This is a genomic window from Megasphaera sp. NM10, assembly GCF_000417505.1.
GTDB classification, from domain to species: Bacteria; Bacillota; Negativicutes; order Veillonellales; family Megasphaeraceae; genus Megasphaera; species Megasphaera intestinihominis.
The window spans coordinates 1-57671 of the sequence record NZ_APHY01000035.1 but is presented as its reverse complement, the minus strand read 5'-3'; the positions used below and the strand labels follow the sequence as shown (position 1 = coordinate 57671).

General features: G+C 55.8%; 47 protein-coding genes and 3 pseudogenes (1 of these 50 running past the window's edge). 39 read left to right on the top strand and 11 right to left on the bottom strand.

Annotated features, from left to right (window positions below):
* The 6 genes from NM10_RS07000 to NM10_RS06975 form a co-directional block, all read left to right on the top strand.
* Positions 1 to 282, top strand: partial view of an LCP family protein gene (locus NM10_RS07000; protein ID WP_020310889.1) — the 3' end only. The gene continues 687 nt to the left of window position 1, outside the view; 282 of the gene's 969 nt are visible here — the last part of the coding sequence; its start codon lies off the left edge, out of view; its stop codon occupies positions 280 to 282.
* Positions 283 to 309: 27 nt separating this feature from the next.
* Complete coding sequence (gene rsfS / locus NM10_RS06995; protein WP_014017001.1) at positions 310 to 693, top strand: ribosome silencing factor; 384 nt, start codon at positions 310 to 312, stop codon at positions 691 to 693.
* A 1-nt stretch (position 694) separates the two neighbouring features.
* A complete protein-coding gene (locus NM10_RS06990) occupies positions 695 to 1549 on the top strand; it encodes a CvfB family protein (protein ID WP_020310888.1) in 855 nt (284 codons plus the stop codon).
* Between the two features lie 397 nt (positions 1550 to 1946).
* Complete coding sequence (locus NM10_RS06985) at positions 1947 to 2486, top strand: ECF transporter S component (RefSeq protein WP_239639647.1); 540 nt, start codon at positions 1947 to 1949, stop codon at positions 2484 to 2486.
* Positions 2487 to 2499: 13 nt separating this feature from the next.
* The gene (locus NM10_RS06980; protein ID WP_020310886.1) at positions 2500 to 3321 is read left to right on the top strand and encodes a pyridoxamine kinase; all 822 of its coding nucleotides are present in this window, start codon (positions 2500 to 2502) and stop codon (positions 3319 to 3321) included.
* Between the two features lie 109 nt (positions 3322 to 3430).
* A complete protein-coding gene (locus NM10_RS06975) occupies positions 3431 to 4033 on the top strand; it encodes a TatD family nuclease-associated radical SAM protein (protein WP_239639646.1) in 603 nt (200 codons plus the stop codon).
* 293 nt (positions 4034 to 4326) lie between these two features.
* Here the strand turns inward: NM10_RS06975 and NM10_RS06970 are convergent, their stop codons facing one another.
* Complete coding sequence (locus tag NM10_RS06970) at positions 4327 to 4800, bottom strand: CBS domain-containing protein (RefSeq protein ID WP_020310884.1); 474 nt, start codon at positions 4798 to 4800, stop codon at positions 4327 to 4329.
* 251 nt (positions 4801 to 5051) lie between these two features.
* Here NM10_RS06970 and NM10_RS06965 point away from each other — a divergent pair, with 251 nt between their 5' ends.
* The gene (locus tag NM10_RS06965; protein ID WP_020723963.1) at positions 5052 to 5864 is read left to right on the top strand and encodes a hypothetical protein; all 813 of its coding nucleotides are present in this window, start codon (positions 5052 to 5054) and stop codon (positions 5862 to 5864) included.
* Positions 5865 to 5994: 130 nt separating this feature from the next.
* Here the strand turns inward: NM10_RS06965 and NM10_RS14170 are convergent, their stop codons facing one another.
* Both NM10_RS14170 and NM10_RS14555 read right to left on the bottom strand, forming a co-directional pair.
* Positions 5995 to 6795 carry a phosphoenolpyruvate carboxykinase (ATP) gene (locus NM10_RS14170; RefSeq protein ID WP_239639650.1) on the bottom strand — a complete coding sequence of 267 codons (801 nt, stop codon included), beginning with the start codon at positions 6793 to 6795 and terminating at the stop codon, positions 5995 to 5997.
* A gap of 99 nt (positions 6796 to 6894) precedes the next feature.
* Positions 6895 to 7091: pseudogene (locus tag NM10_RS14555) on the bottom strand (phosphoenolpyruvate carboxykinase (ATP)); the annotation flags it as partial.
* A gap of 446 nt (positions 7092 to 7537) precedes the next feature.
* Here NM10_RS14555 and htpG point away from each other — a divergent pair.
* Entirely contained in the window at positions 7538 to 9487 is a 1950-nt protein-coding gene (gene htpG / locus NM10_RS06955; protein WP_020310882.1) for a molecular chaperone HtpG, read from the top strand.
* A 348-nt stretch (positions 9488 to 9835) separates the two neighbouring features.
* On the opposite strand, the gene gltS is transcribed toward htpG, so the two are convergent.
* Both gltS and NM10_RS06945 read right to left on the bottom strand, forming a co-directional pair.
* Positions 9836 to 11098 (bottom strand): sodium/glutamate symporter, encoded by a 1263-nt coding sequence (gltS, locus tag NM10_RS06950; protein WP_020310881.1) that lies wholly within the window; start codon positions 11096 to 11098, stop codon positions 9836 to 9838.
* Between the two features lie 114 nt (positions 11099 to 11212).
* The gene (locus NM10_RS06945; protein WP_020310880.1) at positions 11213 to 12421 is read right to left on the bottom strand and encodes a tRNA(Met) cytidine acetate ligase; all 1209 of its coding nucleotides are present in this window, start codon (positions 12419 to 12421) and stop codon (positions 11213 to 11215) included.
* Positions 12422 to 12678: 257 nt separating this feature from the next.
* On the opposite strand from NM10_RS06945, the gene NM10_RS06940 reads away from it, so the two are divergent.
* From NM10_RS06940 to NM10_RS06930, 3 genes are read left to right on the top strand one after another with little or no spacing between them, the layout of a single operon-like run.
* Positions 12679 to 13215 carry a hypothetical protein gene (locus NM10_RS06940; protein WP_020310879.1) on the top strand — a complete coding sequence of 179 codons (537 nt, stop codon included), beginning with the start codon at positions 12679 to 12681 and terminating at the stop codon, positions 13213 to 13215.
* Positions 13216 to 13246: 31 nt separating this feature from the next.
* Positions 13247 to 14443: an acetate/propionate family kinase gene (locus NM10_RS06935; protein ID WP_020310878.1), complete on the top strand. Its 1197-nt coding sequence runs from the start codon at positions 13247 to 13249 to the stop codon at positions 14441 to 14443.
* A gap of 36 nt (positions 14444 to 14479) precedes the next feature.
* Positions 14480 to 15166: an HAD family hydrolase gene (locus NM10_RS06930; RefSeq protein ID WP_020723962.1), complete on the top strand. Its 687-nt coding sequence runs from the start codon at positions 14480 to 14482 to the stop codon at positions 15164 to 15166.
* 140 nt (positions 15167 to 15306) lie between these two features.
* On the opposite strand, the gene NM10_RS06925 is transcribed toward NM10_RS06930, so the two are convergent.
* Both NM10_RS06925 and NM10_RS06920 read right to left on the bottom strand, forming a co-directional pair.
* Positions 15307 to 15696, bottom strand: coding sequence for a hypothetical protein (locus NM10_RS06925; RefSeq protein ID WP_020310876.1), 390 nt, complete (start codon positions 15694 to 15696; stop codon positions 15307 to 15309).
* A 5-nt stretch (positions 15697 to 15701) separates the two neighbouring features.
* Complete coding sequence (locus NM10_RS06920) at positions 15702 to 16613, bottom strand: LysR family transcriptional regulator (protein WP_014016983.1); 912 nt, start codon at positions 16611 to 16613, stop codon at positions 15702 to 15704.
* A gap of 499 nt (positions 16614 to 17112) precedes the next feature.
* Between NM10_RS06920 and nifJ the strand changes: the two genes are divergently transcribed.
* The 16 genes from nifJ to arsB all read left to right on the top strand — a co-directional run bounded on the left by nifJ (position 17113) and on the right by arsB (position 38199).
* Entirely contained in the window at positions 17113 to 20628 is a 3516-nt protein-coding gene (nifJ, locus tag NM10_RS06915; RefSeq protein WP_020310875.1) for a pyruvate:ferredoxin (flavodoxin) oxidoreductase, read from the top strand.
* 257 nt (positions 20629 to 20885) lie between these two features.
* The gene (locus tag NM10_RS06910) at positions 20886 to 22505 is read left to right on the top strand and encodes an EamA family transporter (RefSeq protein WP_020310874.1); all 1620 of its coding nucleotides are present in this window, start codon (positions 20886 to 20888) and stop codon (positions 22503 to 22505) included.
* A 320-nt stretch (positions 22506 to 22825) separates the two neighbouring features.
* A complete protein-coding gene (recJ, locus tag NM10_RS06905) occupies positions 22826 to 24802 on the top strand; it encodes a single-stranded-DNA-specific exonuclease RecJ (protein ID WP_036243849.1) in 1977 nt (658 codons plus the stop codon).
* A 14-nt stretch (positions 24803 to 24816) separates the two neighbouring features.
* Positions 24817 to 27021: a RelA/SpoT family protein gene (locus NM10_RS06900; RefSeq protein WP_020310872.1), complete on the top strand. Its 2205-nt coding sequence runs from the start codon at positions 24817 to 24819 to the stop codon at positions 27019 to 27021.
* On the top strand, positions 27018 to 27467 hold the full coding sequence (dtd, locus tag NM10_RS06895) for a D-aminoacyl-tRNA deacylase (RefSeq protein ID WP_020310871.1): 450 nt from the start codon (positions 27018 to 27020) through the stop codon (positions 27465 to 27467). The genes NM10_RS06900 and dtd overlap by 4 nt, the downstream gene beginning before the upstream one ends.
* A 15-nt stretch (positions 27468 to 27482) precedes the next feature.
* Positions 27483 to 28118 (top strand): MBL fold metallo-hydrolase, encoded by a 636-nt coding sequence (locus NM10_RS06890; protein ID WP_020310870.1) that lies wholly within the window; start codon positions 27483 to 27485, stop codon positions 28116 to 28118.
* Positions 28119 to 28121: 3 nt separating this feature from the next.
* Complete coding sequence (locus NM10_RS06885; RefSeq protein ID WP_020310869.1) at positions 28122 to 29096, top strand: AI-2E family transporter; 975 nt, start codon at positions 28122 to 28124, stop codon at positions 29094 to 29096.
* Positions 29097 to 29186: 90 nt separating this feature from the next.
* Complete coding sequence (locus tag NM10_RS06880; protein ID WP_020310868.1) at positions 29187 to 29717, top strand: Fur family transcriptional regulator; 531 nt, start codon at positions 29187 to 29189, stop codon at positions 29715 to 29717.
* Complete coding sequence (locus tag NM10_RS14550) at positions 29638 to 30423, top strand: hypothetical protein (protein ID WP_239639644.1); 786 nt, start codon at positions 29638 to 29640, stop codon at positions 30421 to 30423. The genes NM10_RS06880 and NM10_RS14550 overlap by 80 nt, the downstream gene beginning before the upstream one ends.
* Positions 30351 to 31172 carry a radical SAM protein gene (locus NM10_RS14545; protein WP_239639649.1) on the top strand — a complete coding sequence of 274 codons (822 nt, stop codon included), beginning with the start codon at positions 30351 to 30353 and terminating at the stop codon, positions 31170 to 31172. The genes NM10_RS14550 and NM10_RS14545 overlap by 73 nt, the downstream gene beginning before the upstream one ends.
* Positions 31173 to 32438, top strand: a complete 1266-nt coding sequence (gene hisS / locus NM10_RS06870; RefSeq protein WP_020310867.1) for a histidine--tRNA ligase — start codon at positions 31173 to 31175, stop codon at positions 32436 to 32438. It begins immediately after the preceding gene.
* Positions 32439 to 32445: 7 nt separating this feature from the next.
* Positions 32446 to 34239, top strand: coding sequence for an aspartate--tRNA ligase (gene aspS, locus NM10_RS06865; RefSeq protein WP_020310866.1), 1794 nt, complete (start codon positions 32446 to 32448; stop codon positions 34237 to 34239).
* 246 nt (positions 34240 to 34485) lie between these two features.
* Positions 34486 to 34797 (top strand): ArsR/SmtB family transcription factor, encoded by a 312-nt coding sequence (locus NM10_RS06860; protein WP_020310865.1) that lies wholly within the window; start codon positions 34486 to 34488, stop codon positions 34795 to 34797.
* 72 nt (positions 34798 to 34869) lie between these two features.
* Positions 34870 to 35316: an arsenite efflux transporter metallochaperone ArsD gene (gene arsD, locus NM10_RS06855; RefSeq protein WP_020310864.1), complete on the top strand. Its 447-nt coding sequence runs from the start codon at positions 34870 to 34872 to the stop codon at positions 35314 to 35316.
* Positions 35313 to 37046 carry an arsenical pump-driving ATPase gene (gene arsA, locus NM10_RS06850; protein ID WP_020310863.1) on the top strand — a complete coding sequence of 578 codons (1734 nt, stop codon included), beginning with the start codon at positions 35313 to 35315 and terminating at the stop codon, positions 37044 to 37046. Before arsD ends, arsA begins: the two co-directional genes overlap by 4 nt.
* Before the next feature lie 118 nt (positions 37047 to 37164).
* The gene (gene arsB, locus NM10_RS06845) at positions 37165 to 38199 is read left to right on the top strand and encodes an ACR3 family arsenite efflux transporter (protein WP_020310862.1); all 1035 of its coding nucleotides are present in this window, start codon (positions 37165 to 37167) and stop codon (positions 38197 to 38199) included.
* A gap of 275 nt (positions 38200 to 38474) precedes the next feature.
* Here the strand turns inward: arsB and NM10_RS06840 are convergent, their stop codons facing one another.
* On the bottom strand, positions 38475 to 39986 hold the full coding sequence (locus tag NM10_RS06840; protein ID WP_020310861.1) for a dihydrolipoyl dehydrogenase family protein: 1512 nt from the start codon (positions 39984 to 39986) through the stop codon (positions 38475 to 38477).
* A 324-nt stretch (positions 39987 to 40310) separates the two neighbouring features.
* Between NM10_RS06840 and rpsO the strand changes: the two genes are divergently transcribed.
* The 10 genes and pseudogenes from rpsO to NM10_RS06790 all read left to right on the top strand — a co-directional run bounded on the left by rpsO (position 40311) and on the right by NM10_RS06790 (position 51423).
* Positions 40311 to 40577, top strand: a complete 267-nt coding sequence (gene rpsO / locus NM10_RS06835) for a 30S ribosomal protein S15 (protein WP_020310860.1) — start codon at positions 40311 to 40313, stop codon at positions 40575 to 40577.
* 139 nt (positions 40578 to 40716) lie between these two features.
* A complete protein-coding gene (gene pnp, locus NM10_RS06830) occupies positions 40717 to 42867 on the top strand; it encodes a polyribonucleotide nucleotidyltransferase (protein WP_020310859.1) in 2151 nt (716 codons plus the stop codon).
* Positions 42868 to 42872: 5 nt separating this feature from the next.
* Positions 42873 to 43318, top strand: a pseudogene (locus NM10_RS06825) (dUTP diphosphatase).
* A 168-nt stretch (positions 43319 to 43486) separates the two neighbouring features.
* Positions 43487 to 44047: an NUDIX hydrolase gene (locus tag NM10_RS06820; protein ID WP_020310857.1), complete on the top strand. Its 561-nt coding sequence runs from the start codon at positions 43487 to 43489 to the stop codon at positions 44045 to 44047.
* Between the two features lie 12 nt (positions 44048 to 44059).
* Positions 44060 to 45232: a phosphopentomutase gene (locus NM10_RS06815; protein WP_020310856.1), complete on the top strand. Its 1173-nt coding sequence runs from the start codon at positions 44060 to 44062 to the stop codon at positions 45230 to 45232.
* A gap of 4 nt (positions 45233 to 45236) precedes the next feature.
* Positions 45237 to 46541 (top strand): thymidine phosphorylase, encoded by a 1305-nt coding sequence (locus tag NM10_RS06810; RefSeq protein ID WP_020310855.1) that lies wholly within the window; start codon positions 45237 to 45239, stop codon positions 46539 to 46541.
* Positions 46542 to 46556: 15 nt separating this feature from the next.
* Positions 46557 to 47937, top strand: a pseudogene (gene rlmD / locus NM10_RS06805) (23S rRNA (uracil(1939)-C(5))-methyltransferase RlmD).
* 394 nt (positions 47938 to 48331) lie between these two features.
* A complete protein-coding gene (locus NM10_RS06800) occupies positions 48332 to 48601 on the top strand; it encodes a chorismate mutase (protein WP_020310854.1) in 270 nt (89 codons plus the stop codon).
* A 2-nt stretch (positions 48602 to 48603) separates the two neighbouring features.
* Positions 48604 to 50763 (top strand): SF1B family DNA helicase RecD2, encoded by a 2160-nt coding sequence (gene recD2, locus NM10_RS06795; RefSeq protein WP_020310853.1) that lies wholly within the window; start codon positions 48604 to 48606, stop codon positions 50761 to 50763.
* A 12-nt stretch (positions 50764 to 50775) separates the two neighbouring features.
* On the top strand, positions 50776 to 51423 hold the full coding sequence (locus tag NM10_RS06790; protein WP_020310852.1) for a ComF family protein: 648 nt from the start codon (positions 50776 to 50778) through the stop codon (positions 51421 to 51423).
* 117 nt (positions 51424 to 51540) lie between these two features.
* Here the strand turns inward: NM10_RS06790 and NM10_RS06785 are convergent, their stop codons facing one another.
* The 3 genes from NM10_RS06785 to clpB form a co-directional block, all read right to left on the bottom strand.
* The gene (locus tag NM10_RS06785; RefSeq protein ID WP_020310851.1) at positions 51541 to 52143 is read right to left on the bottom strand and encodes an HD-GYP domain-containing protein; all 603 of its coding nucleotides are present in this window, start codon (positions 52141 to 52143) and stop codon (positions 51541 to 51543) included.
* 30 nt (positions 52144 to 52173) lie between these two features.
* Positions 52174 to 52677, bottom strand: a complete 504-nt coding sequence (locus NM10_RS06780) for an S-adenosylmethionine decarboxylase family protein (RefSeq protein WP_020310850.1) — start codon at positions 52675 to 52677, stop codon at positions 52174 to 52176.
* A 265-nt stretch (positions 52678 to 52942) separates the two neighbouring features.
* Positions 52943 to 55531: an ATP-dependent chaperone ClpB gene (gene clpB, locus NM10_RS06775; RefSeq protein WP_020310849.1), complete on the bottom strand. Its 2589-nt coding sequence runs from the start codon at positions 55529 to 55531 to the stop codon at positions 52943 to 52945.
* A 178-nt stretch (positions 55532 to 55709) separates the two neighbouring features.
* Between clpB and NM10_RS06770 the strand changes: the two genes are divergently transcribed.
* Positions 55710 to 56519 (top strand): tetratricopeptide repeat protein, encoded by an 810-nt coding sequence (locus tag NM10_RS06770; protein WP_020310848.1) that lies wholly within the window; start codon positions 55710 to 55712, stop codon positions 56517 to 56519.
* A gap of 19 nt (positions 56520 to 56538) precedes the next feature.
* Entirely contained in the window at positions 56539 to 56967 is a 429-nt protein-coding gene (locus tag NM10_RS06765; RefSeq protein WP_020310847.1) for a hypothetical protein, read from the top strand.
* Positions 56968 to 57671 lie beyond the last annotated feature (704 nt).

Here is a 57671-nt window from a genome sequence, read left to right as displayed (position 1 = left end):
GACTGCTTCGGCGTGACCAATGCCTTCTTCATGTACCGGGCCTGGCACAACGTCGATTCCAACATTTCCGCCAAGGACATGGCCCAGCTGGCCTTCGATTTCCGCGGCGTGACGGCTGACAACATCGATTTCTATATCCTGCCCGGCGAAATGGCCATGAGCGGCAAGAACGGCGATACGAAATACTACTGGACCTACGATCCGGTCGAAGTCCAGAAAGTCATTGGCCGCACGAACAACGCCATCTCGACGGCGCCGGAACCGGATGATACGAAACAATAATTACGTCATAAAGGAGTTACTATATACATGCCAATTACCATGAAAGCAGCGAAAGCTGAACAACCGAAAGAACTGAAGAGCTATGAAATTGCCTGCAAGGCCGCTGACGACAAGAAAGCCTGGGACATCGTCACCCTCGATATGAGCGATTCGTCCCTCATGGCGGACTACTTCGTCATCTGCAGTGCCCGCAACAACCGGCAGTCCCAGAGTATTGCCGACAATATCGAAGAACAGATGGAAAAGAACGGCTATGATGTCCGTCACGTCGAAGGCTACCGCGAAGGCAAGTGGATCCTCATCGATGCCGGTGAAGTCATTGCCCACGTCTTCGTCGAACAGGATCGTCAGTATTACGATCTGGAAAACTTATGGTGCGACGCACCGCGCATTGCCTACGAAGGTGAATAAGATGACGACACTTCAGGAAAATAGTATTGTTACGCTGGAAGCCCTGCGCCAGAGCGATATGGGCGTCTTTTTGAACGGCGGTACGGGCAATACGAACGACGATATTTTACTCCATAAGAACCAGCAGACAGGCGACGTCAAAGTCGGCGACAAAGTGACGGTCTTCTTGTACCACGACCCGTCAGGCCGCCTGACGGCCTCTATGCGCCTGCCGAAGATCAAAGTCGGCCAGATCGGCTATGCGCCGGTCATCAATACGACGCGCTTCGGTGCCTTCGTCGACGTCGGCACGGAACGGGGCATCTTCATGCCCTTTGCCGAAATGAAAGGCCGCCCCAAGGAAGGGGAATACGTCTGGGTCAAGCTCTATGAAGACAAGTCCCACCGTCTGGCCGTCTCTATGGAAGTGGAAGATGAAATGCGCCGGGCTTCGCGGGCGGCGACGGACGCCAAAGTCGGCGACTGGGTCGAAGGGGCGGTCTACAACATGACCGACCAGGGGGCATACCTCATGACCCGCGAACGCTGGATCGCCTTCCTGCACCGCAGCGAATTCAACGGGCCCATCCTCATCGGCCAGATGATCAAAGGCCGCATCACCTACCTGCGCGAAGACGGCCGCATTAACATCTCCCTGCGCCAGACCAAGGAAAATGCCATCAATCCCGATGCCGAACGTATCCTGGACTTCCTCAAGCAGCGCAAGGGCAAGATGCCCTATGGCGACAAGACGGCACCGGCCGTCATCAAAGCCAAATTCGGCCTGAGCAAAGCCGCCTTCAAGCGCGCCTTGGGCCACCTCATGAAAGAAAAGAAAATCCACCAGGACCAGGGCTGGACCTATTTGGATATATAGGGGCTCGCGCGTGGCGAGCCCGCATGTGGCACGTTGTGGGAATCCCGCAAGCTGGTGTGATTGAGCGGTTCGTATAACCAACGGGACCGTGCACGAAGACATATGTCGTCATGCACGGTCCCGTTTTGATTTTATAGGGGCTTGCACGTGGCAAGCCCAATCCAGAATATGAACGCTTTTCCCGTTTGAGGAGAGTGCCGCCAAATACCCGACGGGCTCCCCACGTGGGAGACCCTACGGATTGAACTTTTTCTGTTAGACAGAAAAAGTTCAATCTGTCCCATTTACAATGGGGTGGATATACCCTAAAATAGAGTACAGATTAATCATAACCATACATTGGCCAATGTGTGAAACTCTATAACCGTTAGGGGGATTTCACATGTCATCATATTCTATGGAACACAAACAATCGGCCACTTCGGCTGGGAGCCTTTGTTATGCGGCCGTTTTGACGGCGTTGGTCTTCGTCCTCACTTTTGTGCCGAAGATTCCCATTCCACTGGGCTATGCTCATTTGGGAGACGCGATTATTTTTGCGTCGGTCCTGTTCAGTACACGCCGGCAGGCGGCCCTGGCTGCCTCTATCGGGTCGGCCCTGTCCGATTTCATTGGCGGTTTCCCGATTTGGATCATCCCGACGCTGATCATCAAGTACGTCATGGTCGAAGCCGTCTTTTATACGGTACGCCCGGACAAACGGGAATGGACGCTGACGTCGCCGCGCGTCTTCATCGGTTTCTTCTTATCCGCTGCCTGGATGGTCCTGTCTTATACCGTATCGGGCAGTCTCCTCTACGGCAGCTGGGCCGTCGGCATCCCCATGGTGCCGGGACTCATCGGCGAAGGCGTCGTCAATATGATTGCCGCTTATGCACTGGCCGCTTGTCTGGTCAAGGCTAAATTCCATGGTTATGGTTATAGCCTGAAAAGATAAGGAATGATTGTATATGCATCAGAAGAAACTGGCTCTGGTCAATGATGTGACCGGCTATGGCCGCTGCAGCATCGCCGTGGCCCTGCCCATCGTGTCGGCCCTGAAAGTCCAGGGCTGCATTTTGCCGACAGCTATCTTGTCGGTCCATACGGGCTTCCACGACTATTATCTCGACGACTATACGGATCACATGACGCCGTATATCGAGAGCTGGAAGAAGAACGGCCTGACCTTTGACGGCATCAGTACGGGCTTCCTCGGCTCGGCCCGGCAGATCGACATCGTCCTCGATTTCCTCCGCGATTTCAAGGGACCCCATACATTGGCTATCGTCGACCCCGTCATGGGCGACAATGGCCAGCTGTATCCGTCGTATACCCAGGAGATGTGCGATGAAATGCGGTGCCTCCTGGCCTATGCCGACGTAGTGACGCCCAATGTGACCGAAGCCTGTGAGCTTTTGAACCTGCCGTACCGGTCGGACCGCGACTTGAGCGAGGACGATTTCGCCGCCATGGCCAAGGCCTTGGCCGACAAGGGGCCGCAGGGCGTCATCCTGACGGGCATCCACAATGGGCCGTACATCGGCAATTTCATCTATGACCAGGGGAAGATGAGCTGGGTCCGGGCCAAAAAGGTCGGCGGCGACCGCAGCGGTACAGGCGATGTCTTTACGGCCATCGTATCGGCGTCCGTCGTCCGCGGCGAAAGCCTGGAACAGGCCGTACAGAAGGCGTCGGACTTCATCTGCCGCGTCATGGCCTATACGGAAGAACTGGACCTGCCGCACAACGCCGGATTGGCCTTTGAAGAATATCTGACCACACTGAGATGATGTCTGCCATTCAGGCAGCTCTAAATAACAAAAAAGAGGATAGGGTATTATGATCGTTTACACTGTAGTAGGACAAGGACAATATGTAGATCTCGCAGATGGCTTGAAGATGAAGCCTGAAGGGCAGTGGAGCATGTACGTCAATCTGACCAACCGCTGTACCTGTTCGTGTACTTTCTGTCTGCGCTCCATGAAGAAGATGGCCGAAAATGAAACGCTGTGGCTGAAGCGGGAACCGACCGTCGATGAAGTGAAGAAGGCTCTCGATGGCGCTCCCTGGGACCACATCAACGAAGTCGTCTTCTGCGGCTTCGGCGAACCGACGGAACGGCTGGCCGATTTGACGGCCCTCTTGAAGTACGTCAAGGAAACGCATCCCGGCGTGAAGACCCGCGTCAATACCAACGGCCTGTCCGACCTGGCCTATGGCCGCGATACGGCCCCCGATTTTGGCGGCGGTATCCTCGATACCATTTCCATCAGCATGAATGCGTCCAATAAGGAACGCTACCTGGAACTGACGCGCAGCAAATTCGGCATCCAGTCTTATGACGCCATGCTCAAATTCGCCGTCGACTGTAAACAGTACGTCCCCAACGTCGTCCTTACCGTCGTCGACCACGTCGAAGACAGCGAAGAAATCAAGAAATGCCGCGCCATCTGCGACAAACTGGGTCTCCACCTCCGCGTCCGCGTGTACGAGGATAAATAACGATGTAGGGGCTCGCACGTGGCGAGCCCGCTGCCATAATGGGGTTGTAGGAGCCCAACATGTAAAGCTATCGCCTGCATGCGATTCCGTAGGGGACGCCTGTTAAGGCGTCCCGCCGTGAAAAACCGTAGCTCGTAGTTCGTGACTTGTAAAAAACTGCCATTATACTCGAATGAACAGTGGTAAAATCTCACAGCGGGCCGCCCTCTGGGACGGCCCCTACGAAGCGGTCCATGGAACCGCGGCTAATTGCTAAAAAAGCGCTGCCGCATATGCGACAGCGCTTTTTTTTTTCACTGTGTATTTTCGCCGTATTCATTGTAGAGTTGTTTGAGGATGTTCTTTCGTTCTACCATGCCCAGGAGCTTCTTGTCCTTGACGATAGGGATGGCTTTCAGGTGTTCTGCGACCATGACGCTGGCCAGGTCTTCCATGGTGGCGTCCGGGCCGGCCATGATGACTTTTTTGGTCATGAGTTGTTCGGCCGTGCAGGCAAAGAGTTTCTTGAAGCCCTGCTGGTATTCCTTGAGGTTGCCGTAATAGATGTTGGCTCCCAGGAGGTTGACGTATTGGGGGACACAGGGCTTGACTTCCTTGTACAGGAGGTCTGCGTCGGTGACGATGCCGATGATTTCCTTGTCGTCTTTGATGATAGGAATGGCCGTGATGTTGTTTTCTACGAACATATCGACGAGGTCAAAGATAGACGTATCTTTCTGCGCCGTAATGACATTTTTTTCCATGATATCTGCTGCCGTTTTCGACATAAGATCAACCCCTTTATCATAAATTCGATGGGAGCATGACTCCTATTCAATTACATTATACCATATTTTGGGCGTATAGGGACGTCTGTTGCCGTCCCGCCGGTCGCTATCCGCTAACCTCTTAAACGGGCTTCCCACGTGGAAGCCCCTACAGCGGCCTGCGGCCGGCGAACTGCGAACTGCGGCCTGCGTCCTTCGCCAAATCATGGTATAATAGGAACATATTTTACTAGACTAAAGGAGCGATGGACATGACCATAGATTATTTAGTAGCCGACCCTAGCGGCAATACGACGATTCTGGTGCTGACGCCAGTGCCGAAAGAGGAACACAGTGCTTTGGCGGCGAAGTTATTGGCCCTGCCGGGCATCGAAGCGGAACAGGTCGGCTATGTGACCCGCGAAGCGGGCAAGCCCCTGCGCGTCGACATGATGGGCGGCGAGTTCTGCGGCAATGCATCGCGGTCGGCGGCGGCCTGGGCCCTGGCCTGTGACGGCGGGACACAAGGCGTATACGATGTATCCTGCTCGGGCTGCGATACGGTCCTGCCGGCTAAGGTTGCCCAGAAAGGCGATGGCCTGTATGAAGCCTTCATTGAAATGCCTTATCCCGAAGATGTGAGCGGCGTCCTCGTCGACGCCGGCGATGTGCCGGCCCGTTTTTTCCGCGTCGATTTGCCGGGGATTACGCACTTCGTCCACTTCGTGCCTGATTTAGAAGGCATTGATAAAGAGAAATACTGGCATATCCTGGCTGATTACGTCGATGGCGAGGATTTCCCGGCTTACGGCCTGATTCTCTGCGATACGAAGGAACAGACCATGATTCCCGCTGTCTACGTCCGCGATACGGACACGCTATATTGGGAAAACAGCTGCGGCAGCGGATCGGCAGCCGTCGCCGCGGCCCTGGCCTGCACGACCCATAAGAACGTGGCCTGCTACATGAAGCAGCCCGGCGGTACCCTGGCCATTGCCGCCAAAGTCGGCGAACAAGGGGAACTGCAGCAGATCTTCATCGGCGGTCCCGTCAAATTGAGCCAAGTCCGAAAGGCAACTATATGATGAACGATAACGGGATTCCCCACAACGGGCCGCCTTAACAGGACGGCCCCTACAGTGCGACATCTATGATGTCGCTGCGGCCTGCGGCTTGCGAACTGCGGCCTGCGGCCTGCCCGGGACGGGCGCCCCTCTACACCCGCGGTCCAGCCTGGATGATTTCTTCGGGCATGTCGGGGTACTTGGTCTTGAAGTTTTCGTAGAACATGGCGGCGACTTTCTTGGCCATGATGTCATAGGACTTCTTGTTGTCCCACGTCGCCCGCGGGTTGAGTATCTGGTTGGGCACGCCTGGGCAGACCTGGGGGATGTCGACGTTGAAGCGCATGTCGTGACGGTAGGGGACGTTGTCGAGTTGGCCGTTCAAGGCGGCGGTGATCATGGCCCGCGTGTATTTCAGGTCCATGCGGCTGCCGATGCCGTAGGGGCCGCCGGTCCAGCCCGTATTGACCAGGTAGACCTTGGTGTTGTACTTTTCGATGCGTTCGCCGAGCATGCCGGCGTAAATATCCGGCGCCAAGGGCATAAAAGGTTCGCCGAAGAGGGTCGAGAAGGTCGGAATCGGTTCGGTAATGCCCTGTTCCGTGCCGGCGACTTTCGACGTGAATCCCGTGACGAAGTGGTACATCACCGCTTCTTTACTGAGCCGCGAAATGGGCGGCAAGACGCCGAAGCTGTCGGCCGTGAGGAAGATGATGACCGTCGGGATGCCGCCTTTACCGGGCTGGGCCGCATTGGGGATGTAGTCGATAGGGTAGCCGGCCCGCGTATTTTCGGTTATCTTGCTGTCGAAGTAGTTGGGATGGCGCGTGTCTTCGTCGAGGACGACGTTTTCCACGAGCGTGCCGGCCTTGATGGCATTGTAGATATACGGTTCCTTTTCGGGATTGAGGTTGATGCATTTGGCGTAACAGCCGCCTTCAAAATTGAAGATGCCCCGCGGCGACAGCCGTGTTCGTCGGCGCCGGCAAAGCCGTCGAAGAGGTAAATGGGCCGGTTCTGGAAGTAGGCCAGGATTTTGCTCTTGAGGGCGTTGAATTTTTCTTTGGAAATGGGCCGGTTGATGTTGTTCCAGGCGATGTAGTCGTGGATGGACGGCGTATCGACGATGAACTTGTCATCCGGTGCCCGGCCGGTATATTTGCCGGTCCGCACGACCAGGGCCCCAGTGTCGCTGAGGACGCCTTCGCCATTCAAGAGGGCCTGTTCCGTCAGCCAGGCCGGCGACATATTGCGGTATACTACTTTGGGATTCATGAGTCCTATGCGTTCTAAACCATATGTCTGTTGCATATCTATCACTCCTTTGAGATTTGTGGCTCGTAGGGGCCGCCCGCTGGGCGGCCCGTTTGTGGAAACCCCATAATCTGGCACCGCAGACTGCGAAATAACCTCTCAGTCAGCTGCGCTGACAGCTCTCCTAGCAGGAGAGCCGGGCCGCCTTGACAGGACAGCCTCTGCGGCCTGCGAACACCTATCTCTTTTAATCATACTAACGTACTAAATATAGTATAATACAATCTGGTACACTATTTCAAATTGCATACTGGATACACGATAAAGGTCAAATTCTTAAAAAATACTTGACTATTTGACTTTTTGCTGTATGATATTGGTGTAAGGGTACCCGAAGGTATCCGCCACTACGGCAGAATCGTACAAAGGAGTGTTTGAATATGGCGAAAGAAACCCATGAATTTCAAGCTGAAACGAAACAATTACTGGACTTGATGGTCCATTCTATTTATACGAACCACGAAATCTTCCTTCGCGAACTGATTTCCAATGCATCCGATGCCATCGACAAGCTGCATTACCAGTCCCTGACCAATGGCGATCTCCTCGAAGGCGATATGGCCTTTGAAATCCATTTGACGCCTGATGCCGATGCCCACACGTTGACGATCTCCGATAACGGCCTGGGCATGAATAAACAGGATTTGATGGAAAACCTCGGTACTATCGCCCAGTCCGGCACCAAGGCATTCCTGGAAAAATTGAAAGAATCCCAGGATGCCGACAGCACGGATAAGGATCTCATCGGTCAGTTCGGTGTCGGTTTCTATTCGGCCTTCATGGTCGCCGATAAAGTCACGGTCGTCACCCGCAAGGCCGGCGAAGAACAGGCTTATAAATGGGAATCCACTGGCGACGGTGAATACAGCCTGGAAGAATGTCAGAAACCGAAACACGGCACGACGATCATCCTCAGCCTGGGCAAGGACTTCTACGGCGACGACAGTGAAGAAAACTATACCGACAAGATGACCCTCCAGAGCCTGGTCAAGAAGTATTCCGACTATATCCGCTACCCGATCACCATGGACTTCACGACCAAGGAAAAACCGAAAGACGCCGACGGCAAGGTCATCGAAGACGCACCGGAAGAAGAACATACGGAAACGCGGACGCTGAACTCCATGCAGCCTTTGTGGACGCGCAATAAATCGGACATCAAACCGGAAGAATATAAGGAATTCTTCCAGCATCAGTTCTACGAATGGGAAGAACCGATGGAAATCTTCCACAACCGCGTCGAAGGGGCCGTCGATTACACGGCACTGCTCTTCATCCCAGGCAAGGCTCCGTTCAACCTCTACTATGCCGATTATGAACCGGGCATCCAGCTTTATTCGCGCCACGTCTTCATCATGGATAAATGCAAGGACCTCCTGCCGGATTACCTGCGCTTCGTCAAAGGCCTCGTCGATTCGCCGGACCTGTCGTTGAACATTTCCCGTGAACTGTTGCAGAAGAGCCGCGAATTGAGCCTCATCGGCCGTAACCTGGAAAAGACCATCCTCAAGACGTTGAAGCGCAACCTGGAAAAGGACCGTGAAAAATACGAAAAATTCTGGGCTGAATACGGCAAATCCCTGAAAATCGGCGTTTACAGCGGTATGATGACCGGTGAAAACAACGTCGAAAAATTGAAGGACCTGCTGCTCTTCATGTCGTCGAAAGATGGCAAACTGTGCACCATCAAAGAATACGTCGACCGCATGAAAGACGGCCAGCAGAAGATCTACTACGCAACGGGCAAGGATAAAGAAGCCATCGAAGGCCTGCCGCAGATGGAAATGCTCCGCGACCGCGGCATCGAAGTCCTCTACATGACCGACCCGGTCGATGAATTCGCCGTCGAAGCCATCGGCGAATACGAAGGCCACCGCTTCCACTCCATCAGCCGCGGCGACCTGGACCTGGAAGACGACGCCTTCAAGGAAGAAAAGAAGAAGAACGAAGAACTGGCCAAGGATAATGAAGGCCTCTTGAAGGACATGAAAGAATTCCTGGGCGATAAAGTCGCCGATGTCCGCTTGTCCAACCGCTTGAAGAGCGGTGCCGTCTGCCTCGTCGCCGACGCTGCCGGCCCGTCGCTGGCCATGGAACAGGCCTTTGCCGCTGCCAACAACCCCATGCTCAAGGCCCGCCGCATCCTGGAAATCAACCCGCAGCATGAACTGTTCAGCAAACTGACGGCCGTCCACGACCAGGGCAAAGACAGCCAATCCTTCAAGGACTACTGCAATCTGCTCTACGATCAGGCTCTGCTCCTGGAAGGCATCATGCCCGACGACCCCGTCGCCTTTGCCAATAAAGTAGCCAGCCTGATGGCAAAATAAAATTCCATACAGAAAAGCCCCTCCCGGTGTGTGACCGGAAGGGACGTTCCTCCAGCAAAAGGTCCTGTCGTTAGACGACAGGACCTTTTGCCGTAGGGGCCGTCCCAAGCCTTTCCAGCCCGTCAGGTGCCAACCAACGGGAGGCGCAGGACGGTTGCTGGAAAGGACAGCTGTGGCTGGGCGGCCCGCTTGTGGGAATTCCGCAAACTGATACTGCAGTTCGTAGGCGGCAAATCATCGATTAACCTCTCAGTCAGCTGCGCTGACAGCTCTCCTAGCAGGAGAGCCGGGCTGCCATAGGGGCCGCGAGCCACGAGCCACAAACTGCTAACCGCTAACCCCTAACCCCTAGTGGAATATGTTGATGAACACGGTGATGATCGATGCGTTGACTGGGTCGATGATGAGCGAGCCGATGAGGGGGATGACGAAGAAGGCCGTCGGTGCCGGGCCGAAGAGTTCGGTCATGGCTGTCATGTTGGCGATGGCGTTCGGCGTAGCGCCGAGGCCGAAGCCGCAGACGCCGCTGGTCATGACGGCTGCTTCGTAGTCCTTGCCCATGGCGCGGAAGACGATGAAGTAAGCGAAGATGGCCATGAACAGGGCCTGGCTGAGGAGCATGACGACCAGGGGGATGGCCAGGTCGGCGAGCTGCCAGAGCTTGAGGCTCATGAGGACGCAGGTCAAAAAGACGGTCAGGCTCAGGTTGCCCAGGACTTCGCTTTCGCGCTGATAGATTTTATAGGCGTGCGTGAAGTCGGCGATGTTGCGGATGATGGCGGCGACGATCATGGAGCCGATATAGCCCGGGAAGACCAGGCCGATGCTGCTGAAGAAGCCGCTGACCAGAGTGCCCAGGCCCATGGCCAGGAAGAGGTGGGCCATGGCGTTCATGAAACGGTAGTTGTCGATGGTCTGGCCGATTTTATTTTCAATCTTAATGGCGTTTTCGGCGCGTTCTTTATTGCCGGCGACGGCTTTGAGCGTCGAAACGGTGCCGGCATTGAAGGACGGGTCGAAGCGTTCCGATTCGGCCGAGCTGACGAGGTGGAATTTGTGGACCAGTTCTTCGCCAATCGGGCCGCCGATGACGCCGCCGGCGACGAGGCCGAACGTAGCTGCTGCGACGGCAATGGTCACGCCGCCGTCGAGGCCGATGCTTTCCAGGAGCGGGCCGAAAGCCGCTGCCGTACCGTGGCCGCCGACCATGGGGATGGAACCCGTTGCCAGGCCCAGGAGCGGGCTCAGGTTAAAGGCCATAGCCAGGCCGGAGCCGATGATGTTCTGGCAGATGATCAGGACCGTCGTGACAATGGCCATTTTCAGGACCATGACGCCGCCGCGCTTGATGAGGCTGATGCTGGCCGTATAGCCGACGCTGGTGAAGAAGAGCATCATGCAGATGTTCTGCATGATCGTATCCTGTTCGTATTTCCAGATGCCCTGCGTATATAAGATGCAATTGATGATAGCAAATAAGATACCGCCGACGACGGGCGCCGGGATACAGTACTTACGAAGGACGCTGATCTTGACGCGCAGGAAGACGCCAACGTAGTAGACGACGATGGCCGCAGCCAGGGTCTGATAAATATTAAGATTTAAAGACACACGGAAAACCTCCTTATAATTTTAAAAATACAATACATATCATAACAGATTTTAGGCTGTAAAACAATTGTAAACATGAGAAAATGTTTTGATTTTTTAAGCATATATGGGATATTATTTTTTAATAGACAGAAAAAATGGTGAATGATAATAATCTTGACGGCCTTTTCGCTGGCTCTCTTTAGAAAAACAAAAGAACTGGATGTCGCTGGCCTTGAGGTCCAGCTTCAGCTGTTCCTGTCCCAGGGGAGAGAGGCCGGGAGCGTCGGAACGCACTTTGGTGACCACCGGGAGCTGGCCCTTGGCCCCTTTCAGGAAAGCTGCACCGCGGCTGTTGAGGGCCAGGAGGCGGGCATATTGCGGACCTGCCTCATAGGAGCAGTCCATGAGGTCCCGCGAGGGCTGCAAGAGCGTATAGGCGCCCATGCGGCAGAGGCGGCTGTAGGCATAGCGCCGCGTCTTGATGCTCCTGAGGGCCTGGTCGTAACTGCCGCTTTCCATGAAAGCGCGGTGCCAGCGGTTTTCCAATCCTTCCGTAAAGGCCGGCAGACTGCGCAGCTGGTCCGGTGTCAGCAGGCGGTTATGGCTGGCGACGAAATCGCCGTAGCGGCCGTAATCAGTGAAGGCGCCCTGGGCCAGCTGGTCTTCGGCACCTGCCAGGCTGGCCGCTGTGAGATAAGGCCGACAGGCGGCGGCTGTCCCGCTGCAGCGCATGGCCTGGCGCAGGGCCGAGGCGCTGGCAAAGGCGGCACCGAGGCCGGTATCGCCGTGTCGGCCCTGGCGGGGCAGGGGAAGAAAGGTCAAGGGCTGTTCCTGTTTCAACATGGCCCGGGCATATTCAAAGGCCAGCAGGGCATTGGGCTGCTGCAGCAGCCGGGCTTCGTCAGGGGCCGCGGCCATGAGTGCGTCAGTCAGCTGCTGTCCGGCTGAGGATTTTTTTGCTGCCTTCAGGCAGGCTGTCAGTCCCTCGGAGCGGCGGGCCAGGGAGAGAAAGTCAGCCGCCGTTCCGCCTTCGACGCCGCAGGCCAGGGCCTGGCAGCCCAGGCGGGCGGCTAAGGTGACGCCGCCTTGAGCGAAACCGGCCGCGCTGGACAGGGCATAGACGGCAGGGAGTTCGATGACCACATCGGCACCGCCGTCGATGGCCCAGGCCGCGCGGTGCCATTTATCGAAAAAAGCCGGTTCGCCGCGCTGGACGAAGGCGCCGCTCATGATGATGACGATGGCCGCCTCCGGGCCGGCTGCCTGGCGGACTTGGCGGATTAAACGGGCGTGACCCGTGTGGAACGGGTTGAATTCGGCGATGATGGCAAGGGATTCCATAGAGCTCCTATATGTTCAGAATTTCACAAAATCTCGAAAAAGTATAGCCTGATGAGAATTATATTATATGTTTTAAATAAAATCGTGCTAATGGTTATAAGTATACGGGGCAGGCCGGGAAACGTCAATGGTGTATACTCATTCCTGCCAAGGGAGAGGCGAAAGTATTTGCAATTCGTCGCTTTTTTTTAGGTGACGCTATAAATCTTTTATGCTATAATGAACCTAGTCTGTAGAAAGCATAAATAGGTGATTGCATGAAAGGATTGAAATTATTAGCAGTTGCGGCCATGACCGCAGCTGTCGTATTGTTGTCCGGATGCGGCAACATGACGATGCTCGAAGAATACAGCTTCGGGTATGTCCAGCTCAAAGCCGGGAATTCGGAAGTCTATGTCATGACACCGTTCGACCTGGCTCATGTAAGCCGCCAGAATGGGGAAGGCATGATGTACATCAACAACGATAAGCACATCAATGTCGTCGCTGTTTCCGAAACGGCTGGCGAAACGACGCCTGTAGCCATGGCAGAAGAATATGTTGCCATGCTGAAACAGACACCGGATGTTTCTGATCTGCAAACGAAGGTCACCGACGCGGAAGAAAGCGGCCGCAAGACCACCGTTGTCGACGCTTCCTATACGGAACCGCTCAACGGCCAGCCGGCCAAACTCATCGTGCGGAGTCTCTTCTTTGAAGATAATGGCCAGATATGGCACGTCATGTACATGTACAAAGACGGCGATGCCCTGGCTAAAGAAGTAGTTGACCACGTATTTGGCCAGCTCAAATAATTCTAAGACAAATGAAAGAGGGTAAATTTTCATGATCGTATTGGTTGTAAACTGCGGCAGCTCGTCCTTGAAGTACCAGCTCATCAACATGGACAATGAAGAAGTAATGGCAAAAGGTTTGGTCGAAAAAATCGGCCTTCCCGATTCGCAGCTGACCCACAAATGGAATGGCCAGAAGAAAGAAATCAAACAGTCCATCCCGGATCACCAAGTCGCTGTCAAACTCGTCCTCGACATCCTCACCGACGCTGAATGCGGCGTCATCAAATCCATGGATGCCATCGACGCTGTCGGCCACCGCGTCGTCCATGGCGGCGAAGAATTCGCTGCTTCCACGCTCATTACGGATGAAGTCATGAAAGCCTTGGAAAAATGCTCGGCTATGGCTCCGCTCCACAATCCGCCTAACATCATCGGCATCAACGCCTGCAAAGCCATCATGCCCGGCGTTCCTCAGGTCGGCGTCTTCGATACGGCTTTCCATCAGACCATGCCGGCGAAAGCCTTCATGTATGGCCTCCCGTATGAACTCTACAAAGAAGACCACATCCGCCGTTATGGCTTCCACGGCACGAGCCATCGCTATGTAGCTGGCGAAGTCGCTAAAGTCATGGGCGTACCCGTTGAAAAACTGCGCATCATCAACTGCCACCTCGGCAACGGTTCTTCCCTGGCTGCCATCAAATATGGCAAATGCGTCGACACGACCATGGGCTTCACACCGCTCGCCGGCGTCCTCATGGGCACCCGCTGCGGCGATATCGACCCGGCTATCGTCCTCAACGTCATGGACAACCACAACCTTTCGACGAAAGAAATGGATACGCTCATGAATAAGAAATCCGGCGTCCTCGGCATTTCCGGCGTTTCCAGCGACTTCCGCGACCTCGGCCAGGCTGCTGCTGAAGGCAACGAACGCGCTCAGCTCGCCCTCGACATGTTCCACTATCAGGTCCGCAAGGAAATCGGCGCTTTCGCAGCTGCCATGGGCGGCGTAGACGTCATCACCTTTACGGCTGGCGTCGGCGAAAACGGCATCGAAGACCGTGCAGCCATCGCTGAAGGCCTGGAATACCTCGGTGCGAAACTCGACCCGCAGCGCAACAACGTCCGCGGCAAAGATGCCCTCATCAGCACGGATGATTCGACGGTCAAGATGTACGTCATCCCGACGAACGAAGAAATCATGATCGCCCGCGATACGAAGGACATCGTATCCAAACAGTAATGACCAAAGTGCGTGCCCGAAGATGGAGTGAATACTGTGAAATTACTATACTGGGACATTGACGGAACCTTATTGAATACGGGCCGGGCCGGTCTGTACGCCATTGAAGAAGTCTTCCACGACCTCAAGGGCGCCGACGTGCCCGTGCCGAAGATCGCCGCCGGCGGCCGGACGGATAATTTCATCTGCCAGCAGCTCTTGTATAAAGCCACAGGCATCATGCCGACAGACGATGAAGTCCATGCCTTTTGCCGGGGCTATGAAAAGAAGCTCCTGAAATGGCTGAAGCGCAAGGCCGAAGAAGGCGTCGTCCTGCCCCACGTAGAAGAGAACCTGGCTTTCTTCCAACAGCGAAAGGATTACAGGCAGCTCCTCCTGACCGGCAACAGCGCCATCGGCGCCCGCATGAAGATGGACGTCTTCGGCCTGTCCCAGTACTTCGATTTCTCTCATTCTGGGTTCGCCTTCAATTATTACTATCGCGATGATCTGGCCCGCAATGCCCTGGCCATCGCCAAGGAAGCCTGGGGCGATGCCATCGAGATGGCTTATGTCATCGGCGACACGCCTTACGACATCCAGTGCGGCAAAGCCATCGGCGCCCGCACGATCAGCGTGGCTACAGGCCGCTATTCCTATGAGGAACTGGCCCAGTGCGCGCCCTGGAAGATACTGCGGTCCCTGCCGGAACCGGAAGCCTTCCTGAAAATCATCGAAAATTAAAGAAAAGTGTAAAAAATAGGCTGTCACATTAAGCAAAACATGCATTAATGTGACAGCCTATTTTTTGAGTTTTAAGTTTTTAGTTTGCAGTGAATGGCTGAAAAAATTAAAACCACCGGCTACAAACTGCAAACTCCAAACTATAAAGCGTCCGGGTCTTTTTCCGGTTCTTCGATGCGCCAGGTGTTTTCGAGGACGCGGAAATTGAGGCGGTGCCATTTCTTTTCGATATCGTCCAGTGTCTGCGAGGCGGAATATAACATATTATTTTGTTTCTTGGCCTGCTTTTCCAGCTGTGCCATGCGAACGCGCTGGGTGGATACGGTGTCCGCCAGTTCATAGACCTGGAACTGCAAGGCTGCGATCCAGAAGAATTCCAGCAGGGCGACGATGACGACGCATTTCTGGGCCTTTGGCAGACCGTGCCAGGCCTGGCAGAAGCGGCGGCGCAGGCGGGAGAGGGCCGCCCGGCCGTGCTGCTCCTTTTGGCGGATCCCCGTCAGGTCAGGAGGGAACTTGTGTCTGTCCATAAGCCTTATAAGTTGGAAATGACGCGGGCCTTATTGCGGACGAAGTCGAGCCACAACTGGGCGGCATGGGAGAGGTAGTGGCCCCGTTTCCAGATGACGTAGAGGACGTGCATGATTTCCGGTTCTACCAGGGGACGGACGACGACCGATTCCGATACGCGGGGGTTCGTTTCCTTCGTCGGGCACAGGCGGCTCGGCAGGAGGGCGACGCCCAGGTTGGCGACGACGGTCTGGATCATGAGGTCCCGCTGGCTCGTTTCGAAGACGATCTTCGGCTGGAAACCGATTTTCTTACAGTGCTGGATGATTTCGTCGTGCAGGTTGAAGTCGTCGCGGTAGAGGACCAGCGATTCATTGGCCAGCTTCTTGAGGGGAATCGTCTTTTCCTTGGACAGGATGTTGTCCCGGTGGATGATGACGTTCATCGGGTCCTGGGTCAGGAAGAACGATTCAAAGTCCTTTTCCTTCGGCTGCGTGCAGACGATGCCCAGGTCGATGAGGCCTTCCTGGACGCTGATTTCGACTTTCTTCGAGCCGTGTTCGTAGAGGTCCAGTTCGATCTGCGGGTATTCCTGCTTGAACGCCCCCAGGAGGTTGGCGAAGATCGGTGCGCCCGTGATTGGCGGCAGGCCGATGAGGACCGTCCCTTGTTCCAGCTTGAATTCGTTTTCAAAGTCCGTCTTCAAGTGTTCGAACATGAAGACGACGCGCTTGGCGTGGGAGAGGAAAATCGTGCCGGCATCGGTGAGTTCGACGGCCTTGGCGTTGCGCATGAAGAGGACGACGCCCAGTTCTTCTTCCAGGGCCTTGATGGTGCGGCTGATGGCGGACTGGGAAATGTGCAGCGTCCGCGCGGCTTTGCTGAATGATTTCTTGTCGGCTACTTCGACAAAGTATTTAAGATGATGAAAATCCATACTAACACCTCCACTAATGGTGTACACCGAATCGGCACTTTAATATACACTCGATTGGTATACGTTTACAAAATAGCACTGAACGATGCATAAACTAGCATCACATTCCTATTGAATTTAGCATTACTTAGGCATATAATTAACTTGTAAGAAAAAGTTACAAAGTCGTTCGGTTTGTGATGGTCAGCAAGCTTCAAAAGGCATGTTGGTGTGCAAATCTGTAATATCACTATAATAGTATTACAGATTAAGAATATTAGCAACACCTTTTTTGAATATTATTGAACCTTCCCGCTTTTCATTGCATTTTTTTCAAGATAGGGACGTGTATGGACGATACGTGAACAGAAGTCATCCATGGAACCTGGGTGAGGGTCCGCGCCGTCCGTATGCCGTCCGTATGAGGATGCAACAGGACGTCTTTATAGCTTTCTTAAGCCTATCAGTATGGTTTTTCCATATTGAAAGTATACTTTTATCTAAGGAGCGTGTTTTATCTATGAGCAAATTTAAAACCATGGATGGTAACGAAGCAGCTGGATGGGTGTCCTATGCATTTACTGAAGTTGCCGCAATTTATCCGATCACGCCGTCTTCTCCTATGGCAGAACATGTCGATGATTGGGCAGCCGCTGGCATGAAAAACATCTTCGGCCACAAAGTCAACGTTGTTGAAATGCAGTCCGAAGCTGGCGCAGCTGGCGCATTCCACGGTTCTTTACAGGCTGGTGCTTTGACAACTACGTACACGGCATCTCAGGGCTTCCTCCTCATGATCCCGAACATGTACAAAGTTGCCGGTGAACTTCTCCCGGGCGTATTCCACGTAGCTGCTCGTGCTTTGGCTAACCATGCACTGAACATCTTCGGTGACCATCAGGACGTTATGTCTGCTCGTGCAACAGGCTGCTGTCTCTTGGCTGAATCCAATGTTCAGGAAGTCATGGATCTCGGTGGTGTCGCTCATTTGGCAGCAATTAAAGGTTCCCTGCCGTTCATCAACTTCTTCGATGGTTTCCGTACTTCTCACGAAATCCAGAAAGTTGAAGTCATGGACTTCGAAAACTTCAAGAAACTCGTTGACTGGGACGCTATCGAAGCATTCCGCAAACGTGCCCTCAACCCGGATCATCCGGAAATCCGCGGCACTGCAGAAAACCCGGACGTATACTTCCAGCACACAGAAGCTTCCAACAAATTCTATGATGCTATGCCGGATATCGTAGCTGGCTACATGGACAAGATTTCTGAAATCACTGGCCGTACGTACAAACCGTTCAACTACTACGGTGCTCCTGATGCTGAATACGTTGTCGTATCCATGGGTTCTCTCTCCGACGTCGCTAAACAGACTGTCGAATACTTGCAGAGCCAGGGCGAAAAAGTCGGTGCCATCAACGTTCACCTCTATCGTCCGTTCTCCAACAAATACCTCCTCAACGTTCTTCCGAAAACTGTTAAGAAGATCGCTGTCATCGACCGTACGAAAGAACCGGGCTCCCTCGGCGAACCTCTCTACCTCGATATCGTTGGCTTCGTAACTGAAGAAAACCTCAACATCGACGTTATCGGCGGCCGTACAGGTATGGGCTCCAAAGACGTTCTTCCGGAAGACTTCCTCGCTGTCTTCAAAGAACTCAAGAAAGAACATCCGCTCAACGGCTTCACGCTGGCTATCAACGACGACGTTACCAACCTCAGCCTTCCGCGCGAACCGAAAATGCCGGTTGACACGACTGGCCTTACGTCCTGCAAATTCTGGGGCTTCGGTTCTGATGGTACTGTCGGCGCTAACAAATCCGCTATCAAGATCATCGGTGACCACACCGACATGTATGCTCAGGCATACTTCGCTTATGACTCCAAGAAATCCGGCGGCGTAACTATTTCTCACCTGCGTTTCGGTACTCGCCCGATCGATATGCCGTACCTCATCGACGCAGCTGACTACATCGCTTGCCATCGTCAGTCCTATGTAAAACGCTTTGACATCCTCCGCGGTATCAAAGAAGGCGGCACATTCATGCTGAACTGCACCTGGACCGACGAAGAACTGGAAAAAGAACTTCCGGCTCGCATCAAACGCGCTATCGCTAAGAACCATGTTAAATTCTACACCTTGAACGGTGACGCTATCGGCCGGAGACTCGGCCTCGGCACTCGTATCAACATGGTCATGCAGGCTGCATTCTTCGCACTCGCTAAGATCATTCCTATCGATGACGCTGTTAAATACTTGAAAGACTCCATCGTCAAGAGCTATGGCAAGAAAGGCCAGAAAGTCGTTGACATGAACAACGGCGCTGTTGATGCTGGTATCAAAGAATTCCATGAAGTTAACTATCCGGCTTCCTGGGCTGACGCTAAAGACGAAGTCGTCGAAGGCCGTCCGGCTCCGAAGTACTTCACGGAAGTTGCAAAACCGATGCTCGAACAGGTTGGCGACGATCTCTCGGTTTCCGCATTTGCTGGCCGCGAAGATGGCACCATGCCTTCCGGTACTGCTAAATTCGAAAAAGCAGGCCCGGCTCTCCACGTTCCTTCCTGGGATGCTGAAAAATGTATCGGCTGCTTGCAGTGCTCCTTCGTCTGCCCGCACGCTACTATCCGTCCGGTCTTGACGACGAAAGAAGAAACGGCTGCTGCTCCGGCAGGCTACAAAGTAGCTCCGAAAGCTAAATCCGGCAAAGAATATGATCTCGCCATCATCGTTGACCAGCTCGACTGCCTCGAATGCGGTTCCTGCGTAAACGTTTGCCCGGTTCAGGCTCTCACCATGGTTCCGAACACCGACGAAGAACGTCAGAAGATGGATCTCTGGTACTATGGTACGGAAACGGTTGCTCCGAAAGCTAACCCGCAGAACAAGAAGACCGTCATCGGTTCTCAGTTCGAAACTCCGCTCCTCGAATTCTCCGGCGCATGCGCAGGCTGCGGTGAAACACCGTATGTCAAACTCATCACGCAGCTCTTCGGCGATCGCATGATGATTGCTAACGCTACTGGCTGCTCCTCCATTTGGGGTGCATCCGCTCCGGTTTCCCCGTACACCATGAACGCTGCTGGCCATGGCCCGGCTTGGGCAAACAGCCTCTTCGAAGATGCTGCTGAATTTGGTCTCGGCATGTTCCTCGGCGTAGACAAAGTCCGCAAAGACTTGGCTGAAAACCTCGACGCTGCTAAAGCCGTTGCTTCTCCGGAACTCCAGGCTGCACTCAGCGACTGGGCTGCTAACCTGAACGAAGGCAAAGGCTCTCGTGAACGCGCTGACAAACTGACAGCTCTCCTCGAAAAAGAAGCTGCTGGCAAACCGGTTCTCGAAGACTTCCTCGCTAAGAAACAGTTCTTCGTTAAACGTAGCCAGTGGATCATCGGTGGTGACGGCTGGTCCTACGATATCGGTTACGGCGGTGTTGACCACGTCCTCGCTTCCGACCACGACGTCAACGTCCTCGTCCTCGATACCGAAGTTTACTCCAACACTGGCGGTCAGTCCTCTAAAGCTACCCCGACTGCAGCTATCGCTCAGTTCGCTGCTGCCGGCAAACGCACGAAGAAGAAGGACCTCGGCATGATGGCTATCTCCTATGGCTATGTCTATGTAGCTCAGGTAGCTATGGGTGCTGATAAGAACCAGCTCATGAAAGCCATGACTGAAGCTGAAGCTTACCATGGCCCGTCCCTGGTTATCTGCTACGCTCCTTGCATTAACCACGGCATCCGTAAAGGCATGGGCAAGAGCCAGCTCGAAGAAAAACTCGCTGTCGAATGCGGTTACTGGGATCTCTTCCGCTACAACCCGGATCTCAAAGCTCAGGGCAAGAATCCGTTCAGCCTCGACTCCAAAGAACCGGATTACAGCAAATTCCAGGAATTCTTACAGGGTGAAGTTCGTTATGCTTCCCTTAAGAAAGGCTTCCCGGAAGAAGCAGACGCTCTCTATGCTAAGACAGAAGCAGACGCAAAAGCTCGTCGCGAATCCTATGTACGTTTACAGAAGGGTTTTGAAGACTAATTTGATTGCACTCGCTGCATGAGAATAGAAGAAAGGCCCCGCATGAAGGTTTCGACCCTCATGCGGGGTCTTTTCTTTTTGTAGTTTGTAGAAGAGGGCTTTAAATTAAAAAGCCTTCACTAAAAACTAAAAACTGCAAACTTCATACTCAAAAAGGAACTGTTGCACTGCGACAGCTCCTTTTTTATTGCTATCCTTTCTCAATAGGTATATAATAAAGCGTGTTTTTATAACCATTTTGAAAGGGGTCTTTCTGTATGTCATCTAAAATGGGTACATTATGTATTGTTTTGACAGCCATAGCCTTTGGTACGATGGAAATTTCCTTGAAGATTGCCGGAACGGCGTTCACGCCTTTCCAGCTGACTTTCCTTCGGTTCCTCGTCGGCGGGCTGCTGCTCATGCCGCTGGCTGTCCGCGATTTGAAGAAGCGCAGCATCCACCTCGATCGTTCTGATTGGGGCTATTTGGCTGTCCTCGGGCTGATTAACATCTGCTTCAGCATGATCCTCTTCCAGATCGGGGTCAACATGGCCAATGCCGGCCTGGCAGCTATCGTTTTCTCCAGTACCCCGATTTTTGTCATGATTTTTTCGTATTTCATCATTCACGAAGCCTTTACCCGCAAGAAGGCCATTACCTTGGTCTTGAGTATCATCGGCCTGGTCATTGTCGCCAATCCCATGGCCATTATCCGCAGCGGCAATATCGGCCTGCTCGTATCGCTGGCAGCTGCCGTTTCCTTTGCCCTTTATACGGCGCTGGGTAAACTCCGTATTGAAAAACTGGGCGGCAACGTAGAAAACGCCTTCAGCTTCCTCATCGGCTGCGTCTTCCTGTTTTTCATCCTCTTGTTCCACGGCGACCCCATCGTGGCCGGTATTGATTCCCAGACCGTATGGCCCCTTATTTACTGTTCCTTAGTCGTCACGGGCTTCGGCTATCTGTGCTTCATGAAGGCCATCGAACTGACAGGTCCGTCCAATGCATCCTTTGCCTTCTTCATCAAGCCGATCATCGCCTTGATCTTGTCGGCCATCATCTTGTCGGAACCGATTACGGTCAATGCCGTCGTCGGCCTGGCCCTGATCCTCCTGGGCTGCACGATGGCAGGGCCGATTGAACACCTGCTCTTCCGTCACCATGCTATCGGTGAAATCGAAGGCCGCGAAAATCATCCGGCCTGGATCAAGGAAGATACAGAAAGTCCCTTGGTCATTACCATTTCCCGTGAATACGGCAGCGGCGGCCGCAACATCGGCAAGCTCGTCGCCCGTAAGCTCGGCATCCCTTATTACGATACGGAAATCCTCAACCTGACCCGTAAAGAACATCCGCAGACCTTCGCCGCCTGGTGTAAAGACCGCAAGCGCATGCTCGGCCCCTTGCTGACCAAGGTCTATGACGATTATATCCACTACGCGTCGGGCTATGAATCGAAGCAGCAGGAAATGTTCCGCGATGAATCCGAAGTCATCCAGGCTCTGACAGAAGGGAAGTCGTGCGTCATCGTCGGCCGCCTGGCCAACTACATCCTGCGCAAACGGCCGAATACCTTCAATGTCTTCGTTTCGTCCGACCCGGATTGGGCCATCCAGCGCATCATGCTCCGCGAACACGTCGATGCCGACAAGGCGCGGAAGATCCGCAACCACGTCAATCACGAACGGCGCGACCACTGCATGTACTGCACCGATTCCTATTGGGGCTACGGCGCCAACTACGACTTGAGCCTCAAATCCAGTGACTACGGCATCGTCAAGACAGCCGACCTCATCCTGCAGGCTGCCCAGCACCGCCTGACTATCTCCAAAGAAGATATCAACCCTGCTGCCGACCACAACGCCGTCTCCGCGCCGGCTGTAGCCGAATCGTGATTTTGTAGTTTGCAGTAGGGGCTTGCACGTGGCAAGCCCGCAACTGGATATGTATGGATTTTCCCGTCCGGCTCCGTAGAGAATTCACCCAGATACCGAAACGGGTCGCCCACGTGGCGACCCCTACAGAAAAAGCGCTGTCTTCATATGACAGCGCTTTTTTTTACGCCTGCCATATTTAAACAAACTTTAAACTTTCTCAAAATTAACAAATAATGGCAAATAGCTATAGATTTAGCCTTTATTTTGAGAATAGAAAGTGATAAAATAATAGTTGATTTATTGATAGTGATTATTCTTGAGAATGTGTCGTGATAGCTATGGAGAAACGATGGCAGTTCGGCAGTCCCGACGAGGGGCTCATGGAGGCCTTGTCCGCACAATTACATATATCCCCGGTCTTGGCACAGGTACTGGCCAATCGCGGCATCGCCGATGTCCGGGCAGGGGACCATTTTCTTCACAATACTTTGGCCGATATGGCCGATCCTTTCCTGATGAAAGGCATGGAGAATGCCGTCATCAGGCTGGAGCAGGCGATAACTGAAAAGCAGCGCATCGTCATCTACGGTGACTATGACGTCGACGGCATTACGTCGACGTCTCTTGTTTATTCCGTCCTTCGCGACCTCGGCGCATCGCCGCAGTTCTACATTCCCGAACGGGAGAGCGAAGGCTATGGCCTCAACGAAGGGGCCCTGGAGCAGCTGAGCCGGCAGGCCGACCTGCTCATCACCGTCGACTGCGGCATTTCGTCACACGACCTGGTCCAGCAGTTCTCGCCGGTCCTGGATATGATCATTACGGATCATCACGAACCGCCGGAACAGATCCCGCCAGCCCTGGCCGTCCTCAATCCCAAGCAGGCCGGCTGCCCCTATCCCTTTAAGGAGCTGGCCGGCGCCGGCGTGGCCTACGTCCTCTGCCGGGCCCTGTGGCAGCATCACTGCCATGAAGACCTGCCGGGCTATACGGACCTGGCGGCCTTGGGGACCATTGCCGACCTGGTCCCCCTGACTGGCGAGAACCGTATCCTCGTCCGCCATGGCTTGGCGGCCATGAAAGAAGGGAAGCGGACGGGCATCAAGGCCCTCCTCGATGCGTCCAATCTCAGCGGGAAGGATATCACGGCCGGCCGTATCGCCTTTACGGCGGCGCCGCGCCTCAATGCGGCCGGGCGCATCAGCCATGCGACGAAGGGTGTCGAACTGCTCCTGGAAACCGATGCGGCCAAGGCGGCGGCCGATGCAGCCGAACTGAGCCGCCTCAACACGGAGCGCCAGGACATTGAGCACACCATTGCCCAGGAAGCCATCACCCAGATCGAAGGGCAGGCGAGGGGCCGCGACGGCGTCCTCATCGCCTATCATGAGGGCTGGCACGTCGGCGTCATCGGCATCGCCGCATCGCGCCTGGTAGAGACGTATTACCGGCCGTCCCTGGTCATCACCGTCCGCGACGGCATCGGCAAGGGATCGTGCCGCAGTATCAGCGGTTTCAACATGTACGAAGCCCTGCAATACGCCCAGGATTTGCTCATCCAGTTCGGCGGCCACACCATGGCGGCGGGCTTTTCCGTCAGGGCCGAGAACATCGAAGCCCTGCGCCGGCGCCTGCTGGACTATGCGGCAGCGCATATGACGGCCGCCGACTACGTCCCCTTGGTCCACATCGACAAGCAATTGGAACCGGCCGATGTGACCTTGGACCTCATTGTTGAGCTGTCCCGCCTGGAGCCCTATGGCATGGGCAACAGCCGGCCCGTCTTTTCCCTGAGCGGGGCTACGGTAGAGGAAATCCGTCCCATCGGCCGGGAAAAGCAGCACGTCCGCCTCGTCGCCCGCGGCGCCGATAGGACACGCCTTTCCGGTGTCGCCTGGTCCCAGGCGGGCCTGTGCGACGCCATCGTCGAAGGCGACGTCATCGACGTGGCCTTCCAGCTCGAACGGAACGACTTCAATGGCATGTCGTCGCCGCAGCTGGTCATCCAGGACGTCCACCTGCCAGGCCGCCACATCGTCCTCAACCGGGCGGTCATGGTCGATATTTACATGGCCCTCAAGAAATGCATCCCCGACTGGGGCATGCCGGTCTGGCAGGTCCGCCGCCGTCTGGCTGCGGACCAGGGGGACTGTTATGATGTCCACACCATTTACGCTGCCATCGTCGTCCTCCGGGAAATCGGCGTCCTCAAAATACGCCATGATGACGACGGCCCAGCTTATTATTTTCCTATCCTTGCGGGGAAAATGGATCTTCATGCGTCGCCGACGTATGAATTGTACTGCAAGGAGTGAGGAGGTTTCATATTATGGAATTTAAAGATAAAGATGTCGAATTCAAACACCTCATCGACACGATACATACGTATCTGCCCCAGGCCAAATGCGATGACGTGACCAAAGCCTATAACCTGGCCGAAGAGGCCCACAAGGACCAGCGCCGCGTCAGCGGGGAACCGTATATCCTGCATCCCCTGGCCGTCGCCCAGATACTGGCAGATATGAAAATAGATACGACGACCATTACGGCGTCGCTCCTCCACGATGTCGTCGAAGATACGTCGTACACACTGGAAGATATCAAGAAGATGTTCGGCAAGGAAGTAGCCTTCCTCGTCGACGGCGTCACCAAGTTGAGCCGCCTCAATTACCGTACCAAAGAAGACCAGCAGCTCAACAGCATGCGCAAGATGTTCCTGGCCATGGCCAAGGACGTGCGCGTCGTCGTCATCAAGCTCGCCGACCGCCTGCACAACATGCGTACCCTGCGCTACATGCGCAGCGACAAGCAGAAGCGTATTGCCCAGGAAACGCTGGAAATCTTTGCCCCCCTGGCACACCGCTTAGGGATTTTCAATATCAAGTGGGAACTGGAAGATTTGTCCTTCCGCTACCTCGAACCGGACAAGTACTACGACCTCGTCGACCAGATGAAGCAGAAGCGCCACGTCCGCGAAGAAATCGTCAACGAAGCCATCGACGTCCTCAAGAAGGCCCTCGACGAAGCCCACATCCACTGCGAAATCAACGGCCGGCCCAAGCATTTTTACAGCATTTATAAAAAGATGAAGAAAGATAACCGCGACTTGAGCCAGGTCTATGACCTCTTCGCCATCCGCGTCATCGTCGACGACGTCAAGGACTGCTACGGCGTCCTGGGTATCGTCCACAGCCTGTGGAAGCCACTGCCGTACCGCTTCAAGGACTACATCGCCATGCCTAAGCCCAATAACTACCAGTCCCTGCACACGACAGTCATCGGGACGAGAGGGCAGCCTGTAGAAATCCAGATCCGCACCTGGGAAATGCACCGCATCGCCGAATACGGCGTCGCCGCCCATTGGCGTTATAAAGAAGGCAACCAGACGGCCAACAAGGACGCTTTCGATGAAAAAATGGGCTGGCTGCGCAACCTCCTGGAATGGCAGGACACGAGCAATCCGAAAGAATTCGTCAACGCCCTGAAGCTCGACGCCTTTTCCGACGAAGTCTTCGTTTTTTCGCCGCGGGGCGACGTCATCGACCTGCCCCAGGGTTCTATCCCCATCGACTTTGCCTACCGCATCCACACCGACGTCGGCCACCGTTGCGTCGGCGCCAAGATCAACGGCAAGATCGTCCCTTTGGACTATAAATTGAAGAACGGCGACATCGTCGAAATCATTACGTCCAAAGTCGGCAAGCCCAGCCTGGACTGGCTGAACATCGTCGGCAGCTCGGAAAGCCGCTCGAAGATACGCAGCTGGTTCAAGAAGGAAAACCGCGAAGAAAACATCGCCAAGGGCCTGGATGCGCTGGAACGGGAATGTAAGCGCCTGGGCCACGACTGGAAAGCCCTCAACGTCGGCGGCCGCCTGGGCCGCGTGGCCAAGCAGATGAACGCCGGCTCCGAAGACGACCTGGTCGCCGCTGTCGGCTACGGCGGCTTTGCCGTCAATACGGTCCTCATCAAGCTCCTGGAACTGCACAAGAAAGACTTGCAGAAGCAGGAAGAAAAGACCAACAGCCTGGCTGCCCTGGAAAAACTCAAGACCAAGAAACCCGTCAAGCACAACGGCACGGGCATCCTGGTCAAAGGCGAACCGGGCCTGCTGGTCCGCCTGGCCAAATGCTGCAGCCCTGTACCGGGCGATCCCATCATCGGCTTCATCACCCGCGGCCGCGGCGTCTCGGTCCACCGCGCGGACTGCCCGAACGTCACGCACGGCCAGAACGACGTAGACCGCCTCATCGACGTCGAATGGGATTACGACGGCAACGAACGCTTTGAAGTGAACATGGAAATCGTCGCCTACGACCGCACGGGCATCATGGCCGAAATCATGGCCACCCTGGCGGAAATGAAGATTTCCATCCTCAGCGTCAACGCCAAGACCAGCGATACCAAGAACGTCACCATCCACATGGGCATCAGCATCAAGGACCTGGCCCAGTTTGAATTCGTGGCCACCAAGATACGCCGCCTGAAGGATGTCTACGCCGTCGAACGCTATACGGGAGGGAGCCAGACATGAGAGCTGTCGTACAAAAGACCCTGACGTCTTCTGTGACCTCGGACGGCGTCCTCACCGGCCAGGCAGGCAACGGCCTGACGGTCCTCCTCGGCGTTTCCGTCAAGGATACGGAAGCCGACGTCCGCTACCTGGCCGACAAGATCGTCCACTTGCGTATCTTTGAAGATGACCAGGGCAAACTCAATCACTCCCTCCTCGACGAGGGAGGGGAGATGCTGGTCATTTCCCAGTTCACCCTGTACGGCGATGCCCGCCACGGCCGCCGTCCCAGCTATATCGAAGCGGCCAAGCCCGAACAGGCCGAAGCATTATATGAGCAGTTCGTCGCCGCTGTCCGCGCCTTCGGCGTCACCGTGGCGACAGGCCATTTCCGGACCCATATGGTCGTATCCCTGGCAAACGACGGGCCTGTGACCATCCTCTTGGACAGCCAGAAAACCTTTTAAGGGGGAAGTATACTTATGAGCATGAAATATATCAGTATGGAACTCGGTCCTATCATGACCAATTGTTATATCGTCTACGACACGGATACGAAAGAAGCCATGGTCGTCGATCCGGCCTGGGATTATCCCGCCATCGACAAGGCTCTGACCAGCCATGGCCTGACGCTGAAGTTCATCTTCCTGACCCATGGCCATGCTGACCACATCGGCGCCCTGCAGGAACTGCGCCAGCGCAAGAACGTACCGGTCTACGTCGGCGCCGGCGATGCCGACCTCATTTCCAATTCGCACAATAACCTGTCCCTGTTCATGGGCCAGGCCATCGAATGTACGTCGGCAGACCACCTGGTCAAGGACGGCGATGAACTGACATTGGGGCATCTGCACTTCACAGTCCTGGAAACGCCGGGCCATACGCCGGGCGGCCTCAGCCTGTACGGTGAAGGCGTCGTCTTTTCCGGCGACACGCTGTTCCGCTATTCCGTCGGCCGTACCGACCTCTACGGCGGCTCGTCGAAGACGCTGCTCCACAGCCTGGAAACGAAACTCATGACCCTGCCTGACAATACGCTGGTCCTGCCTGGCCACGGCCCGGCTACGTCCATCGGCGACGAACGGCGTGGCAATCCATTCCTGGACGGAGGCTGGTAAACCATGGTTGCCTATAAGGGCGCGGAGTTCTGGATGCGCGTCACCCTGGCCATCCTGGCCGGTGCGCTGTTCCTCACGGTCCATGCCGTCTACTGGCCCGTCGTCATTTCCCTGATCCTGACGTTCATCCTCATGCCTATCCGCGATGGCGTCATCAAAGGGCTGCGGCGCCTGACCGGCCGTCATGTACCCATCGACCTTGCCATCCTCATCTCCTTTGTCATCCTCATCGTCATCGTGACGATTATTACCAATATCATCGTCAAGCCGCTGGTCATCCAGGTCAATCTGCTGGCAGCCAACTTCAACGATTTGGTCAGCCAGACGGCGGCCCTGGTGACGCAGCTTGAAAATGAGCAGACCCAGTTCTATATCCCGGACCAGGTCAAGAAAATCGTCAACGATGCCTTCGTCAAGATCGGCAATTACGGCATCGAGGGCATCACCAACCTCATCCAGTCCGTCTTTGCCATTGCCGGGACGGTCGTCGAATTCTTCGTCGTACCGATCATTACTTTCTACTTCATGAAAGACGGCGGCCACATGGTCAAGAGCTTCGTCGATATCTTTCCCGAAAGCTATCGCAGCCATCTGGCCGGCCTCTTCCAGGAAATACAGCACGTCCTGAGCCGCTACATCCGCGGCCAGATCCTCATGAGCTGTATCATTGCCACCCTGACTTTCCTCGGCATGTGGGCCATGGGCGTACCGTACCCCATGGTCATCGGCATCTTGGCGGCCATTACCGAATGGATACCCATCGTCGGGCCTATCGTCGGCGCCGTGCCGGCTATCCTGCTCAGCGCGACGGTCAGTTTGTCCCTGCCGCTGAAAGTCATCATCTTCTATATCGTCATCCAGCAGATCGACAGCCACCTCATCATGCCTCAGGTCATGGGGGCCGTCATCAGCCTGCATCCGGTCGTCATCGTCATCGCCCTGCTCATCGGCGGGACCCTCTTTGGCGTAGCGGCATGATCCTTACCGTCCCGGTGACGGCAGTCTTACAGATTTTGTGTAAACATTTATGGTTTTACAATACATATAAAGAAAAGGCGATGAAGTACAATGGAAACAACGAGAACAGAAACTAATAAGAAAGAAATCATGGATACCATGATGAAACGCATGAAAGAAAAGATCAAGTTCAAGAAATGCAAGATGACGTCCCAGCGGCAGATCATCCTGCGGGCCTTCGTCGAAAGCCCAATCCGCCATATGAGCGCCGAAGAAGTCTTCGAGCTGGTCAAGAAGACGGCGCCTGACATCGGCCTGGCTACGGTCTACCGGACGCTGGACCTGTTCACCCAGATGGACCTCTTGAAGAAACTCGATTTCGACGACGGCTGCAGCCGCTATGAATTGAATGACCGCGACAATGAAGGCCATTTCCATCATCATCTCATCTGCCTGGGCTGCGGCAAGGTCTGGGAATGTGAAGACGACCTCCTGGAAACGCTGGAAACGATCCTGGAAAAGCGCCTCCACTTCCACACCGTCGACCATCAGCTGAAAGTCTATGGCTACTGCGAAGCCTGCCAGAAGAAACGGGAAGAAGAAGCAGCCAAAGAAGCCGAAGCTGCGAAAGAAGCGGAATAAGATGGCCCTCCAGACCTATACCTATGACGGGCCGGAACGCTTCCATTCCCTCGTCGGGCAGGTCATGGCCTCCCTGGGCTATGTCGGCGGCCGGGAAGTCCGCGACGTCGGGGCTGCCGTCACTGTCCGCGAGGAAGGCGCTCACCTCCACGTGCGCTGTACCTTCCAGGACGGCGGGGCGCCCTGGTCTTCTGAGGCCCGCCTCGTCGGGACGGACCGGGAACGGGCATCCCTCAAGGACTGCCTCATCCACTGGCATAACCGCTTCTGCGGCCACGGACCCAGCCCGTGGGGGACGCTCATCGGCGTGCGGCCGACGAAACTGGTCCACCACCTCTTCGACCAGGGCTTCACAGCCGACCAGGCCGAAAAGGCCTTGCAGACGTCGTATTGCGTGGCGCCGGCCGTCGCCCGGGACCTGGTGGCCATGGCCAGGCTCCAACGGCCTTACGTCACCGACAGGGGCCGGAAAGTGGCCCTCTACGTAGGGATTCCCTATTGTCCCAGCCACTGCCTGTACTGCTCCTTCCCGTCGCGCCTCATCGGCAGGAAGGGGAGGCGGAACTCACGGCTTTTCGCGATGCCGTCCTGGCCGACCTCGACGACCTGGCCGACCTGTGCCGGACCTATGACTTGGAAGTCACGTCGCTCTACGTCGGCGGCGGTACGCCGACGTGCCTGCCCCTGCCGGTACTGGAAGCGATGATGACGCGGCTGGCCCGGAATTTCCCGGAAGCCTGCGAATGGACCGTCGAAGCGGGACGGCCCGATACGGCGACGCCGGACATGCTGGCCATGCTCCGCCAGGCCGGTGTCGATCGCATCAGCGTCAATCCCCAGACGTTGCAGCAGCATCTCCTCGATGCCCTGGGCCGGCGCCACCGGGTCGAAGATATTTACACCATGTATGAGAACTGCCGGAAACTGGGTTTTTCCGTCATCAACATGGACTTTATCGCCGGCCTTCCCGGGCAAACCGTGGCAGATATGCAGGAAAATATGGAAATTGTTTGCAAACTGCACCCGGAAAATGTTACAATTCATACGTTAGCATTAAAAAAACGGGCACCCTTATTCCATCATGAATTGCGGGCCGCCATTCCGCCAGCCGAAGAAACGGGCCATATGGTCCGCCTCTGTCAGTCCATCCTGACGGCCGGCGGCTATGTGCCGTACTACATGTACCGCCAGAAGTACATGGCAGCCAGCTTCGCCAACATTGGCTATGCCCTGCCGGGCAGCGTCAGTGCCTATAATATCGAGATGATGGAAGAACGGCAGTCCGTCCTGGCAGCCGGACCGGGCGGGGCGACGAAGTTCCTCTGCCGCGACGGCCACACCTTGGAAAAGGTGTACATGCTGAAAGACGTCGATGCATATGTGCAGGCGCTGGCCGAAAGAATAGCCCAGCGCCGCCGTTTGTGTGCTATCATATACGGAAAAGAGGATGTTTAAATGGCTATTACTGCACCGAGAGGCACGCAGGATTTTCTGCCGGAACAGACGGCAGAGTGGCAGCTGCTGGAAGCAAAGATCCGCCAGATCTGCTCGCTCTACGGCTTCGGCGAAATCCGCACGCCTATGTTTGAAAGTACTGAATTGTTTTTACGCGGCATCGGGGAAACGACAGACGTCGTCACCAAGGAAATGTATACCTTTGAAGACCGCGGCGGCCGCAGCATGACATTGCGCCCGGAAAATACGGCTTCTGTCGTCCGGGCCTTCCTGGAACACAAGCTCTACGGCGACCCGCAGGTCCACAAGTTCTACTACATGGGCCCCATGTTCCGTCATGACCGCCCCCAGGCTGGCCGTTACCGCCAGTTCACCCAGTTCGGCGTCGAAGAAATCGGCTCCAAGGACCCGGCTGTCGATGCGGAAATCATTGCCATGGCCTTCCAGCTCTTCCGGGAACTGGGCCTCAATGATCTGGTCCTGCACCTCAACTCCGTCGGCTGCCCGAAGTGCCGTCCCGTCTATCGCCAGAAGCTCCTCGATTTCTTTGCCGACAAACGGGACCAGCTCTGCGACGACTGCAACGAACGCCTGGAAAAGAACCCGCTCCGCGTCCTCGACTGCAAGGAAGACGGCGAAAAGATGATGCAGATGGGCGTACCTTTGATCACGGATAATCTCTGCGACGACTGCAAGGAACATTTCCACAAAGTCCAGGAATATCTGACGGCCATCGGTATTCCCTTTACCCTCGACCCGCGCCTGGTCCGCGGCCTCGATTATTATACCAATACGGCCTTTGAAATCATGTACGCTCCTTTGGGCGCACAGAGCACGGTCTGCGGTGGCGGCCGTTACGACGGCCTCATCGAAGAAGTCGGCGGTCCGTCGACACCGGGCATCGGCTTTGCCATCGGCATGGAACGGCTGCTCCTGACCTTGAAGGAACAGGGCCTCCTGCCGCCGGTCGAAAAGAAGCAGCCCGTCTTCATCGTCGCCCTCGGCGATGCGGCCAAGACCAGGGCCTTCGAACTGCAGCAGCAGCTCCGCGAAAAGGGCCTCTATGCTGAAATCGACCTCCTGGGCCGCAGCATGAAGGGCCAGATGAAATCGGCCAACAAGCTCAATGCCGATTACACGGTCATCATCGGCGAAAACGAATTAGCCGCCGGTGAAGCCCAGGTCCGCAATATGGCCAGCAAAGAACAAGTCAGCGTTCCCCTTGATGGGATTGTTGCATATATGGAAACACACAAGAAGGGATGATTTACGAATGGATACAATGGAAGGTTTACATCGCTCCCAATACTGCGCTGAAGTAAGTGAAGCGGACAACGGCAAAGAAGTCGTCTTGACTGGCTGGGTCGAACGCCGCCGCGACCACGGCGGACTGATTTTCATCGACCTCCGCGACCGTACGGGCATCGTACAGGTCGTCGCTTCGCCGGACTATGAAAAGGTTTCTTTCGATAAAGCTGAACAGGTACGTACGGAATACGTCCTGGCTGTACGCGGCATCGTCCGCATGCGCGATAAAGATACGATCAACCCCAAGATGAAGACCGGGACCATCGAAATCCGCTGCGAAGAACTGCGTATCCTCAATTCGTCCAAGACGCCGCCGTTCTATATTGAAGACAACATCGACGTCGACGAAAAGATCCGCCTCAAATACCGCTACCTCGACCTGCGCCGTCCGGAAATGCAGAAGAACCTCATCATGCGCCATAAAGTAAAACATGCCATGCGCACGTTCCTCAACGAACACGGCTTCATCGACATCGAAACGCCGGAACTCTGCAAGAGCACGCCGGAAGGCGCCCGTGACTACCTCGTACCGAGCCGTGTCAACGAAGGCAAATTCTACGCCCTGCCGCAGTCGCCGCAGATTTTCAAACAGCTGCTCATGATTTCCGGTATGGACCGTTACTACCAGATCGCCCGCTGCTTTCGCGATGAAGATTTGCGCGCCGACCGCCAGCCGGAATTCACCCAGCTCGACATGGAAATGTCCTTCATGGACCAGGAAGAAATCCTGACCCTCGTCGAACAGATGGTACATTACATCTTCAAAGAAACCCTGGGCCACGACGTCAAGCTCCCGATTCACCGCATGACCTGGGACTACGCTATGGAAAACTACGGCTCCGATAAGCCGGATCTGCGCTTCGACATGAAGTTCACGGACGTCACGGAACTCGTCAAGGACACGGACTTCAAAGTCTTCCGCAGCGTCATCGACAACGGCGGTCAGGTCAAAGCCATCAACGTCAAAGGCGACGCCGACATTCCCCGTCGTGAACTGGACGGCCTCGTCGAATACGTCAGCCACTACGGCGCCAAGGGCCTGGCTTGGATCGGTTTCCTCGAAGACGGCACGCTCAAATCGCAGATCAAGAAGTTCTTTGGCGAAGACAAGCTCCGTGAAATCGGTAAAGCCTGCGGTGCTGAAAAGGGCGACCTGGTCCTCATGATTGCCGACAAACCGAAAGTTGTCGCAGCCGCTCTCGGCGAACTGCGTAAAGAAATGGCCCGCCGCATGAACCTCATCGACGAAGACGAATTCGCCTTCACCTGGGTCGTCGACTTCCCCATGTTCGAATACAGCGAAGAAGAACACCGCTACGTCGCTATGCACCATCCGTTCACGGCCATGCGCGACGAAGACCTGGACAAACTGGAAACCGACCCGGCTCACGTCTATGCCAAGGCTTATGACCTGGTCCTCAACGGCATCGAACTCGGCGGCGGCTCCCTCCGTATCTACCAGCCTGACGTACAGCAGCGCGTCTTCAAGGCCATCGGCCTGACACCGGAAGAAGCAGAACAGAAATTCGGCTTCCTCCTCCGCGCCTTCGAATACGGTGCACCGCCCCACGGTGGCCTGGCCTTCGGCTTGGACCGCATGATCATGCTCATGCTCAAACGCAAGTCCATCCGCGACGTCATCGCTTTCCCGAAGACCCAGAACGCTATCGACCCCATGAGCGAAGCTCCGTCGACAGTCACCAAAAAACAGCTGCATGAACTCCATATCCAGGTAGAAGAAGACTTGGTAAGCAAATAGAGAGATGAAAAAAGCTTGTCGCATGTGCGACAAGCTTTTTTTTTCGTGGCGCGGTCCTATGGACCGCTTTCGTAGGGGCCGTCCCAAAGGGCGGCCCGCTTGTGGGAATCCCGTGAATGGCTTTCCCAAATGAACGCGATTGGTTTACGAACCACGAGCCGCTAGCAGACACATTGACAAACGTCAATGTGTCTGCTATACTCTAACCATAGATTGATAAACTTCGATATGAAAGGAGGCGCCGTGATGGAGGAAAGGGAAGCGGTTCGCGTATTCAAGGCTTTGGGTGATGAAAAGCGGCTGCGCATCTTGTTGCTCTTGCGGCAGGGGGAACGCTGTGCCTGCGTGCTCCTGGAACACTTGAACCTGTCCCAGCCGACGCTGTCCCACCACATGAAGATCCTCTGCGATGCCCAGCTGGTCACAGGCCGCAAGGAAGGGAAGTGGGTCTATTATTCCCTCAACCGCGCCCAGGCCCAGGTCCTGGAACAGGCCGTTCACGACTTATTCCAGCCCAGTGCCGTGTCGGCAGAGGACGAAGCCTGCCGCTGCCAGTGAGGCAGGCCCTTTTTTCAGCTTATACATTGATAAATGTAAATATATAAATTTCTATTTAGGAGGTCTTTCATCATGAAACATATGGAAATCTTTGAACAAGCAATGTGCTGCCCGACCGGTCTCTGCGGTCCGTCTATCGATCCGGAACTCTTGCGCGTATCGACGGTCCTGGACACGCTGAAACAGCACGGCATCGACGTCGGCCGCTATAACCTGACTAGTGCGCCCTTGAAATTCGTCCAGACCAAGGCCGTGACGGACTTTCTCCAGTACCACGGTCCTGAAGACCTGCCCCTCATCCTCGTCGACGGCGCCGTCCAGTTTGCCGGCCGCTATCCGACGAATGATGAATTTGCCAGCCTCATCGGCTTCGACCCGGCCATCCTCGAAGCCGCTCAGGCCGCTGGGGACAGCTGCTGCTGCGGCGACAGCGCCGAAGAAACAGCTTCCTGCTGCTGCGGTGACACGCCGGCGGAACCGGAAAGCCCGTCGTGCTGTTGCGGAGGTGACTGTAAATGATCCTCTACGATCCCTTTCACGTCGTCCAGACGAAATACCTCTTCCTGACCGGCAAGGGCGGCGTCGGCAAGACGTCCGTCGCCTGTGCCACGGCCGTCGCCCTGGCCGATGCCGGTAAGAAGGTCCTGCTCATCAGTACCGACCCGGCGTCGAATCTGCAAGACGTCTTTTCCATGGAACTGACCAATAAGGCCACGCCCATCGCCGCCGTGCCCAACTTGGCCGTAGCCAACCTCGACCCGGTCCAGGCCGCGGCCGAATATCGGGAAAGCGTCATCGGGCCCTATCGCGGCCTCCTGCCGGAAGCGGCCCTGCGCAACATGGAAGAACAGCTGTCCGGCTCGTGTACCGTAGAAATCGCCGCCTTCAACGAGTTCACCAATTTCCTCACCGATGAAGCCGTTGCCTGTGGCTACGACCACATCATCTTCGATACGGCGCCGACAGGCCACACCCTGCGCATGCTGCAGCTGCCGTCGGCGTGGAGCCAGTTCATCCAGAAGAGCAAACACGGCGCGTCCTGCCTGGGCCAGCTGTCGGGCCTGGAATCGCGGAAAGAACTGTATAAACAGGCCGTCCAGACCCTGGCCGACGGGGAAAAGACGACGATGCTCCTCGTCGCCCGTCCCGATGCCCTGCCCCTGAAAGAAGCGGCCCGGGCGTCGAAGGAACTGGCCGCCCTGGGCATTGCCAACCAGCAGCTCATCGTCAACGGCCTGTTGGCCTCGTGGGATGACGATGCGACCAAGACGTTATACGAAAAACAGCAGGCCGCCCTGAAGGCCATGCCCGAAGCCATCGCCGATTTGCCGCGCTTCCAGATTCCCTTGCGGACGTACAACATCACCGGCCTGGACCACGTCCGGGCCCTGCTCAAAGGGGAAGTGAAGGAAGCGGCGACGGAACTGACGCTGGAACGGGTCCAGCCCCTGCAGGCCGTCATCGACGACCTGGAAGCCCATCAGCGCAAGGTCATCTTCACCATGGGCAAGGGCGGCGTCGGCAAGACGACCGTCGCTGCCGCCATCGCCCTGGGCCTGGCCCGCCGCGGCCATCGCGTCCACTTGACGACGACCGACCCGGCCGCTCACTTGCAGTACGTCGTCAGCCAGACGGACAACCTGACCCTGAGCCATATCGACCAAGGGGAAGAGCTGAAGAAATACCAGGATGAAGTCCTGAGCCAGGCCAAAGCCAACGGCCTGGGCCCGTCGGACCTGGCCTATATCGAAGAAGACCTGCGCTCGCCGTGCACCCAGGAAATTGCCGTCTTCCATGCCTTTGCCGACATCGTCGAAGCGGCCGACGACCAGATCGTCGTCATCGACACGGCGCCGACAGGCCACACGCTGCTGCTCCTGGAATCGACGGAAAGCTACGACCGGGAAATCCGCCGGACCCACGGTTCGACGCCGCCGTCAGTACAGCACCTGCTGCCGCGCCTGAAAGGGGACGAAACAGAAGTCGTCATCGTCACCCTGCCCGAAGCGACGCCGGTCTATGAAGCCCTGCGCCTGGAAGCGGACCTGAAGCGGACGAAACTGCGCTCGAAATGGTGGGTCATCAACAAATCCTTCTATCAGGCCCGGACGACGAGCCCCCTGCTAAAAGCCAAGGCCTCTCACGAAATCGCCTGGATCAACAAAGTCGACGACCACACCCAGGGCCACACGGCCCTCATCGCCTGGCGCCCCGACGAAGTCCGCGGGGAAGTCCTGGGAAAATTATAGTCTGTAGTTGAGCGTTTGTAGTTTGTAGTAAAAGGGCTTGTCATCGTGTAGCAAGCCCTTTTTCAGATATTAAACATTCATATATTTCAATTTATCTATTTATAGGAGGCGCGTTATCATGGAACATGAATCACACGCAGGCATCAGTTTTTTTCAGCGATATCTGACCCTTTGGGTCTTGTTATGCATGGTCGTCGGCGTAGCCATCGGTTATGCCCTTCCGGCTGTGCCAGCCTTTTTAGATACCTTACAGGTCATGGGGATTTCTATTCCCATTGCCATTTTGATTTGGCTCATGATTTATCCGATGATGATGAAAGTCGACTTTCAGAGCATCAAAGCCGTAGGACGCCAGCCTAAAGGCTTGTTCGTCACTTGGATTGCCAACTGGCTCATCAAGCCTTTTACCATGTATGCTATTGCCTGGTTCTTCCTTTTCGTCCTCTTTGGTTCGTGGATCCCTGCGGACCTGGGCCGGCAATACTTGGCTGGCGCCGTATTGCTCGGTGCGGCTCCCTGTACGGCCATGGTTTTCGTCTGGAGTACACTGGTCAAAGGGAATCCGGCCTATACCGTCGTCCAAGTCGCGACGAATGATTTAATCATTCTCATCGCTTTCGTACCTATCGTCAAGTTCCTTTTAGGAGTTTCACAAGTTGCGGTTCCTTATAGTGTCCTCTTTGTCAGTATCTTCCTGTTCGTCGTCATTCCTCTGGCAGGCGGTATCCTGACCCGGATGACTGTCGTCAAACGAAAAGGTCTCGATTATTTTGAACAGCACTTTGTACACAAATTCGATTCGGCAACGACGTGGGGACTGTTGCTGACGCTGGTCATCATTTTCAGCTCCCAAGCCCAGGTCATCTTATCGAATCCACTCCACATCGTCCTCATCGCCATTCCCCTTACCTTGCAGACCTTCTTTATCTTCTTCCTTGCCTATGGAGCCTGCCGGCTGCTGAAACTGCCCTTCGACATTGCCGCACCGGCCGGGTTCATCGGCGCTTCTAACTTCTTTGAATTGGCCGTTGCCGTAGCCATTGCGCTCTTTGGCGTCACCAGCCCGGCAGCCTTGGCGACGACCGTCGGTGTCCTGACCGAAGTCCCGATTATGCTGACCCTGGTCCGCATTGCCTTAGCAACTAAAAACTAGCTACGCTAGTCCCTGGAATTGTAGGGGCTTGCTGCAGCAAGCCCGCTCCAGAATATGTGTGCTTTCCCAATCAGTTTTCTGGAGAAATCGTCCCCATATCCAACGGGCGCCCCCTCTACTGCGGTCCGTTTCAGCAACCGTCCTGCCATTCCTTACAGTCATGACCTGACGGGCTGAAAAGGCACGTGGTCGCCCCTACAAATAAAACCCCATCCGCTAACCACGAACCACGAGCCACTAAAAAGCGGCTGTCTTCAAAGGACAGCCGCTTTTTCCTACTTCCCTTCGTAATAATACCGCGTCCACATGACGACTTCCGACAGGGACGGGTGAGGGGTCATGGTTTCGCTGAAGGTGTAGACCGATTTGGGATTGAGGGTCCGCGTCAGCGGTTTGGCCCGCAGGGCCTGGACCGTCGGCGACGCGATGTCTTCGTGGATGGGATGGACGACGTGGGTGCCGCTCATGAGGTTATTGATGAAAGGCTGGATGAGGATGGATGCTTCGGGGCCGACGATGTGGGCGCCGAGGATGAATTTCGTCTTCTTGTCGATGACCAGTTTGACGAAGCCGTCGTCTTCATCGCCCGGTTCGTAGCCCATGGCGTAGCCCTTGGCCGACGATGAATAGTGGTTGATGGCCGTTTCGACGTCATAGCCTTTCTTCACGGCCTGGTCTTCCGTCAGGCCGACGTGAGCCGCTTCGGGATAGGTGTAGGTGACGGCCGGCACGGCATCGTAATCGGCCCAGCGCCACGTTTCCGGTTCGTTTCCGGAAAAGAGGTTGTGTGCCAGGATTTCCGCTTCGTAATTGGCCTTGTGGCGGAAGGGGGCCAGGCCGTTGACGTCGCCCAGGGCCCAGATATTTTCAGCCGTCGTTTCCAGGAATTCGTTCGTTTCGATGTAGCCGCGCTTGTCCAGGCGGACGTCGGTGTTTTCCAGGTGCAGCAGTTCCGTCATGGGCCGGATGCCCGGAGCGACCAGGATTTCTTCGGCAGCTACTTCGCCTTCTTCGCCTGTCGTGCGGTCGCGGAAGGACAGGACCTTCAGGCCATCGTGCTGGCTGACGGAAACCGTGTCTTTATTGAGGCGGATGTCCATGCCGTAGCGCTGGAACTGCTTGAGGATGAATGCCGATACGGCCGGATCTTCCTTGGGCAGGAGGCGGACATTGTGCTGGACCATCGTGACCTGGGTGCCGGCGGCGTCGAAGACGTGGGCGAATTCACAGCCGATAGGGCCGCCGCCGATGATGATCAGGCTCTGGTAGGGCTTTTTCGGATACGACGGGCCAAAGAACGATTCCGACGTCAAATAGCCCGCTTCTTCCAGGCCCGGCAGGGAGGGGATATTGGTCCGGCCGCCAGTGGCGACGAAAACCTTATCGCCCGTCAAAGTGACGCTGCTGCCGTCATTCAGGGCGATGGCGACGGTGTGGTTGTCGACGAAAGACGCCGTGCCGTTAAAGGTGTCGACATTGGGGAACTGGTCGTAATAACTTTGAATAGCCGGACTTTCATCGACCTTTTCCCACAGTCGCTTGGACAAGATATCCCAATCCAGGCGGACGTTGTCGGCAAAGACGCCGATACGGCTCCCTTCGCGGATTTCGCGGATGCGGTTGGCTGTCGTGACCATGACCTTCGTCGGGATACAGCCGCGGTTCAGACAAGTCCCGCCGAACCGGCCGCGTTCAATGACAGCCACCTGCAAGCCCTGGGCCAGGGCCGCATCGGTCACAATATTGGCTGCCCCCGTACCGATGACAATGACATCATATTTCTTCATAAATAGCGCTCCTTTATTTCTAACAAAATATTAAATACAACCTTTTTAGTATAGTATAAGCGAAAGCGGCCTTTTTGACAAGGCCATATGAGCAGCTGGCTGCTAGCCGCTGGCCACGAACCACGGAATTCCCACAAGCGGGCCGCCTTTACAGGACGGCCCCTACGAGCCACAAGCCACGAACCACGAAAATCCCCTTTACACAACCGCCCGGGTATAGTATAATAGCTATGTCGTACGGGTGCTCGGTGTCTCGATGACTCCGACGATCACTTAGCACTTTGCGAATAGATTCAATTTTTTTACACATGGAGGAAAGATACAATGTTAAGCGTAGAAGAAAAAAAAGCAATCGTAGCTAAATTTGGTGCCAATGAAAACGATACGGGTTCTCCGGAAGTACAGATTGCGCTCCTCACGAGCCGCATCATCTATTTGACGGAACATCTCCGTAGCCATAAAAAAGACCATGCATCCCGCCGCGGCCTGTTGAAACTCGTCGGCCAGCGCCGTAACTTGCTCGGTTACTTGCAGAAACACGATCTCAATCGTTATCGTGCAATTCTCGAAAAATTGAACTTGCGTAAATAATCTCGCATACTGTGAGGCTGATGCTGATGTGACTGCATCAGCCTCTTTTTTCAGGACACAGGGTGGTAGGTTGTAGCCTGGGCATATCGCCGATGTTCCCGGACTAGTGCCTATCACCTGTGAATTCAAGGAGGTAACAATGGAAGAACCGAAATTCCAAATGGATTTCGCCGGCCGCCCGCTGGTGATTGAAGTCGGCAAACTGGCTAAACAGGCCAGCGGTGCCGCATTGGTCCGTTATGGCGACACGGCCGTTTTCGTCACGGCTACGGGCTCGAAGGAAGCGCGTGAAGACGCTGACTTTTTCCCGCTCACTGTCGATTACGAAGAAAAGATGTACTCCGTCGGCAAGATTCCCGGCGGCTTCATCAAACGCGAAGGCAAACCGCCTGAATCGGCAACCCTTTTTGCCCGCCTCATCGACCGTCCGATCCGCCCGCTCTTCCCGAAGACATACCGTCATGACGTCCACGTCGTGGCTTATGATTTCTGCGTAGACCATGACAACGCTCCGGAAATCGCCGCTATGATCGGCGCATCCGTATCGCTGTGCATGTCCCATATCCCCTTTGCCGGCCCGATTGCCGGTGTCCGCGTCGGCCGCGTCGATGGCCAGTTCATCATCAACCCGACCGTCGCCCAGAGTGAACAGAGCGACATGGATATCGTCGTTGCCGGTACAAAAGACGCCATCCTCATGGTTGAAGGCGGCGCTCACGAAGTCCCGGAAGAACAGGTCCTGGACGCCATCATGTTCGCCCATGAAGAAATCAAGAAAGTCGTCGAATTCCAGCTCAGCTTCCTCGACAAGATTTCCGTACCGAAACAGGAATTCGTCGAAAAAGAACCGCCGGCAGATATCGTCGAAGCTGTCCACGCTTATGGCGAAGAAGCCATGAAGACGGCTATCTTCACGGCTGACAAAGTCGAACGCGAAGAAAAGATGGACGCTGTCGAAGCCGACATTTATGAACACTTTGCCGACATCTATCCGGACAACGCCGATGATGTCGCTGAAGTCACGCAGAAGATGATCAAGGAAATCGTCCGCCACATGATCGCCGTCGACAAGATCCGTCCTGACGGCCGCCGTGTCAACGAAGTCCGTCCGGTCAGCTGCGAAGTCGGCCTCTTTGCCCGCACTCACGGCACAGGCCTGTTCACCCGCGGCCAGACGCAGATCATGAGCTTCTGCACCCTGGCTCCGCTGTCGGAATGCCAGCACATCGACGGCGTCGGCCTGGAAACAGACCGCCGCTACATGCACTACTACAATTTCCCGTCCTTCTGCGTCGGCGAAACGAAATCGTCCCGCGGTCCCGGCCGTCGTGAAATCGGCCACGGTAAACTGGCAGAACGCGCATTGACCCAGGTCATGCCCAGTGAAGAAGAATTCCCGTACGCCATCCGCGTCGTATCGGAAGTCCTCGAATCGAACGGCTCCAGCTCCATGGGCAGCGTTTGCGGCAGCACCCTGGCCCTGATGGATGCCGGCGTGCCCATCAAAGCGCCCGTTGCCGGTGTCGCTATGGGCCTGGTCACCAAAGGCGATGACTTCACTATCCTGACCGATATCCAGGGCATGGAAGACGCCTTGGGCGACATGGACTTCAAAGTCGCCGGTACCATGAAAGGGGTCACGGCGATCCAGATGGATATCAAGATCAAAGGCCTCAGCCGTGAAATCCTGGCCCAGGCTCTGAAACAGGCCCACGAAGGCCGTATGCACATCATGGGCAAGATGATGCAGGTCATCAGTGAACCGCGAAAGGAGCTCTCTCCCTACGCTCCGCGCATCATCTCCATGCACATCAAGCCGGATAAGATCCGCGACGTCATCGGGCCGGGCGGCAAGATGATCAAGCAGATCACCGAAAAAACAGGCGCCAAGATCGACATCGACAATTCGGGCCTGGTATACATCGCTGCCGTTGACGGCGAAAGCGGCCAGAAGGCCAAAGAATGGATCGAAAAACTGACCGAAGACGTCGAAGTCGGCAAGACCTACGTCGGCAAAGTCACGCGCATCATGAACTTCGGCGCTTTCGTCGAAGTCCTGCCGGGCAAAGAAGGCCTGGTCCATATTTCCCAGCTGGCTAAAGAACGGGTTGAAAAAGTCGAAGACGTCGTCCACGTCGGCGATGGAATCATGGTCAAATGCGTCGAAATCGACAGCCAGGGCCGTGTCAACCTGTCCCGCAAAGCCCTCCTGGGCGGCGGCGACGAAGGCCCGTCCCATCGCAGCCGGGGTCCCCGCGGCGGTCACAACCACGACCGTCAGAAACGGTAGGGCTTATGGCAGGCAGAGGATTTGAAATCATCACGGCCTATGAAGGCTGTGGCATCCATCTTCCCGTCCGCAAGACGGCCAAGAGTGCCGGCTATGACTTGGAAGCCGCAGAAACGACGGTCCTGGCACCGCATGCCGTCACCGTCGTCCCGACTGGGCTGAAGGCTTCATGGAAGACGATGAATACCTTTCCATCTTCATCCGCTCCAGCTTGGCCTTCAAGAAGGGCCTCATGCTGGCCAACAGCACGGGCATCGTCGACAGCGATTACTACAACAATGCCGACAATGAAGGGCATATCATGATTGCCTATTACAATACCAATGATCAGGCCTATACCCTGGAAAAGGGCGAACGCATCGGTCAGGGTATCTTCATGAAGTACCTGACCGTCAACGACGACGCTGCCAGTGGTATCCGCACTGGCGGCATCGGCAGCACGGGAAAGTAAAAAAGTGAAAATGAGATAATATACCTATCTGGAGGGTTTTGCCTCCCTGATAGGGGAGGTGGCCCAACGGGCCGGAAGGGTTGCACTGAAAAAACAACTTCTCAGCCAGCCTGCGGCTGCCAGCTCCCCTATTAGGGGAGCCTTTTTTTTGAAAGGATGATGAATCAAGTGAGTATCAGCAAAGAAACACTCGTTTCTCGTAAAGAAATCATGAAGGGCCGGGTCCTGCACGTCACGGTCGATACGGTTTCCATCGACGACGGCCAGGGCGGCGAAAAGAAGACGGCCACGCGCGAAGCGGTCTGGCATTTCGGCGCCTGCGCCATCCTGCCGCTGACCAATGACGGCAAGATCATCCTCGTCCGCCAGTATCGCTATGCTGCCGCCCAGGTCATGCTGGAAGTGCCGGCCGGCAAAATCGAACACGACGGCGAATCGCCCGATTACTGCGCCGCCCGGGAACTGGAAGAAGAAGCAGGCGTCACGGCTTCGGAAATCCTGCCCCTAGGTTATACCTATACGTCGCCGGGATTCTGCAGTGAACGGATTTACCTCTATCTGGCCCGGGGCCTCCAGAAAGGGAAGCAGCACCTCGACGACGACGAATTCATGAACGTCGAATACTACACGCCCAAGGAAATGGAAGACCTCATCGATAAGAACGAAATCACCGATGCCAAGACTATCGCAGCTTTTGAAAAAGCCCGCAAATATCTGCCGGGATTATAAGGAGGGAACCCTATGAAATTCAATCGCATCATCGTCATCGTCACGGACAGCGTCGGCGCCGGCGATGCACCGGATGCCGAAAAATTCGGCGACAAAGGAGCCGACACGTATGGTCACATCGACGCCAATGTACCCTTGAAGGTGCCTAATCTGCGCCGCCTGGGTCTGGGCCGCGTCGCCCATATCCATGCGGAACCGGCCGATGTCGTCGGCTCGTATGGCCTCATGCAGGAAATCTCGGCCGGCAAGGATACGACCAGCGGCCATTGGGAATTCATGGGCAACCCCGTGGAAAATCCCTTCCCGACCTTCCCCGATGCCTTCCCGCCGGACCTGTTGAAAGCCTTTACGGAAAAGACGGGCTACGGCTACATCGGCAATGAAATCGCGTCGGGCACGGAAATCATCGAACGCCTGGGGCCGGAACATTTCCGCACGGGCCTGCCCATCGTCTACACGTCGGCGGACAGCGTCTTCCAGATTGCCGCCCACAACGACGTCATCCCCCTGGAAGAATTATACCGCATCTGCGACATTACGCGCCGCGAAGTCTGCGTCGGCCCTTATGAAGTAGGGCGCATCATCGCCCGGCCGTTCATCGGGACCCAGGGCCATTTCGTCCGCACTGGCGACCGCCGTGATTACAGCCGTCTGCCCAAGCGGAAAATGGTCTTCTCCTATTTGTCCGAAGCGGGTTATGCCGTCGTCGGTGTCGGCAAAATCGGCGACATCTACGCCCACATCGGCCTGACCGAATCGTACCACACGGCCAACAACCACGAAGACATGGAAGCCCTGCGGACCCAGCTGGCAGCTCATCGCCAGGATAAGGGCCTGCTCATGGCCAACTTCGTCGACTTCGACAGCATGTACGGCCACCGCCGCAACGTCCAGGGCTATGCCGACTGCCTGGAAGCCTTCGACCAGGAACTGGGCCAGCTCCTGACGGAAATCCACGACGACGAACTGCTGGTCATCACGTCGGACCACGGCAACGACCCGACCTGGCACGGCACGGACCATACGCGCGAACGGGTACCGCTCCTGCTCTACAGCCCGGCCCTGAAGGAATCGGTCGACTTAGGGCTCCGCCAGACCTATGCCGACCTGGGCATGAGCATCATGGATAATTTCGGCCTGACAGGCCTTGAATTCGGTACCAGCTTTTTATCGGAACTGAGGTGATCCTATGTGGCCCATCGACTGCATCGAACACAAACGGGACGGCAAGGTCCTGACGAAAGAAGAAATCTCGCGCTTCATCACTGACTATACGGCAGGGCGCGTCGCCGACTACCAGGCGGCGGCCTGGCTCATGGCCGTCTATTTCCAGGGCATGACTTATGAAGAAACGAAGGAACTGACCCTGGCGATGGCCCATTCCGGCGATATGGTCGACTTGTCGTCCATTCCGGGCATCAAAGTCGACAAACACAGCACCGGCGGCATTGCCGATACGACGACGCTCATCGTCGCGCCCTTAGTGGCGGCAGCCGGCGTCCCCGTCGCCAAGATGAGCGGCCGCGGCCTGGGATTCACAGGCGGCACGGCAGATAAACTGGAATCCATCCCCGGCTTCCACGTCGTCCTGCCGGAAGAACAGTTCCTGGAACAAGTGCGCCGCATCGGCCTGTCCCTTATCACCCAGTCCGGCGAAATCGCACCGGCTGATAAGCTGCTCTACGCCCTGCGCGACGCGACGGCGACGGTAGAGAGCATCCCTCTCATCGCCAGCTCCATCATGAGCAAGAAAATCGCCTCTGGTGCCGATGCCATCGTCCTCGACGTCAAATACGGCGACGGCGCCTTCATGAAGACCCAAGAACGGGCGCGGGAACTGGCCCGGACCATGGTCGGCATCGGCAACCTCGCCGGCCGGCCGACACGGGCCGTCGTCACGTCCATGGAAGCGCCTCTGGGCACGGCTATCGGCAACTGCCTGGAAGTCGATGAAGCCGTCGAAGCCCTGTCGGGCAAAGGCGGCCGGCGGCTCATGGAAGTCGTCGAAGCCATCGGCGCCCAGATGCTCATCGTCGGCGGCAAGGCCCAGGACGAAAGGCAGGGGAGAGCCATGATCCGCGACCTTGTCGCTTCCGGCAAGGGCCTGGCTAAGTTCCGGGAATTCGTCAAGGCCCAGGGCGGCAGTACGTCGTGGATCGGCAAGCGGCCCCTCACCAAGGCGCCCCAGGTCTTTACGGCCGTCTGCACCGATGAAGGCTGCATCACCCGCATCGACGGCCGGGCCCTCGGCGAAATCGCCATGGCTATGGGCGCCGGCCGGGCCCGCAAGGAAGATGCCATCGATCCCATGGTCGGCATCCGCCTGTTCAAAGAGCTCTATGACCCGGTCCGTCCCGGCGAAGCCCTGTTCACCTTATATGGCAAGGAAGGCGCCGATATGATGGCCCTGGCCCGGCAGGTCGCCGACCACATCATCGTCACAGCCGAACAGGCTCCCGTCCAGGAACCGGTCATCAGCGAAATCATCGTCTAAATAGAAAGGAATCCCATGAAAGAAACACGGCAAATCCCCGTCCAGAAGGGGAAAACCTATGATATATCCATCGTCCGCCTGGGCAGCAGCGGCGAAGGCGTCGGACGCCATGAAGGCTTTACGGTCTTCGTGCCCTTCGCCCTGCCCAGTGAAACCGTGCGGGCCCGCATTACCCTGGTCAAGAAGACTTACGCCACGGCTTCCCTGGTCGAAGTCCTGAAGCCCTCGCCGGACCGGATTCAGCCCCAGTGTCCCGTCTACGACCGCTGCGGCGGCTGCCAGCTCCAGCACCTGAGCTATGAAGGGGAATTGAAGGAAAAGCGCCAGCAGGTCCGGGATGCGCTGGAACGCATCGGTCATCTGCAGGGCCTCGACGTCCTGCCGACCTGGGTGCCATACGCCCTGGCATTACCGCAATAAGATGCAGTTCCCCGTCGCTGCTGCCGGCAAGAGCAAAGTCGCTATCGGCTGTTTCGCTGCGGCTACGCACGAAGTCATCGACGTGACGGACTGCGCCATCCAGAAAGAAGGGAACAACGCCATCGTCGCCGTCGTCCGCCAGTGGATGAAGGACTTCAAGATCCCTGCCTATGACGAAGACGCCCGGACGGGCATCGTCCGCCACATCATGGGCCGCGTCGGCGTCCATACGGGTGAAATCATGGTCTGCCTGGTCACGGCCTGCGACATGGTGCCGCACATGAAAGACCTGGTCCAGCGCCTGCGCCGGGACATACCGGGCCTGACCAGCGTCGTCCAGAACGTCAACAAGCGCCACACCAACGTCATCTTGGGACCCAAGACCAAGACCGTCTACGGCAAAGGGACCATCCACGACTCCATCGGACCCCTGACCTTCCACATTTCCGCCCAGTCCTTCTTCCAGGTCAACAGCGAACAGGCCCAGCGCCTCTATGAAACGGCCCTCGACTTTGCCGACCTCAAAGGCGGCGAAACCGTGGCCGACGTCTACTGCGGCACCGGGACCATCACCCTGTTCCTGGCCCAGAAAGCCAAGCAGGTCTACGGCATCGAAATCGTCGCCCCGGCCATCCGCGACGCCGTCCGCAACGCCAAAGACAACCGCGTCGGCAACGCCCAGTTCATCTTAGGCGACGCCATCTACAAACTGCCGGAACTCATCAAAAACGGCGTCCGTCCCGACGTCATCGTCCTCGACCCGCCCCGGGCCGGCTGCGGCGAACCGGTCCTCAAAGCCATCGCCCAGAGCAAACCCAAACGCGTCGTCTACGTCTCCTGCAACCCGGCCACCCTGGCCCGCGACCTGGCCCACCTCGACCAGCACGGCTACCACACCACCAAAGTACAGCCCGTGGACATGTTCCCGCGGACCCATCACGTCGAGTCCGTGGCCTTGTTGACCAGAGCTCACTAATTGAATCGGGATTACCTAAACAGGACCTGCGCACATAACTGTGCACAGGTCCTGTTTCTGTATGCAAAAAATTATAGCTGAGACGAAAGATAAACAGAAACAAAACAATCAACTAACCCCGATTGGGGTTGCGTAGGGGCTGTCCCAAGCCTTTTTGGCCCGTTGCGAGATTTCATCAAAGCCCATTCTGGCATCGTCATAAACTTTGGCTATTCACAGGATTCTCAGCGGGACGCCTTGTTCAGGACGTCCCCTACGAAATCGCATACAGGCGATGAGAGAGTTACTAATTTTCAAATCCGATTTTGTATAGAGTGTACAAGATGAATAAAATGGCCTGAACCCGCTTTTTTTGTTATAATAAAGGTATTATGCAGAAGGGAAGGGCTAGTGTATGGAATTAGAAGAATGTCGTCGGGAAATCGACGTATTGGACCGGGATTTGACGAAAATACTGGAACGGCGCATGCAGGTCGTCGCTGAAGTCGCCGCCTATAAGAAGGAGCATCATATGGAAATCTATGACCCCCGCCGGGAACGGCAGGTCCTGGATAAGATCGCCAATCTGACCGTCCAGAAGGAATTGTCGCCGTATCTGCGGCGTATTTATCAGTGCATCATGGATGAGAGCAAGAAATACGAACGGGAGCATATGGGGCTGTGAAGATGGAACAAATCGTAGTACGAGGCATTGCGGAACGCCTCTTATTTGAAGCGCCCGATTCGGATTACCGCGTCTTCCGCCTGCACGATGAAGACGATGATGCGACATATACCGTCACCGGCCACGGGACGAAACCCCTCGTCGGCGACCGCCTGGAAGTGAAGGGCCACTGGGTCCAGCATAAGCGCTATGGCCGCCAGTTCGCCGCTGACGGCTGGAGCCGCATCATCCCCGAATCGGTCGACGGCATCGAACGCTTCCTGGGCAGCGGCGCCGTCAAGGGCATGGGACCGGCCCTGGCCCACCGCGTCGTCGCAGCCTTTGGCAAGGATACCATGGCCGTACTGGAAAAAGACCCGCAGCGGCTCCTGGAAGTCGAAGGCATCGGCCCTAAGAAGCTGGCTGTCATTACGGAATCCTTCTATGAAGAAAAACAGGTCAACGACATCGCCTATGACCTGGAACAGCACGGCGTCGCCGGCCGTTATGCCAGCCGGCTCTTGCAGAAATACGGCGACGACGTCCACTACGTCCTGACGGAAGAACCGTACCGCATGATCGCTGAAATCGACGGCATCGGCTTCAAGACGGCCGACCAGATTGCCCTGGCCTACGGCATGGACCGGCAGGACCCGCAGCGCCTCAGCGCCGGCCTGACCTATGTCCTGCGGACGATGACCCAGAATGGCCACGTCTGTATCCCAGATACGGAACTGGTCCGGCGGGCGGCTTTCATCCTCCAGGCTGATGCCCTGGGGCTGCACGACATCCTCCGGGAAGCCATCGAAGTGGGCCAGCTCTGTACGGCCGATTTTGAAGGGACTTTGTACGTCTACACGCCGGAAGCCTATGAAGAAGAGGAATATATTGCCGGGCGCATCGGCGAAATGGGGAATATGAAGCCCCTGCCCATGAAGACTCACGTCCAGCTCTTCCTCGACCGCTGGCAGGATGCGCGCCATTTCGAGCTGGCCGACAAGCAGCGCGAAGCCGTAGAGAAATCCCTGCAGTCCGGCATGACCGTCATCACCGGCGGCCCTGGGACGGGCAAGACGACTGTCGTCCAGACCATCATCCGCCTGGCCGAACAGGAAGGCCTGCGCATCCTGCTTTGTGCACCGACGGGACGGGCGGCCAAGCGCCTGGCCGAAACGACGCAGCGCAAGGCCAAGACCATCCACCGCCTGCTCGTTCCCGACGGCCACGTCGGGGCCATGCAGGTCTTTGAATACAACGAAACGAAGATGCTGCCGGCCGACCTGGTCATCGTCGATGAAGTATCCATGCTCGACATGGAAATGATGTACCATCTCCTCAGCGCTCTGAAGCCGCAGTGCCGCTGCATCCTCGTCGGCGACGCCGACCAGCTGCCGTCGGTCGGGGCCGGCGCCGTCCTGCACGATATCATCGCGTCCGGTCAGGTCCCGGTCGTCCGCCTGGATACGATTTTTCGTCAGAAAGAAGGGGGCCGCATCGTCACAAATGCCCATCTCATCAACAGCGGCCGCCTGCCCGTCGTCAATGAAGACACGGAATTCCGCTTTGTCGAAATCGACAACGAAGCCGACGGCGCCGAAAAGATAAGCGCCCTCTATAACAGCGAATTATTGGAAACGGGCGATAAATTCGCCGTCCAGGTCTTGTCGCCGATGTATAAGAACCCCTGTGGCGTAGATAACCTCAATCAGCTCATCCAGGAACGGTTCAACCCGCCGGCCGAAGGGAAGGCCGAACTGAAAGGGAAGAACGTCGTCTTCCGCGTCGGCGATAAGGTCATGCAGAAGCACAACGACTATGAAAAAGGCGTCTTCAACGGCGATATGGGTGAAATCTTTGCCATCCAGAAGGACATGGTCTATGTCCGCTATCCCGAACAGGATGTCAAATACGAAGGCCAGGAAGTCGATGAAATCACCCTGGCCTATGCCATTACCGTCCACAAGAGCCAGGGCAGTGAATACCACACGGTCATCATGGTCCTGGTCAACAGCCACGCCATCATGCTCCAGCGCAACCTCTTCTATACGGCTGTCACTCGGGCCAAGCGCAAAGTCATCCTCGTCGGCACCAAGCGGGCCGTCCAGACAGCCGTCCAGAACCAGCGCACGAGCCGCCGCTTCACACTGCTCATCCCACGCCTGCAAGGAGAACTCATCGTCTAGGGAGGGAAGACCATGTCCCTGATCACGCAGCTTTTCAACCTCTTATATCCGCCGCGCTGTCCGTCCTGCGGTGCCATGGTAGCCCATGATGGCGACTGGTGCCCGGCCTGTCTGGCTGCCATCTGGCATCCCCGGCGCATCAACAAGACGCCGGCTGTGAGGCACCTCAGCGCCTGTTACTGCCTGGCCGATTACCGCGGTGCCATGCGCCATGTCCTGCACGACATCAAATATAACGGCAAGCCAGGGAAGTGCCGGGCCTGCCGGATCCTGCTCGACTGCTTCCCCTGGCCGGAACGGTTCGCCCGCATCGACGTCGTCGTCCCCGTGCCGCTGGCACCGGAAAAATTACAGCGCCGCGGCTTCAACCAGGCCGAAGCCCTCTTTCGCGACTGGGCCTCGGCCCGCTGGACCTGGTGCGACGCCTTGCAGCGCCTGCGGCCGACGAAAGTCCAATGGCAGCTCCGGCGGGACGAGCGGACCGAGAACGTCCACGATGCCTTTGCCGTCAAAGAAACCATCGACGTCGATAAAAAACACATCCTCCTCGTCGACGACATCTTCACGACTGGTGCGACCTTAGAAGCCTGCGCTCATGCCTTGAAACAAAAAGGCGCCGCCAGCGTGACGGGCCTCGTCATCGCCAGCGGTGCACCATAAAATAAACGCAGTTCGCAGGCGGCCGGCGTTCTTCAATTCGATGAACGATGAACGACCTACGATGAACGTAAAAAGCGCTGTCTTCATGCAACAGCGCTTTTTGATTACAATGTGTTATTAACCTAATGTTTCAATAAAAGCTTTGACCACTTCCGGATCAAAGAGCAGGCCCGACGCGCTGAAGAGTTCGCGGACGGCCTGTTTTTTGGTTTTCGCCCAGAATTCTGCCGACGGGTTGATGATCATGTCGTAGTAATCGGCGACGGCGATGATGCGCGCCCCCAAGGGAATATTGGCGCCGCGCAGGTGTTTGGGAAAGCCCGAGCCGTCCCAGTGTTCGTGGTGATAGCGGATGTAAGGCACGATGTCCTGGCAGCAGGGGATGTTTTCCAGCATGTTGCCGCCGGCTGCGGCGTGGCGCTTGTACTGCGCCTTTTCCGAGCGGTTGAGATAGGGCATCTTGGCCAGCAGGGTATTGGACACGAAGAGCAGGCCCACGTCATGGAGGAGTGCTGCGTATTTCACTTGTTCGATTTCACTCTTGGGCAGCGTCAGTTTGGCGGCGACGCTGACGCTGTAGTTAGCGACCTGCAGGGAATGCATATATAAGCGCTGACTCTTCAACTGTATGAAATTGAGCAATTCCGCTGTAATGGCGTCGAGGGACGTCATTTCTTCCCGGGCAATGCCCGCAGCCTGTTTTAACGATACCATATACATGACCAACAAACCCTTTCATCTGCAAACGTGTTACTTGTTCGTCGTCCGATGTGCCCGACGTACCTTCTGCGGATGGCGGAGGATGTTGAACATCTTCACACTCGTCTTCTTGATGCGTGCACCGGTGTTTTTCATGCGCCGTGCCGTCGTGATCTTCGATTTGCGTTTCGGGCGCATGTCTCGGATAGAGCCGAAATCACCGCGGCGGATACTTGTCGCTTTGATGCGGTCTGAGCGGAGGTTTACCTTCAGGGTGCTCATGATCTGGCTCGTCTTGAGGTCGATATTAAAACTGTAGATGTCCACTGCCACGTAGGACAGGGGAGGATAGGCGTGAATACAAATATGTGCGTTGCCGGAAACGGCAATACACGTCAGTTCGTCGTCGATATGGAAGAATGTAATCCCTTCGACAGGGGCGCCGACGAGGTCGAACGCGCGATCTACCAAGGGCTGCAAATCTTCGGCCTCCGAAAAGGAAGCCTTGCAGTTATAAAAATCGATGAGTACATGTTTTCCTAATGTGTTATTCATAAATCTCCACCCGTTACTTAGTTACAGCTTATTATATACTGTTTTCGGGCTAATGTAAACAGAAAAAAAGACCCGTTCCCGATGTTTTTTTGCATCAGGAACGGGTCCTTTATGCGCCAGCCGCCAGCCACTCACTGCTGACAGCTGACTGCTAGCCGCTGACCGCCAACTGCCAGGGGTTAGGGCCTAGCAGCTAGGGGTTAGTGTCTGACAGCGTTTTCCACATACTAACAGCTAACAGCTAACGGCTAACAGCTCGCCACACTCACGCGGCATGGGCACGCATGGGCGTGAAGGTGAAGCCATTGCCGTCGTAGCCGATGGTGACTGTATCGCCTTCACGGATAGTACCGGCGATGATGTCGCGGCTCAGGGCCGTTTCGACGGTATGCGTGATCAGGCGGCGCAGCGGACGGGCACCGAACTGCGGGTCGAAGCCTTTGTCGGCCAATTCCTGCAGGGCTTCGTCGGTCCAGGTGAGGTAGATCTTGACCTGTTTTTCCAGACGTTTGCCCAGGCGTTCCAGGAGGATAGCGGCGATATTGCGTACCTGGTCTTTCTGGAGCGCTTTGAAGACGACGATGTCGTCGACACGGTTGAGGAATTCCGGACGGAAGTACTGTTTAAGCAGTTCACGGACTTTCTTGTTGGCTTCGTCGTAATCCTTCGATTCGAGGATTTCGTGGGAGCCGAGGTTACTGGTCATGATGATGATGGTGTTCTTGAAGTTGACTACACGGCCTTTGCCATCGGTCAGGCGGCCATCATCGAGAATCTGCAAGAGGACGTTGAAGATGTCCGGATGGGCCTTTTCGATTTCGTCGAGGAGGATGACGCTGTACGGACGACGGCGGACGGCTTCAGTGAGCTGGCCCCCTTCATCATAGCCGACATATCCCGGAGGAGCCCCGATCAGGCGGGATACGGTATGTTTTTCCATGTATTCCGACATATCGATACGGATGATGTTGCGTTCATCATCGAAGAGGGCTTCAGCCAGGGTCTTGGCCAGTTCGGTCTTGCCGACACCGGTCGGGCCGAGGAAGATGAAGGAACCAATCGGACGGTTCGGATCCTTGATACCGGCACGGGCGCGGATGATAGCATCGCTCACGACGCGGACGGCATCGTCCTGGCCGACGACCCGTTTATGCAGCGTTTCGTCGAGGTGCAGAAGTTTTTCCCGTTCGCCCGTCATCATCTTGGTGACCGGGATACCCGTCCAGCGGCTGACGACCTGGGCGATATCTTCTTCGCCGACTTCTTCTTTGAGGAGCTGCGAATCCTGGTGTTCAGCCAGGTAGGCTTCCTGTTCCTTCAACTGTTTCTGCAGTTCCGGCAGTTTGCCGTACTTCAATTCCGAAGCCTTGGCCAGGTCGTAATTGCGTTCTGCCTGGGCCATGTCGCTCTTGACGGCGTCGATTTCCTTCTTCAGGCCCTGCGTGCGCAGGATGGACTGTTTTTCTTTATCCCACTGAGCTTTGAGCTTGCTTTCTTTTTCTTTCAGTTCGTTCTTCGTTTCCGTGATCTTAGCCAGGCGTTCTTTGGAAGCGTCGTCCGTTTCTTTGTTCAGGGACTGTTCTTCGATTTCCAGCTGCATGATCTTATGGCGCAGTTCGTCAATCGGCGTCGGCATGGATTCGATTTCCGTACGCAGTTTGGCGGCAGCTTCGTCGACGAGGTCGATGGCCTTATCGGGCAGGAAACGGTCGGAAATGTAGCGGTCCGACAAGACGGCGGCAGCGACCAGGGCTTTATCACGGATGCGGACGCCATGATGGACTTCGTAGCGTTCTTTCAGACCACGGAGAATGGTGATCGTGTCTTCAACAGAAGGCTGATCGACCATGACCGGCTGGAAACGACGTTCCAAAGCGGCATCTTTTTCGATGTATTTCTGGTATTCATTGAGCGTCGTAGCGCCGATGCAGCGCAGGTCACCGCGGGCCAGCATCGGTTTCAGGATGTTGCCTGCATCCATGGAGCCTTCAGAGGCGCCGGCACCGACGACAGTGTGGATTTCATCGATGAAGAGGAGAATCTGGCCGTCCGATTTGGCGATTTCATTGAGGACCGATTTGAGTCGTTCTTCAAATTCGCCACGGTATTTGGCACCGGCGATGAGGGAACCCATATCGAGGGAGTAGAGGGTCTTGTTCTTCAGCGATTCCGGGACGTCGCCGCTGACGATACGGCGGGCCAGGCCTTCGACGATAGCCGTCTTGCCGACACCCGGTTCACCGATGAGGACCGGGTTGTTCTTACGGCGGCGCGAGAGAATTTCGATGGTGCGGCGGATTTCGTCGTCACGGCCGATGACCGGGTCCAATTTATTCTGGCGGGCAGCAGCGGTCAAGTCGCGGCCGTATTTTTCCAGGGCCTTGTAGTTTTCTTCCGGGTTATCGCTGTTGACGTTGGCCTTGCGGTTGGCTTTGATGGTACTCATGATCTTGTCCTGGGTCAAGCCAAATTCACGGCACAACTGCTGGACTTCGTCGTCGCTTTCGCTGACGATGCCCATGAGGATATGTTCCGTGCTGATATATTCATCGTGCATGGAGTCGGCCAACTGCTGAGCCTTGCCGATGACACGGACCATTTCTGTCGACATGGACAACTGGCTGGAGCCTTTGACAGACGGGATTTTCTTCAACAACTGTTCCAAGCGGGCCTGGAGCATGGGGACGTCAGTGTGACATTCCGAGAAAATCGTATTGAGCAGGCCTTCCGGTTCTTTCGTCAAGCCCATGAGTATATGGACCGATGAGAGTTCCTGGTTATAATGGAGCGCGGCAATCTGCTGGGCAGACTGGAAGGCTTCAATGACCTTTTGCGTATATTTTTCGTTTCCCATAATTAAGACCTCCTTACTTATGGTGGAAGTAATCATTCTTAGGAGCTTTCCTCAAGCTCTAGTATTATTATATCGTCAAAAGTCAAAAAGTCAATAGGACAAAAAGAAAAATAGAAAAATATTTGACAAAGGAAGGAACCTTTAGCTACACTTATTTTGTCAGAAAGGAGACGGATATATGGACGAAAAAGAACGGAAAGCTTTTGAAGGCGATGCTCAAGCGCAGTGTGACATGGGCGATGACTATTTTTTTGAAGCTTTCGATGCGGATATAGAAGATAAAGATGTTTTATATAGGAAAGCTATCTATTGGTATCACCGGGCCGCCCAGAAGGGCCACGCCGCCAGTCAGTACAACTTGGCCTATCAGTATGAACACGGTCTGGGGATAGAGATTGACTTGGAACAGGCCGTGTACTGGTACCTCCGGGCCGCCAATCAAGGCTACGGCGCAGCCGAGAACAATCTGGGCCATCTTTACGAAACGGGATGCGGCCTGCCCCAGGACTATGCCCAGGCCCTGCACTGGTACGGCCGGGCGGCGCGGCACGACGATGCCGACGGCCAGTGCAATACGGCCATCATGTACCAGTTCGGCTATGCCGGCAAGCGGGATTACGACCAGGCCGCCTATTGGTATGCCCAGGCCGCCGGGAAGGGCCAGACCATTGCCCAGAACAACCTGGGATACCTCTATGAGACGGGCCGCGGCGTCCCCCAGGACTGGGAACTGGCGGCGCACTGGTATTACGAAGCTGCCATGGCTGGTGACGGACCGGCTCAGAATAACCTGGGCGTCCTCTATCGCGACGGCCACGGCGTCCGCCATGACCTCTGTCAGGCGGCGTATTGGTTCGCCCAGTCGGCTGCGTCTGGCTATAAAGAGGGCATGAAGAATTATGCCCGTGCCCTGGAAAAGGGGGAAGGCGTGGAGAAGGATACCGTCGAAGCGGCCTATTGGCGGCAGAAAGGAAATGAACAGGACTGACATTTTTACGTAATTGAGCATGATCCACTCCCGCTGGTTCCGCCTGGTCGTCATCGTCGTGCTGATGGTGGCCGGCGGCCTTTTCCTCTGGCAGTATAACCAGGTCGATAAGCCGCAGCTGGTCAACAGCGATGGCCGGGTCTTTGAAAAGGCCCGCGTCGTCGATATTGTCCGCGATAATCTGCAGGAAGACGGAAGCCGTGTGGGCGATCAGATCGTCACCTTGCGCATGGAAGATGGCCCCGATGCCGGACAGACCGTTCAGGCGAATTGTCCGAACGGTCTTCTCTTTGGGACCGTCTGCCAGCCCGGGATGGCGGTCATCGTCATTTCGGCCAACGTCGGCGCCATGGGTGTCCTCTTCCTCTTTTTCCCCATGGTCCTGCGCGGTATGGGTCCCGTCGCAGCGGCCTTGAGCGCAGTGACACATAAAGTGGAACATAAATGATTAAAGGACGCAGGCCGCCGTTCGCAGTTCGCAGGCCGCCGCGGATTCAGATGCGGCGTTCCGCCGCGACAGACTCACGATTTTTTGACCTAAAATTTTTTCTTTGCCTGCAGGCTGGTAAATCAAGCCTTTTGACAAATGCCTGAAATTTTGGTTAAATAAGAGTAACCTGTTAACTGCCGTGTAGGCAGCTTAGAAATTTTGAAAAAGAAAAACAGGGATTCTTCCTTGGTTAACTGCCGCATAGGCAGCTCAGAAAAACAGGGACAGTCGCACGAAGGTTTTGACCATCATGCGACTGTCCCTGTTGCTTTATAATTTGCAGAGAAAACTTTTAAATTTTAAGCTATCCGCTAACCACTAACTGCTAGCCACTAACAACTTAAAAGGGGCTGTCGCATTAAGCCATTTCGGCTTTGTGCGACAGCTCTCTTTTTTTATTCTATTTCATCGTTCTATTCTCTTTTTTTAGCTAAACGTAAAAAAGGTACACGAAACAGATCGGCCATCCAGTCGGCAAAAAACGTGTGCCTTTGCTATGTATATGGTTATTCAAGCACTCTTTTTCACTTTTTTTAAGGAATAAAGGTATGTCCCGAAATTGCCGGATTGCAGCTTGTGATGTAAGGTCAAGACATTGTGGGCCATTGCCAGTATGATGCTGGTTGCCAGGGCGTTCTCCGTTCCATGGCTCAAAAACGMCG

What these genes read in the sequence shown, in the direction of transcription:
- rsfS (WP_014017001.1), top strand. Translation starts at nt 310, where the DNA reads ATGCCAATTACCATGAAAGCAGCGAAAGCTGAACAACCGAAAGAACTG.
- NM10_RS06990 (WP_020310888.1), top strand. Translation starts at nt 695, where the DNA reads ATGACGACACTTCAGGAAAATAGTATTGTTACGCTGGAAGCCCTGCGC.
- NM10_RS06985 (WP_239639647.1), top strand. Translation starts at nt 1,947, where the DNA reads ATGGAACACAAACAATCGGCCACTTCGGCTGGGAGCCTTTGTTATGCG.
- NM10_RS06980 (WP_020310886.1), top strand. Translation starts at nt 2,500, where the DNA reads ATGCATCAGAAGAAACTGGCTCTGGTCAATGATGTGACCGGCTATGGC.
- NM10_RS06975 (WP_239639646.1), top strand. Translation starts at nt 3,431, where the DNA reads ATGAAGCCTGAAGGGCAGTGGAGCATGTACGTCAATCTGACCAACCGC.
- NM10_RS06970 (WP_020310884.1), bottom strand. Translation starts at nt 4,800, where the DNA reads ATGTCGAAAACGGCAGCAGATATCATGGAAAAAAATGTCATTACGGCG.
- NM10_RS06965 (WP_020723963.1), top strand. Translation starts at nt 5,052, where the DNA reads ATGACCATAGATTATTTAGTAGCCGACCCTAGCGGCAATACGACGATT.
- htpG (WP_020310882.1), top strand. Translation starts at nt 7,538, where the DNA reads ATGGCGAAAGAAACCCATGAATTTCAAGCTGAAACGAAACAATTACTG.
- NM10_RS06945 (WP_020310880.1), bottom strand. Translation starts at nt 12,421, where the DNA reads ATGGAATCCCTTGCCATCATCGCCGAATTCAACCCGTTCCACACGGGT.
- NM10_RS06940 (WP_020310879.1), top strand. Translation starts at nt 12,679, where the DNA reads ATGAAAGGATTGAAATTATTAGCAGTTGCGGCCATGACCGCAGCTGTC.
- NM10_RS06935 (WP_020310878.1), top strand. Translation starts at nt 13,247, where the DNA reads ATGATCGTATTGGTTGTAAACTGCGGCAGCTCGTCCTTGAAGTACCAG.
- NM10_RS06925 (WP_020310876.1), bottom strand. Translation starts at nt 15,696, where the DNA reads ATGGACAGACACAAGTTCCCTCCTGACCTGACGGGGATCCGCCAAAAG.
- NM10_RS06920 (WP_014016983.1), bottom strand. Translation starts at nt 16,613, where the DNA reads ATGGATTTTCATCATCTTAAATACTTTGTCGAAGTAGCCGACAAGAAA.
- nifJ (WP_020310875.1), top strand. Translation starts at nt 17,113, where the DNA reads ATGAGCAAATTTAAAACCATGGATGGTAACGAAGCAGCTGGATGGGTG.
- NM10_RS06910 (WP_020310874.1), top strand. Translation starts at nt 20,886, where the DNA reads ATGTCATCTAAAATGGGTACATTATGTATTGTTTTGACAGCCATAGCC.
- recJ (WP_036243849.1), top strand. Translation starts at nt 22,826, where the DNA reads ATGGAGAAACGATGGCAGTTCGGCAGTCCCGACGAGGGGCTCATGGAG.
- NM10_RS06900 (WP_020310872.1), top strand. Translation starts at nt 24,817, where the DNA reads ATGGAATTTAAAGATAAAGATGTCGAATTCAAACACCTCATCGACACG.
- dtd (WP_020310871.1), top strand. Translation starts at nt 27,018, where the DNA reads ATGAGAGCTGTCGTACAAAAGACCCTGACGTCTTCTGTGACCTCGGAC.
- NM10_RS06890 (WP_020310870.1), top strand. Translation starts at nt 27,483, where the DNA reads ATGAGCATGAAATATATCAGTATGGAACTCGGTCCTATCATGACCAAT.
- NM10_RS06885 (WP_020310869.1), top strand. Translation starts at nt 28,122, where the DNA reads ATGGTTGCCTATAAGGGCGCGGAGTTCTGGATGCGCGTCACCCTGGCC.
- NM10_RS06880 (WP_020310868.1), top strand. Translation starts at nt 29,187, where the DNA reads ATGGAAACAACGAGAACAGAAACTAATAAGAAAGAAATCATGGATACC.
- NM10_RS14550 (WP_239639644.1), top strand. Translation starts at nt 29,638, where the DNA reads ATGGCTACTGCGAAGCCTGCCAGAAGAAACGGGAAGAAGAAGCAGCCA.
- hisS (WP_020310867.1), top strand. Translation starts at nt 31,173, where the DNA reads ATGGCTATTACTGCACCGAGAGGCACGCAGGATTTTCTGCCGGAACAG.
- aspS (WP_020310866.1), top strand. Translation starts at nt 32,446, where the DNA reads ATGGATACAATGGAAGGTTTACATCGCTCCCAATACTGCGCTGAAGTA.
- NM10_RS06860 (WP_020310865.1), top strand. Translation starts at nt 34,486, where the DNA reads ATGGAGGAAAGGGAAGCGGTTCGCGTATTCAAGGCTTTGGGTGATGAA.
- arsD (WP_020310864.1), top strand. Translation starts at nt 34,870, where the DNA reads ATGAAACATATGGAAATCTTTGAACAAGCAATGTGCTGCCCGACCGGT.
- arsA (WP_020310863.1), top strand. Translation starts at nt 35,313, where the DNA reads ATGATCCTCTACGATCCCTTTCACGTCGTCCAGACGAAATACCTCTTC.
- arsB (WP_020310862.1), top strand. Translation starts at nt 37,165, where the DNA reads ATGGAACATGAATCACACGCAGGCATCAGTTTTTTTCAGCGATATCTG.
- NM10_RS06840 (WP_020310861.1), bottom strand. Translation starts at nt 39,986, where the DNA reads ATGAAGAAATATGATGTCATTGTCATCGGTACGGGGGCAGCCAATATT.
- rpsO (WP_020310860.1), top strand. Translation starts at nt 40,311, where the DNA reads ATGTTAAGCGTAGAAGAAAAAAAAGCAATCGTAGCTAAATTTGGTGCC.
- pnp (WP_020310859.1), top strand. Translation starts at nt 40,717, where the DNA reads ATGGAAGAACCGAAATTCCAAATGGATTTCGCCGGCCGCCCGCTGGTG.
- NM10_RS06815 (WP_020310856.1), top strand. Translation starts at nt 44,060, where the DNA reads ATGAAATTCAATCGCATCATCGTCATCGTCACGGACAGCGTCGGCGCC.
- NM10_RS06810 (WP_020310855.1), top strand. Translation starts at nt 45,237, where the DNA reads ATGTGGCCCATCGACTGCATCGAACACAAACGGGACGGCAAGGTCCTG.
- NM10_RS06800 (WP_020310854.1), top strand. Translation starts at nt 48,332, where the DNA reads ATGGAATTAGAAGAATGTCGTCGGGAAATCGACGTATTGGACCGGGAT.
- recD2 (WP_020310853.1), top strand. Translation starts at nt 48,604, where the DNA reads ATGGAACAAATCGTAGTACGAGGCATTGCGGAACGCCTCTTATTTGAA.
- NM10_RS06790 (WP_020310852.1), top strand. Translation starts at nt 50,776, where the DNA reads ATGTCCCTGATCACGCAGCTTTTCAACCTCTTATATCCGCCGCGCTGT.
- NM10_RS06785 (WP_020310851.1), bottom strand. Translation starts at nt 52,143, where the DNA reads ATGTATATGGTATCGTTAAAACAGGCTGCGGGCATTGCCCGGGAAGAA.
- NM10_RS06780 (WP_020310850.1), bottom strand. Translation starts at nt 52,677, where the DNA reads ATGAATAACACATTAGGAAAACATGTACTCATCGATTTTTATAACTGC.
- clpB (WP_020310849.1), bottom strand. Translation starts at nt 55,531, where the DNA reads ATGGGAAACGAAAAATATACGCAAAAGGTCATTGAAGCCTTCCAGTCT.
- NM10_RS06770 (WP_020310848.1), top strand. Translation starts at nt 55,710, where the DNA reads ATGGACGAAAAAGAACGGAAAGCTTTTGAAGGCGATGCTCAAGCGCAG.
- NM10_RS06765 (WP_020310847.1), top strand. Translation starts at nt 56,539, where the DNA reads ATGATCCACTCCCGCTGGTTCCGCCTGGTCGTCATCGTCGTGCTGATG.